The sequence below is a fragment of the Klebsiella sp. JN_Kp126 genome, assembly GCF_033843325.1.
Classification (GTDB): Bacteria; Pseudomonadota; Gammaproteobacteria; order Enterobacterales; family Enterobacteriaceae; genus Klebsiella; species Klebsiella michiganensis.
On record NZ_JAWXQV010000079.1, the window covers coordinates 1 to 52,566 of the forward strand.

At 51.7% G+C, this 52,566-nt stretch carries 71 protein-coding genes and 2 pseudogenes (1 of these 73 only partly in view); 26 read left to right on the top strand and 47 right to left on the bottom strand.

Features of this window, described 5'->3' with window-relative positions; genetic code table 11:
- From SIK97_RS18665 to SIK97_RS18770, 22 genes and pseudogenes are all read right to left on the bottom strand, one after another.
- Positions 1 to 465 (bottom strand): annotated as a pseudogene (locus SIK97_RS18665) (hypothetical protein); the annotation flags it as partial.
- A gap of 64 nt (positions 466 to 529) precedes the next feature.
- Entirely contained in the window at positions 530 to 3,613 is a 3,084-nt protein-coding gene (locus SIK97_RS18670) for a host specificity factor TipJ family phage tail protein (protein WP_319610950.1), read from the bottom strand.
- Positions 3,610 to 3,990, bottom strand: a complete 381-nt coding sequence (locus tag SIK97_RS18675) for a nitrite transporter (RefSeq protein WP_085206620.1) — start codon at positions 3,988 to 3,990, stop codon at positions 3,610 to 3,612. The genes SIK97_RS18670 and SIK97_RS18675 overlap by 4 nt, the downstream gene beginning before the upstream one ends.
- 9 nt (positions 3,991 to 3,999) lie before the next feature.
- Positions 4,000 to 4,485, bottom strand: a complete 486-nt coding sequence (locus SIK97_RS18680; RefSeq protein ID WP_319610951.1) for a DUF1833 family protein — start codon at positions 4,483 to 4,485, stop codon at positions 4,000 to 4,002.
- A complete protein-coding gene (locus SIK97_RS18685) occupies positions 4,472 to 4,945 on the bottom strand; it encodes a hypothetical protein (protein WP_319610952.1) in 474 nt (157 codons plus the stop codon). Before SIK97_RS18685 ends, SIK97_RS18680 begins: the two co-directional genes overlap by 14 nt.
- A 20-nt stretch (positions 4,946 to 4,965) precedes the next feature.
- Positions 4,966 to 8,319: a phage tail tape measure protein gene (locus tag SIK97_RS18690; protein WP_319610953.1), complete on the bottom strand. Its 3,354-nt coding sequence runs from the start codon at positions 8,317 to 8,319 to the stop codon at positions 4,966 to 4,968.
- A gap of 41 nt (positions 8,320 to 8,360) precedes the next feature.
- Positions 8,361 to 8,546: a YebO family protein gene (locus SIK97_RS18695; protein WP_017145578.1), complete on the bottom strand. Its 186-nt coding sequence runs from the start codon at positions 8,544 to 8,546 to the stop codon at positions 8,361 to 8,363.
- A gap of 50 nt (positions 8,547 to 8,596) precedes the next feature.
- Positions 8,597 to 8,902: a DUF4035 domain-containing protein gene (locus SIK97_RS18700; RefSeq protein WP_064351957.1), complete on the bottom strand. Its 306-nt coding sequence runs from the start codon at positions 8,900 to 8,902 to the stop codon at positions 8,597 to 8,599.
- Between the two features lie 2 nt (positions 8,903 to 8,904).
- The gene (locus tag SIK97_RS18705) at positions 8,905 to 9,309 is read right to left on the bottom strand and encodes a phage tail assembly chaperone (protein WP_049069900.1); all 405 of its coding nucleotides are present in this window, start codon (positions 9,307 to 9,309) and stop codon (positions 8,905 to 8,907) included.
- 30 nt (positions 9,310 to 9,339) lie between these two features.
- Positions 9,340 to 10,044, bottom strand: coding sequence for an immunoglobulin domain-containing protein (locus SIK97_RS18710; RefSeq protein WP_181680431.1), 705 nt, complete (start codon positions 10,042 to 10,044; stop codon positions 9,340 to 9,342).
- A 56-nt stretch (positions 10,045 to 10,100) separates the two neighbouring features.
- Positions 10,101 to 10,448, bottom strand: coding sequence for a DUF3168 domain-containing protein (locus SIK97_RS18715; protein WP_181680430.1), 348 nt, complete (start codon positions 10,446 to 10,448; stop codon positions 10,101 to 10,103).
- A complete protein-coding gene (locus SIK97_RS18720) occupies positions 10,445 to 10,894 on the bottom strand; it encodes an HK97-gp10 family putative phage morphogenesis protein (RefSeq protein WP_181680429.1) in 450 nt (149 codons plus the stop codon). The genes SIK97_RS18715 and SIK97_RS18720 overlap by 4 nt, the downstream gene beginning before the upstream one ends.
- Positions 10,891 to 11,229 (bottom strand): phage head closure protein, encoded by a 339-nt coding sequence (locus SIK97_RS18725; RefSeq protein ID WP_181680428.1) that lies wholly within the window; start codon positions 11,227 to 11,229, stop codon positions 10,891 to 10,893. The genes SIK97_RS18720 and SIK97_RS18725 overlap by 4 nt, the downstream gene beginning before the upstream one ends.
- Positions 11,230 to 11,240: 11 nt before the next feature.
- Complete coding sequence (locus tag SIK97_RS18730; protein ID WP_181680427.1) at positions 11,241 to 11,567, bottom strand: head-tail connector protein; 327 nt, start codon at positions 11,565 to 11,567, stop codon at positions 11,241 to 11,243.
- A complete protein-coding gene (locus SIK97_RS18735) occupies positions 11,567 to 11,809 on the bottom strand; it encodes a hypothetical protein (RefSeq protein ID WP_319610954.1) in 243 nt (80 codons plus the stop codon). The genes SIK97_RS18730 and SIK97_RS18735 overlap by 1 nt, the downstream gene beginning before the upstream one ends.
- A gap of 42 nt (positions 11,810 to 11,851) precedes the next feature.
- A complete protein-coding gene (locus SIK97_RS18740; RefSeq protein ID WP_181680425.1) occupies positions 11,852 to 13,069 on the bottom strand; it encodes a phage major capsid protein in 1,218 nt (405 codons plus the stop codon).
- Between the two features lie 9 nt (positions 13,070 to 13,078).
- The gene (locus tag SIK97_RS18745) at positions 13,079 to 13,927 is read right to left on the bottom strand and encodes a head maturation protease, ClpP-related (protein WP_017145568.1); all 849 of its coding nucleotides are present in this window, start codon (positions 13,925 to 13,927) and stop codon (positions 13,079 to 13,081) included.
- A 12-nt stretch (positions 13,928 to 13,939) separates the two neighbouring features.
- Positions 13,940 to 15,247 (bottom strand): phage portal protein, encoded by a 1,308-nt coding sequence (locus SIK97_RS18750; protein WP_181680424.1) that lies wholly within the window; start codon positions 15,245 to 15,247, stop codon positions 13,940 to 13,942.
- A complete protein-coding gene (locus tag SIK97_RS18755; protein ID WP_181680423.1) occupies positions 15,247 to 16,989 on the bottom strand; it encodes a terminase large subunit in 1,743 nt (580 codons plus the stop codon). The genes SIK97_RS18750 and SIK97_RS18755 overlap by 1 nt, the downstream gene beginning before the upstream one ends.
- Complete coding sequence (locus SIK97_RS18760; RefSeq protein ID WP_181680422.1) at positions 16,943 to 17,407, bottom strand: phage terminase small subunit P27 family; 465 nt, start codon at positions 17,405 to 17,407, stop codon at positions 16,943 to 16,945. Before SIK97_RS18760 ends, SIK97_RS18755 begins: the two co-directional genes overlap by 47 nt.
- Before the next feature lie 117 nt (positions 17,408 to 17,524).
- The gene (locus tag SIK97_RS18765; RefSeq protein ID WP_032694448.1) at positions 17,525 to 17,866 is read right to left on the bottom strand and encodes an HNH endonuclease; all 342 of its coding nucleotides are present in this window, start codon (positions 17,864 to 17,866) and stop codon (positions 17,525 to 17,527) included.
- A gap of 54 nt (positions 17,867 to 17,920) precedes the next feature.
- A complete protein-coding gene (locus SIK97_RS18770; protein ID WP_032694447.1) occupies positions 17,921 to 18,166 on the bottom strand; it encodes a DUF2560 family protein in 246 nt (81 codons plus the stop codon).
- 583 nt (positions 18,167 to 18,749) lie between these two features.
- Here SIK97_RS18770 and SIK97_RS29730 point away from each other — a divergent pair.
- Positions 18,750 to 18,914 (top strand): YnfU family zinc-binding protein, encoded by a 165-nt coding sequence (locus tag SIK97_RS29730; protein WP_224226066.1) that lies wholly within the window; start codon positions 18,750 to 18,752, stop codon positions 18,912 to 18,914.
- A gap of 214 nt (positions 18,915 to 19,128) precedes the next feature.
- On the opposite strand, the gene SIK97_RS18775 is transcribed toward SIK97_RS29730, so the two are convergent.
- From SIK97_RS18775 to SIK97_RS18805, 7 genes are all read right to left on the bottom strand, one after another.
- Positions 19,129 to 19,314: a hypothetical protein gene (locus tag SIK97_RS18775; protein ID WP_014228564.1), complete on the bottom strand. Its 186-nt coding sequence runs from the start codon at positions 19,312 to 19,314 to the stop codon at positions 19,129 to 19,131.
- A 124-nt stretch (positions 19,315 to 19,438) separates the two neighbouring features.
- A complete protein-coding gene (locus SIK97_RS18780; protein ID WP_181680421.1) occupies positions 19,439 to 19,732 on the bottom strand; it encodes a hypothetical protein in 294 nt (97 codons plus the stop codon).
- Complete coding sequence (locus tag SIK97_RS18785) at positions 19,729 to 19,923, bottom strand: hypothetical protein (RefSeq protein WP_142481533.1); 195 nt, start codon at positions 19,921 to 19,923, stop codon at positions 19,729 to 19,731. The genes SIK97_RS18780 and SIK97_RS18785 overlap by 4 nt, the downstream gene beginning before the upstream one ends.
- Positions 19,874 to 20,149 (bottom strand): hypothetical protein, encoded by a 276-nt coding sequence (locus tag SIK97_RS18790; protein WP_142481531.1) that lies wholly within the window; start codon positions 20,147 to 20,149, stop codon positions 19,874 to 19,876. Before SIK97_RS18790 ends, SIK97_RS18785 begins: the two co-directional genes overlap by 50 nt.
- Before the next feature lie 7 nt (positions 20,150 to 20,156).
- Positions 20,157 to 20,786 carry a glycoside hydrolase family 19 protein gene (locus SIK97_RS18795; RefSeq protein ID WP_102811754.1) on the bottom strand — a complete coding sequence of 210 codons (630 nt, stop codon included), beginning with the start codon at positions 20,784 to 20,786 and terminating at the stop codon, positions 20,157 to 20,159.
- Positions 20,786 to 21,067, bottom strand: coding sequence for a phage holin family protein (locus tag SIK97_RS18800; protein ID WP_004121581.1), 282 nt, complete (start codon positions 21,065 to 21,067; stop codon positions 20,786 to 20,788). Before SIK97_RS18800 ends, SIK97_RS18795 begins: the two co-directional genes overlap by 1 nt.
- Positions 21,054 to 21,449, bottom strand: coding sequence for a phage holin family protein (locus tag SIK97_RS18805; protein ID WP_004121584.1), 396 nt, complete (start codon positions 21,447 to 21,449; stop codon positions 21,054 to 21,056). The genes SIK97_RS18800 and SIK97_RS18805 overlap by 14 nt, the downstream gene beginning before the upstream one ends.
- Before the next feature lie 242 nt (positions 21,450 to 21,691).
- Here SIK97_RS18805 and SIK97_RS18810 point away from each other — a divergent pair, with 242 nt between their 5' ends.
- Positions 21,692 to 22,102 carry a hypothetical protein gene (locus SIK97_RS18810; RefSeq protein WP_181680420.1) on the top strand — a complete coding sequence of 137 codons (411 nt, stop codon included), beginning with the start codon at positions 21,692 to 21,694 and terminating at the stop codon, positions 22,100 to 22,102.
- Positions 22,103 to 22,684: 582 nt separating this feature from the next.
- Here the strand turns inward: SIK97_RS18810 and SIK97_RS18815 are convergent.
- From SIK97_RS18815 to SIK97_RS18860, 10 genes are all read right to left on the bottom strand, one after another.
- Positions 22,685 to 23,263 (bottom strand): DUF1133 family protein, encoded by a 579-nt coding sequence (locus SIK97_RS18815; RefSeq protein WP_127673849.1) that lies wholly within the window; start codon positions 23,261 to 23,263, stop codon positions 22,685 to 22,687.
- A 13-nt stretch (positions 23,264 to 23,276) separates the two neighbouring features.
- Positions 23,277 to 24,257, bottom strand: a complete 981-nt coding sequence (locus SIK97_RS18820) for a DUF968 domain-containing protein (protein WP_319610955.1) — start codon at positions 24,255 to 24,257, stop codon at positions 23,277 to 23,279.
- Positions 24,254 to 24,949 (bottom strand): phage antirepressor KilAC domain-containing protein, encoded by a 696-nt coding sequence (locus SIK97_RS18825; protein ID WP_047720915.1) that lies wholly within the window; start codon positions 24,947 to 24,949, stop codon positions 24,254 to 24,256. Before SIK97_RS18825 ends, SIK97_RS18820 begins: the two co-directional genes overlap by 4 nt.
- A gap of 14 nt (positions 24,950 to 24,963) precedes the next feature.
- Entirely contained in the window at positions 24,964 to 25,353 is a 390-nt protein-coding gene (locus SIK97_RS18830; protein ID WP_125286717.1) for a RusA family crossover junction endodeoxyribonuclease, read from the bottom strand.
- A 9-nt stretch (positions 25,354 to 25,362) separates the two neighbouring features.
- Positions 25,363 to 26,172, bottom strand: a complete 810-nt coding sequence (locus SIK97_RS18835; protein WP_047720913.1) for a DNA adenine methylase — start codon at positions 26,170 to 26,172, stop codon at positions 25,363 to 25,365.
- A complete protein-coding gene (locus SIK97_RS18840) occupies positions 26,169 to 27,083 on the bottom strand; it encodes a conserved phage C-terminal domain-containing protein (RefSeq protein WP_047720912.1) in 915 nt (304 codons plus the stop codon). Before SIK97_RS18840 ends, SIK97_RS18835 begins: the two co-directional genes overlap by 4 nt.
- Positions 27,040 to 27,252: a DUF4222 domain-containing protein gene (locus SIK97_RS18845; RefSeq protein ID WP_071988277.1), complete on the bottom strand. Its 213-nt coding sequence runs from the start codon at positions 27,250 to 27,252 to the stop codon at positions 27,040 to 27,042. Before SIK97_RS18845 ends, SIK97_RS18840 begins: the two co-directional genes overlap by 44 nt.
- 237 nt (positions 27,253 to 27,489) lie before the next feature.
- On the bottom strand, positions 27,490 to 27,945 hold the full coding sequence (locus SIK97_RS18850) for a YmfL family putative regulatory protein (protein WP_047720911.1): 456 nt from the start codon (positions 27,943 to 27,945) through the stop codon (positions 27,490 to 27,492).
- Positions 27,946 to 28,176: a hypothetical protein gene (locus tag SIK97_RS18855; protein WP_040186309.1), complete on the bottom strand. Its 231-nt coding sequence runs from the start codon at positions 28,174 to 28,176 to the stop codon at positions 27,946 to 27,948. It lies immediately after the preceding gene.
- 34 nt (positions 28,177 to 28,210) lie between these two features.
- Positions 28,211 to 28,408 (bottom strand): Cro/CI family transcriptional regulator, encoded by a 198-nt coding sequence (locus tag SIK97_RS18860; RefSeq protein WP_040186306.1) that lies wholly within the window; start codon positions 28,406 to 28,408, stop codon positions 28,211 to 28,213.
- Between the two features lie 99 nt (positions 28,409 to 28,507).
- Here SIK97_RS18860 and SIK97_RS18865 point away from each other — a divergent pair, with 99 nt between their 5' ends.
- The 11 genes and pseudogenes from SIK97_RS18865 (at position 28,508) to SIK97_RS18915 (ending at position 35,650) form a co-directional block, all read left to right on the top strand.
- Positions 28,508 to 29,140: a LexA family protein gene (locus tag SIK97_RS18865; protein WP_040186304.1), complete on the top strand. Its 633-nt coding sequence runs from the start codon at positions 28,508 to 28,510 to the stop codon at positions 29,138 to 29,140.
- Between the two features lie 308 nt (positions 29,141 to 29,448).
- Positions 29,449 to 30,366, top strand: coding sequence for a recombination-associated protein RdgC (gene rdgC, locus SIK97_RS18870; protein WP_047720908.1), 918 nt, complete (start codon positions 29,449 to 29,451; stop codon positions 30,364 to 30,366).
- Between the two features lie 88 nt (positions 30,367 to 30,454).
- Positions 30,455 to 30,754, top strand: a complete 300-nt coding sequence (locus SIK97_RS18875; protein WP_047720907.1) for a hypothetical protein — start codon at positions 30,455 to 30,457, stop codon at positions 30,752 to 30,754.
- Positions 30,754 to 31,539: a ParB/RepB/Spo0J family partition protein gene (locus tag SIK97_RS18880; protein ID WP_131929670.1), complete on the top strand. Its 786-nt coding sequence runs from the start codon at positions 30,754 to 30,756 to the stop codon at positions 31,537 to 31,539. The genes SIK97_RS18875 and SIK97_RS18880 overlap by 1 nt, the downstream gene beginning before the upstream one ends.
- A complete protein-coding gene (locus tag SIK97_RS18885; RefSeq protein WP_181680419.1) occupies positions 31,536 to 32,105 on the top strand; it encodes a hypothetical protein in 570 nt (189 codons plus the stop codon). Before SIK97_RS18880 ends, SIK97_RS18885 begins: the two co-directional genes overlap by 4 nt.
- A gap of 228 nt (positions 32,106 to 32,333) precedes the next feature.
- Positions 32,334 to 32,594, top strand: a pseudogene (locus tag SIK97_RS18890) (ead/Ea22-like family protein); the annotation flags it as partial.
- Between the two features lie 149 nt (positions 32,595 to 32,743).
- The gene (locus tag SIK97_RS18895; RefSeq protein ID WP_181680417.1) at positions 32,744 to 33,082 is read left to right on the top strand and encodes a hypothetical protein; all 339 of its coding nucleotides are present in this window, start codon (positions 32,744 to 32,746) and stop codon (positions 33,080 to 33,082) included.
- Positions 33,079 to 33,549 (top strand): hypothetical protein, encoded by a 471-nt coding sequence (locus SIK97_RS18900; protein WP_181680416.1) that lies wholly within the window; start codon positions 33,079 to 33,081, stop codon positions 33,547 to 33,549. The genes SIK97_RS18895 and SIK97_RS18900 overlap by 4 nt, the downstream gene beginning before the upstream one ends.
- Entirely contained in the window at positions 33,539 to 33,934 is a 396-nt protein-coding gene (locus SIK97_RS18905; protein ID WP_123829858.1) for a hypothetical protein, read from the top strand. Before SIK97_RS18900 ends, SIK97_RS18905 begins: the two co-directional genes overlap by 11 nt.
- Positions 33,935 to 34,272: 338 nt before the next feature.
- Positions 34,273 to 34,536, top strand: coding sequence for an excisionase (locus SIK97_RS18910; RefSeq protein WP_064374402.1), 264 nt, complete (start codon positions 34,273 to 34,275; stop codon positions 34,534 to 34,536).
- Complete coding sequence (locus SIK97_RS18915; RefSeq protein WP_064374401.1) at positions 34,511 to 35,650, top strand: phage integrase Arm DNA-binding domain-containing protein; 1,140 nt, start codon at positions 34,511 to 34,513, stop codon at positions 35,648 to 35,650. Before SIK97_RS18910 ends, SIK97_RS18915 begins: the two co-directional genes overlap by 26 nt.
- A gap of 215 nt (positions 35,651 to 35,865) precedes the next feature.
- Here the strand turns inward: SIK97_RS18915 and SIK97_RS18920 are convergent, their stop codons facing one another.
- The gene (locus tag SIK97_RS18920; protein WP_032749531.1) at positions 35,866 to 37,023 is read right to left on the bottom strand and encodes a glycosyltransferase family 9 protein; all 1,158 of its coding nucleotides are present in this window, start codon (positions 37,021 to 37,023) and stop codon (positions 35,866 to 35,868) included.
- 361 nt (positions 37,024 to 37,384) lie between these two features.
- Here SIK97_RS18920 and dgcJ point away from each other — a divergent pair, with 361 nt between their 5' ends.
- From dgcJ to SIK97_RS18935, 3 genes are all read left to right on the top strand, one after another.
- The gene (gene dgcJ / locus SIK97_RS18925; protein WP_057173615.1) at positions 37,385 to 38,881 is read left to right on the top strand and encodes a diguanylate cyclase DgcJ; all 1,497 of its coding nucleotides are present in this window, start codon (positions 37,385 to 37,387) and stop codon (positions 38,879 to 38,881) included.
- A 33-nt stretch (positions 38,882 to 38,914) separates the two neighbouring features.
- Positions 38,915 to 39,415, top strand: a complete 501-nt coding sequence (locus SIK97_RS18930; protein WP_057173613.1) for a YbaK/prolyl-tRNA synthetase associated domain-containing protein — start codon at positions 38,915 to 38,917, stop codon at positions 39,413 to 39,415.
- Between the two features lie 163 nt (positions 39,416 to 39,578).
- Complete coding sequence (locus SIK97_RS18935) at positions 39,579 to 40,025, top strand: DUF441 domain-containing protein (RefSeq protein ID WP_004138309.1); 447 nt, start codon at positions 39,579 to 39,581, stop codon at positions 40,023 to 40,025.
- On the opposite strand, the gene SIK97_RS18940 is transcribed toward SIK97_RS18935, so the two are convergent.
- Positions 40,009 to 40,803: an AraC family transcriptional regulator gene (locus SIK97_RS18940; protein ID WP_171820989.1), complete on the bottom strand. Its 795-nt coding sequence runs from the start codon at positions 40,801 to 40,803 to the stop codon at positions 40,009 to 40,011. The genes SIK97_RS18935 and SIK97_RS18940 overlap by 17 nt on opposite strands.
- Before the next feature lie 97 nt (positions 40,804 to 40,900).
- Between SIK97_RS18940 and SIK97_RS18945 the strand changes: the two genes are divergently transcribed.
- Complete coding sequence (locus tag SIK97_RS18945) at positions 40,901 to 42,085, top strand: CynX/NimT family MFS transporter (protein WP_049101339.1); 1,185 nt, start codon at positions 40,901 to 40,903, stop codon at positions 42,083 to 42,085.
- 37 nt (positions 42,086 to 42,122) lie between these two features.
- On the opposite strand, the gene SIK97_RS18950 is transcribed toward SIK97_RS18945, so the two are convergent.
- Positions 42,123 to 42,815 (bottom strand): CTP synthase, encoded by a 693-nt coding sequence (locus SIK97_RS18950; RefSeq protein WP_025106945.1) that lies wholly within the window; start codon positions 42,813 to 42,815, stop codon positions 42,123 to 42,125.
- Positions 42,816 to 42,977: 162 nt separating this feature from the next.
- On the opposite strand from SIK97_RS18950, the gene SIK97_RS18955 reads away from it, so the two are divergent.
- On the top strand, positions 42,978 to 43,487 hold the full coding sequence (locus tag SIK97_RS18955) for a DUF523 domain-containing protein (RefSeq protein ID WP_049101338.1): 510 nt from the start codon (positions 42,978 to 42,980) through the stop codon (positions 43,485 to 43,487).
- Positions 43,474 to 43,818, top strand: a complete 345-nt coding sequence (locus SIK97_RS18960; RefSeq protein WP_014228940.1) for a DUF488 domain-containing protein — start codon at positions 43,474 to 43,476, stop codon at positions 43,816 to 43,818. The genes SIK97_RS18955 and SIK97_RS18960 overlap by 14 nt, the downstream gene beginning before the upstream one ends.
- Here SIK97_RS18960 and SIK97_RS18965 read toward each other — a convergent pair.
- A complete protein-coding gene (locus SIK97_RS18965; RefSeq protein ID WP_025106943.1) occupies positions 43,813 to 44,052 on the bottom strand; it encodes a DUF333 domain-containing protein in 240 nt (79 codons plus the stop codon). The genes SIK97_RS18960 and SIK97_RS18965 overlap by 6 nt on opposite strands.
- 296 nt (positions 44,053 to 44,348) lie before the next feature.
- Here SIK97_RS18965 and SIK97_RS18970 point away from each other — a divergent pair, with 296 nt between their 5' ends.
- From SIK97_RS18970 to SIK97_RS18980, 4 genes are all read left to right on the top strand, one after another.
- Positions 44,349 to 45,362 (top strand): sensor domain-containing diguanylate cyclase, encoded by a 1,014-nt coding sequence (locus SIK97_RS18970; protein ID WP_047724073.1) that lies wholly within the window; start codon positions 44,349 to 44,351, stop codon positions 45,360 to 45,362.
- Between the two features lie 57 nt (positions 45,363 to 45,419).
- The gene (locus SIK97_RS18975) at positions 45,420 to 45,521 is read left to right on the top strand and encodes a YoaK family small membrane protein (protein ID WP_004101234.1); all 102 of its coding nucleotides are present in this window, start codon (positions 45,420 to 45,422) and stop codon (positions 45,519 to 45,521) included.
- Positions 45,521 to 45,595, top strand: a complete 75-nt coding sequence (gene yoaJ, locus SIK97_RS29735; RefSeq protein ID WP_100248259.1) for a protein YoaJ — start codon at positions 45,521 to 45,523, stop codon at positions 45,593 to 45,595. Before SIK97_RS18975 ends, yoaJ begins: the two co-directional genes overlap by 1 nt.
- Positions 45,596 to 45,735: 140 nt before the next feature.
- Positions 45,736 to 45,861 (top strand): hypothetical protein, encoded by a 126-nt coding sequence (locus SIK97_RS18980; protein ID WP_086074258.1) that lies wholly within the window; start codon positions 45,736 to 45,738, stop codon positions 45,859 to 45,861.
- A gap of 48 nt (positions 45,862 to 45,909) precedes the next feature.
- Here the strand turns inward: SIK97_RS18980 and SIK97_RS18985 are convergent, their stop codons facing one another.
- The 4 genes from SIK97_RS18985 to SIK97_RS19000 all read right to left on the bottom strand — a co-directional run bounded on the left by SIK97_RS18985 (position 45,910) and on the right by SIK97_RS19000 (position 49,278).
- The gene (locus SIK97_RS18985; RefSeq protein WP_004131510.1) at positions 45,910 to 46,173 is read right to left on the bottom strand and encodes a DUF2534 family protein; all 264 of its coding nucleotides are present in this window, start codon (positions 46,171 to 46,173) and stop codon (positions 45,910 to 45,912) included.
- A 129-nt stretch (positions 46,174 to 46,302) separates the two neighbouring features.
- Positions 46,303 to 46,941, bottom strand: coding sequence for a leucine efflux protein LeuE (leuE, locus tag SIK97_RS18990; protein ID WP_025106941.1), 639 nt, complete (start codon positions 46,939 to 46,941; stop codon positions 46,303 to 46,305).
- Between the two features lie 90 nt (positions 46,942 to 47,031).
- A complete protein-coding gene (gene lpxP, locus SIK97_RS18995; protein WP_004138325.1) occupies positions 47,032 to 47,946 on the bottom strand; it encodes a kdo(2)-lipid IV(A) palmitoleoyltransferase in 915 nt (304 codons plus the stop codon).
- Positions 47,947 to 48,489: 543 nt separating this feature from the next.
- Positions 48,490 to 49,278: a class I SAM-dependent methyltransferase gene (locus tag SIK97_RS19000; protein ID WP_057173612.1), complete on the bottom strand. Its 789-nt coding sequence runs from the start codon at positions 49,276 to 49,278 to the stop codon at positions 48,490 to 48,492.
- A 258-nt stretch (positions 49,279 to 49,536) separates the two neighbouring features.
- On the opposite strand from SIK97_RS19000, the gene fecI reads away from it, so the two are divergent.
- From fecI to fecA, 3 genes are all read left to right on the top strand, one after another.
- Complete coding sequence (gene fecI, locus SIK97_RS19005) at positions 49,537 to 50,058, top strand: ferric citrate uptake sigma factor FecI (protein ID WP_032749540.1); 522 nt, start codon at positions 49,537 to 49,539, stop codon at positions 50,056 to 50,058.
- Positions 50,055 to 51,002: a ferric citrate uptake sigma factor regulator FecR gene (gene fecR / locus SIK97_RS19010; RefSeq protein ID WP_025106939.1), complete on the top strand. Its 948-nt coding sequence runs from the start codon at positions 50,055 to 50,057 to the stop codon at positions 51,000 to 51,002. The genes fecI and fecR overlap by 4 nt, the downstream gene beginning before the upstream one ends.
- Before the next feature lie 97 nt (positions 51,003 to 51,099).
- Positions 51,100 to 52,566, top strand: partial view of a TonB-dependent Fe(3+) dicitrate receptor FecA gene (gene fecA, locus SIK97_RS19015; RefSeq protein WP_057173610.1) — the 5' portion only. Its footprint extends 870 nt past the window's final position; the window shows 1,467 of its 2,337 coding nt (coding positions 1–1,467); its start codon is at positions 51,100 to 51,102; its stop codon lies off the right edge, out of view.

Genomic DNA, 52,566 nt, shown 5'->3' on the forward strand with positions numbered 1-52,566 from the left:
AGGCACGTGGGTAATAATATTGTCGCCCATTCCCGGTTCGTCTGAACCCAGGTTTTGGCGAAGCGCTGCATCACCGACAGATACAAAATGCGCAGCGTCGGTACCGGTCCATGTTTCGTCAGTATTACCAGCCGTGGTAAACGGGATATCTGTCGCTGCGGTGAGTTTATACAACTCGTTGTTATAGCGAATGAGCTGGTTATATTCTTCAATCTTCAGGGGGCCTGAAGTGTAGTCACCTATCACATCATAGCCAGAGCTCGCAATGAATATATCAAAACGATTTTCCTGGCTTTGCATCTGACGATCATGGGCCTTCTCCATGCCGAACCAGGTGCGGCGGAGTACATCGAAACGATCGGGTAATGACTCCGATTCTCGGTCATTGACTAATTTATCCAGGTTAATTGCGTTCTTCAGCAACACCTGTGGTGATGTCGAGCCAAGCTTTTCGTTGTCGGCCATACATTGTGCTCCAAAAATGAAAAACCCGCCGAATGAGGCGGGTGAATGGGGGCTTTTTAAAGAGTTAAGCGACGTCGCCGGGGTAGGTAGCGTCGTCGTAGCTGTAGAAAATTTCTTTGTATTCCGGGGCGGTGACCTGACAAGTGCAGTCATCAGACGGGACTATTTCCTGAACAATACCGTGCCGCGCCCCCTTCTCACTGTCACAAAACAACAGGCGAGGTAATTCAACATCCGGGTCATCCATTGTCCAGTCTTCCGGGTGTAGGTCGTCGTTGTACGGTATAGTAAGGGTGAAGTCATCGACACGTGTCGGCGTTAGCAAACGAGTCGACGGCCGTCCCCCCTGAAACTGAATCCAGCAGCGCGGATTAGCATAGCTCCAGTCAAGAAGCTCAGTGACTGTTAACGTGATAACTTCATCATCGAATGTCACGTCTTCTATCAGACAGCTGATTGTTTTACCCGTCCGAATATCATCAGAAAGAATGATGTGATCACCAAACTGGTAACACCAGCCAAGAAGCTCAGTTGTGCATTCATAGGTCCTGCGCTGATGCAGATATTTCATGAGCCTGCGCATGCCTATCCGGTATGCACGATCCGCTGTCATTACAATGCCCAGGGAGTACGACTCCACTTTGCGAGGCACAGGATTATCAGTCGTCCGGCACTGAACGATTTCTTCTGCCCAGGTAACCGGATTAATATATGTGACGTCAACACCGTCATAATCATCATCAGAAGGGGCTCTGAATGAGGTCTTCATTTCCTCTACCGTATCCTGGGGGGTAATGATCCCGGTCCAGCTTTTGATACCTTCTCGCCCGGCAGATAAGAGCCCGTCTGACAGCAAAAAGTAACTCATGCCTGCTTCGGTGATTTTGTCGAAAATATCTTTCGCTGAAGCACTGTCGCTACTTGCCTCATAGTCAAAATATTCTCCCCTTGGCGTCCACCAGGCAGTTTCAAGAGCATTTATCGCAGAGGTGTCAATCTGGTTTGCGTTAAAACCCAGACTGCCTGCTACATGACGAAATGCGCCGCTAATGGTTCTGTTTCCCCCTCCGTCATATTCGCGGGTAGCGACCACGCTGACGCGCCTGTCAGACTGTGCCGCCAGCTTCCCCCCGGTTTCAACGGTAATTGCCCAGGTTGTTACACCTGAGTAGGATACGGGTCTTGCCAGAAGCCTCCCTCTTAAAGCCTGCCAGTACATATTGTCGCGCGCGTTATTGCTGCCCTGTTCGTTCCGGCGACGGCACCGCACTTCGACCAGGCCGGGAGAGTCGAGCGAAAATCTTTCTGTGTACCCCAGCCCATTAATGTTTTTGAGCGCGTATTCGCCCTGCTTGCTGATCCACCCGGAGCCGGTGCCATAAACCCGATACTGAATCTCCCACTCAACATGCCGGATGCGTTTCTTGCCCTTGTTATCAAAACCGCAGATGCCGTTAGGAAAGGAGAAATTCACCTCAAAGGCGTCAACAACTTCATTTTCAGGACAGGCAAGAAACGGTCCCAGCCAGCTCAGCGTGTCGTTAAGCCCCGTGGCTTCATAGTCAATCATCGTCCGCGCTGAAAAACCTGGCCAGGAGGCATCAACAGCACCATTAACCAGACGCGCAACGGTAGCCGTTGTGCCATCAGTTGAAATTATCTGGTACTCATTCCCCCGATGAGAGAGAGAAAGACGTTGGGTACCTTCCGGCATCCCCGAAAAAGGTGTACCGGTCGCGCTGTTATACGCTAATGTGACGTTTGCGGTGATAGCTGCGCTACCGCCGGTTGATTCACTGCCTGCCGTATAAACAGGCGCATCGCCAAAAACCGATACCGGGAGCGAGGACGAAGTGATTTCTCCTCCCGCAAACGGGCTTGCCTCTTCAGTGATCAGTACCGTTCCGCCATTATCCTGCGCCACCAGGCCGGACCCGGTTAACCCCTCAGTAATTGCAGCCAGAAGGCCGGACATGTTGACATAATCGGCAACCAGAGAGACGGTATAGGTTGTTCCGTGCCAGGTCACCGTAAAGGTGGTACTGCCCAGTGAGTAATCGTAAGTCGTCGGCGCTGCGCTGGCCTGAATTTTAGCTGCACTACCCCCCTCACCCGGTACGGCATCCTGCCCCGGCGTGTATGCTGCGATGAAGAGGTCGTAATCAACACTGTTAAAACTCAACGTTACTGGCATCCCAACCACCGGCGCGATTTCAGTCAGGAGCTTGCTGGCAAAAACACTGTAGCCGGAAGATGTCGAAATCAGAAAGTTGGTCGGCGATTTAATCTCTACAATGGTTCCCGCCACCCAGCTTTCAGGCAGCGCGTTATCGTCCTCATCCCCATCATCATCGTCATCTGCATCAAGCCCTGTAAATGTGACTGTCGCACCGGTTACCGTCATGCTGTCCGCGATAATGTCGTCTGAATCTGGTGAGGTCTGCCCCATATCAAGCCCTGTTCCGCTTGATGTTCCGCCGACTTCTGTCGAGTTGAACCAGTTTTCGCTTCGCGGATCAGAAGATACGTCCTCTCCAGGCTGGTACACCTTATCGCTGAAACCATCACCCAGCGAGGCTGCCGGGGTTTCTCCAATCCGTTTATCTCCTCCCGTAAACGAAAATCTCCCCTGCCCGACGCAAAGAAACATTTCGACCGTCATTCGCGTTGGATCATTCGGGTCAAAACGGGTAACCGGTTGAACCAGATAATCAGGATAGATGCGGCATCGACCAAACACCTCACGTATCGGGTCTCCAAGTTTGGCCGTGTTAGCTTTTGCAGGGTTTAGCTCCAGCGAACGACCGCTACCCGATGAATAACCACCGAGGTCGACTTTCGGCCCGAAGAACAACGAGTAGACAGCACTGGCAGCTGATATCGCAACAGAAACCCAGACGGCAATTTCCAGCCCGGTTCCATAGGGAACAGGATAAATTCTGACATCACTGTCCGGGCTCAACTGACAAAGCGGCCACTCATCGGGAGGAAGTGTGCGGCCATTTAATTCAACGGCAACTGGGTGCGATCTGTCCTGGCTGTACCCTGGAACATTTCTGACCATCCATTGATGTAGCGTAATATTGCCGTGCTCATGAGTTTCAAGCGGTTCTCCGGGGAGCCGGGAAGGGTAAATCCTTATCGTCATTGCCAGAACTCCACACGGTTAAACCGACGGACAAATCGCGGAAGAGGTAGAAAGGTGACATTGGTTCCCGGATTACATTCGGCAACCTGCAACTGGCTATCCAGCAAAACTACGATACCAACATGCGTCACGGTTGATCCGGAATAACAAGCGACCCCGGCGCCGACACAAGGCTCACAGCGTGTGAGGGATTTCATAAACTTCCTGGCCTCACGATCGAGCCCTCCCTCATCTTTTGTCACGCCGGAAAAATCCGGCCATAACGGGAGAAGGAGATCGCCGCGGATTTCATTGATAATGCCGAAACAGTCGAGTTCAGGATAAACGCGCCCGCCCTTCAGCCATCTGACCGAAAGGTATTTATCAGAATTGAACATGTGAATACCTCAGGAAGACATGTAACGAAGACCGGGATGTTCAGCCAGGTTATAACGATTACGCGGCCAGGCAGTTTTAAGGATGTTCATATATCCGGCAGTTACCTGCACCGCAGTTGCCGTCCACGATCCGGATTTCACATCAAGGGTGTAAGACGATGCCGCAGGTGCAGATAAATCAGAGGAGATATACCGCCGAAAAGTCAGTGTTGCCGATTTCATTTCGTCCAGAATTCTGTCAATCGCATCAGATACCACACCGTCAATATTACTGATGGCAAATTTCAGGTCTTGTGTGCCATCGGCATTCCTTGCAGGTAACGCAATATCGATAGCGCATCCCTCAAAAGTTGCCTGCTGCCCGTCTTCTAATGTGACAGAGATATTGTCCCACCCACGGGTAAGCCAGTAGTTCTGATCACCTGCCGTGATCTGCAACGTGTCGTGAATGACTTCAGAGCCGCTACTGGCATAAAGTTGCTCAAGAATCGTCATGCTCTGGCCACTCCTTATTCAATGCAATATCGAGCAATGACTGGCCAGCGAGCCATTCCGGATAATTGCCCCACCCGGCAGGCGGTAACGGACGTTCCCATAACTCCAGCGTTGCGCTGTACTGCCAGTATTTCGGAGCAACCAGCGTCGGCCCTTCGTAGATATCCACGAACCTGGCTTTGTAGGGCTTTACCCCGATCGGGGTCTGGAGCCTCAGATAGAACCAGGACTGTCCGTCTTTCAGTGCGTCCCGGAAAAAGGCCTCAAACACCTGCGCCAGCGCATCAGTCTGAAAAATCCATTTCACTGATGCCTGGGTGGGAGTTGAGGTGTATCGCCGCCGCTGCCTTGCGCGACCGGACGTCATTTCCGTTCGCAGTAAAGGTGATATGGGCTTAAAACCGTACCCGTCCATAAGTGGCATGGGCAGGTACTCATCCGGATAGATAATATCCGCCATTAACTTTCCCTCCGGGCAGTCTATCTTGGTTTTTTGGGCTGTAGATTGGAGTAAATGGCGCGTCCGAATTTCTTCTGGGGGTTATTTACTTCAGCAGTGAGTGTGTTGATGATGCGTCGTTCCAGTGCAGCATTCCTTCGATCTACTGCCAGCATTGTTGCGTCGTCAGGTTGCCCGCTAAACGTGCTTCGGGCATCAACACTGACCGCGATTCGTGGTTGCGCCTCAATCTGCCTTGCAGCATCCTGGACTGCCGGTGACTCACGTCCAACCGCACGAACCCCCAGCGAACCGTCAGCGCCACGAGTCAGGGGCATAATCGCTTCAGGGCCCGCTTCACCGAACACGCCCGCGCCTTTCGCAAAGGCAAAATACTGCGGAGTGCTGTATACGCCATTGCTGTAAGCCGATAACGAGGGTGAATTGTAGACACCACCCAGAGCATTAAACGAAAAATTAGCGCCAGCGCTCTGAATGGCCGTCCCAGTGCTGCCACCTCCCCCACCTCCACCAAGAAGGCTCCCGAACATACCACCAGCGCCACCGCCGAACGATGCCATAATCGCTTTGGTGATTAACGCCTGTGTTGCCATCTGGATCAGCGTCTTAATCACCGTTTCACCCAGAGAGCTGAAGATATTCGACATCCCCTCTTTGAACGAAGTCGCACCAGTCAGGACATTGGTCAGGTTGTTGGAGATAGAGTTAGTGGTAGCATCCAGAATTTCGCTGGTTGCAGTGGCAGCCATTGAACTGAGGTCAGCAGCCTGATCGGCGTAGTTCATCAGTGAATCGCTGATCCCCGCCCGCCAGTCTGACTGCTGTTCATCGGTTTTCTTGTAGTAGTCCTCCTGAATCTGGAGCCGTTCAGTAAGCGCCGCCTGTAGCGCTTCCGTTTGCTGTTTGTACAGGTCCTCAGAAATCTGACCTTTGCTGAAATCCCTCTGCAGGTCCCGCTGCTGTTTGAGAAAATCAGTACGAATATCCGCCATTTCCTTCATGCGGTCGCGGGCCTTATCCCCCATCCCGGCACCAAGAAAATCAATATTCTCCCGGTCGCGTACAGCAGCGTTGCTGTCAGCCAGCCCCTCACGGAACGTTTTTAACTGTTCAGCAATGTTTTTCTGATCAATTAGCGCAGCATTGTGCAGAAGGGTTTCTTTTTTAGCTTGATCGAGTGAGGATAACTCCCCCTGAACTATCTGATATTTTATTTTTGCCAGTTCATTGCTTTGTCCGGCGAGTGCAATCTGTTCTTCTTGTTGTTTAACAATGCGGGTATATGTATCTTCCGTTTTTTCTTCCTGGCTTTTACCTCGGCTTTTCTTATTGGAGTCACGTAATTCCTGAAGCTTCCTCTCACTATCAACAGCATAATTTATATATTTCTCGTATTGCCCTGCCGGAAGATTTAAGTCTGAAGCTTCAAATTGGGCCTGTCGCCTTGCTCGCTCAACTCCGCTCAAACCAGCAAGTTCTGCCTGCTGCTTTGCTCTATCCATTGCGGATTGTTGCTTAGAATCAAGTCCGGGCAGGACAGGGCCTTGATAAGCCTGGGTTGCTAAGACAGCTTGCCGAGTAACTTTATTAAGCCTGTCGTACATATCTGCCAGAGAACTAACAGCGCCTGTCATTTCAACTGTTTTACTAATTGCTGCATTTGTAATATCAGTAATTAAATCTTGCGTCTGCTGGCGTTTTTTGAGCATTAATTCAAGCTTGCCCTCTTCAACGGCTAATTCAGAAGCAAAAATCCCTGCTTTTTCAGTTGCATCGTTATATAGCCAGGTTCCTTCAGTAGCTGCCTTAGCGGCCTGTCTGGCGTTATAAAGTTGATTAGAAAGCTCCGCTACCTTCTGTTTCTGTTTATCAATATTATAATCTTGAGCATCAATGGAGAGATTTGCTTGCCCCAAATTGGCTGATATTTGTGTCTGAGACATAGATTTAAGACTGTCTCTTACTTGATCCAAGGTATCAGCATATTGCACAGCCGATGCGCGAGCTTGCTCTTGACGTTGGTAAATCGTATACCATGCTCCAGCACCTAACATCAAAACACCGGGGATACCGCCGACTAAAGAAAGTAGTCCGGCCGCCCCGTTTTTTACTAATCCTAAAGCAGAGGTGGTTTTATTAAGCGCCTCTTGAGAAGCCCTAACGGTTATATTTGATTGTACTAAAGCAGCATTAGCCGTTATCATCGAACGGCGCTTTGAAATTGCATTCTGAGTTGCTGTAGCTTCGGCATTAGTATTTTTGGCTAATTCTAATTCACTTTGTGCTAATTGATAAGCCCTTTCAGCTGCAATAGCATCAGCAACCGCTTTTCTCTGAGATTGAGTAGCCGATTGTGACCGCGCAGCAGCCAAAGCTATTTCATTCTTCCTAGCATCAAGAATATTCCCTGTTTGAGTACCAATATTTCCTACAATCCCCCCAAAATACTTAGCCCCACCAATTGCCGCCAATGCTCCAGCTGCTGTTGCAACCGTGTCAATGTTATTCGCCACAGAATTGAGAACGCCCACAAGAGTGGTTGTAGCTCCGGTAGCTTCATTAGCTCCGCCAACCCAAGCCAAGAATGCATTCTCGATTTTAGTCGTAGCAGCCGAAACTGTTTGAGGCATTGCTTCATATTCTTTCCTGAGCGTACCTAATTGACTAACTAACGCAGGAACAACCTTATCTGAAGTTAAAAGCCCTTGATCAGCCATCGCCTTTAGGTCTTTTCTTGCCACTCCCATTCCGGAAGCCAAGGCACGGATGACTCGATCTCCATTTTCGTTTACAGAATTGAATTCCTCACCACGAAGAACTCCTTGAGCTAGCGCTTGGCTAAATTGAGTAATCACTGAACTTGCTTCGGATGAGCTTGCTCCAGATAGCTTTAATCCAGTTGATATTGCTTCTGTAACTTTCAGTACTTCCTGCGAACTATACCCATATTCTCTCATAGATGCAGCTGAGCGCGAAAATAAAGCTGCGTTATCAGAGAAAGCTGTACCTGTCCTCTGACTAATTTCCATTAAAGCATTTTGAGACGTTTTGAAGTCATCAGTAGATTGCGAGGCTTGTTTCAGCCTTGCATTAACAGAGCTCCATTCATCGGCGAGGTTTATCAGATGCCCGGTAGCAAATGCCCCCGCAAAAGCCCCAGCCATTCCAATGGCAGATGATTTTGCCGAGTTCATTTGATTTGTTAACTCAGAAATAGCTCTTTTTGTTTCTCTTGAGGCCGCTGCTGCTTGGCGACCACCTGATTGCATTACCTTATAATAATCATTGCCCATTCTAGAGGCGCGAGATATTTCAGTCTGAAACGATTGAGAATTAGCAGATATTTTTATAATTAACTCACGGAGAGTAGCCATACATCACCTAATAAAACACCCCGCGTTTGCGGGGCTTTAGTTTAAGTGTTTTTATTTTGATGGGCTATTTGTATTAACAAATCAATTTGTGCATCTTGCTTTTTATTTATTTCCTGCAAGGCTGCTACCTGATCATTAGCTCTTACACTAAAACGAATCAAATAAAAAACAATAATAATATTAATTAGCCAACCAAAAACACCAAAGACTACGAATAACGGTTCCATAACGCCTCCCCCTGTATTTGGCGATATCCTAAACCGTCACGCATGTATTGTCACTGAGAAGCCGCGAGCAAAGCGGCTTCTAAGCCTGCAAAGGGATCGCCGCTGTCGCTTGCCACTTCCTCTTCTGCGCTCCACTGAATCTGTGCGTCTTCAATGGTGACTTTACCGCCCTGAGCCCCGTACATCGCTGAAACCAGCTGAGCATTGAGAATATCGCCACGGATATCACCGATCGGGCTGATACGGTCGTATTCAGCCCACATTCTGAATTCGCCGACCGTCATGGTTTGTCGCAGTTCGCCCAGCGTGCGGCCCATCCGGAGCGCCAGCGCCATCAGGAACTGCATGCCAGGCATTTTTACTTTGCTTTGGCATCATCCGCATCACGAATGAGATCAAGCGCCTGTTTCAACAACCGGGAATGGACAGGGCCATAAATTGCTTCAACCTGTTCGGTATCATCGACGGTGAAAACGTACTGTAGGTCGGTATCCAGCAGAATATCAATGAAGAGTGTGACATCTGCCCGCATCGTGCGGAACGCGCGTTCTGAAGGGGTCAGTTCTGGCACCTCTGGCGCTTCCTGCCCTTCCGGTAGTTTTGGTTGTTCCGGGCTGGCAATCCCCTGCCAGCGAATCCAGGCCTCAGCCGATGGTTCACGAATGATAACTTTGGCGTTTTCCCATTCCGGAACGGTGACTTCTTTTTTACGAAAACCCGCCATCGGGGCCAGCGCCAGCGCTTTAAGATTCTGTTTTGACATTAAGTTTATCGCCGGTTTCCCGGCGCTCCATTAACTGATGGTGACAGTGTGGTCAGCAGAGGTGATAACGGTGCCATCGGCATCAGTAACCACGCAGGAATAAACACCCGCATCGCCTGATACTGCGCTGGCCTTATTAAACGTTGCGCTGGTCTGCCCGCTGACGGTGGACGAGCCCTTTTTCCAGACGTAGGTATAAGGTTCTGTGCCGCCCTGAACCACCACACTCATTGTCAGGGCGCTTCCGGCCGCTACCGTTTGCGATGCGGGAAGGTCTGTGGCAAAAGACAGAATACCAGAGGCGTCAATGTTGGTTGGTTTTCCTTTCAGGCGCAGGGAGAACGTTGCAGCAACAACACCGTTGGTCTGTGAATCCCAGGTATGCTGACGAACTTCGGCGCGGAACAGGAAGCCGTTTCCGGAAGGGAAAACAACCTTAAACCCGTATACGCCGTCATTATCATAAGCAGTACGCAGCGTATCCTGCGCCGGGTTGCGGTAAAAGTTACCGGAGAGCGACATTTCAGACGGGGCCGGTAGTCCGTTGATATTTTCCGTTTCTTCGGAGCATAGCGTGGTCACGTCAATATCGTTTTTCTGACCAGCGGTAAAGCTGGCCTGCTTAATGGTGCAACTCAGGTTGAGCCAGGTTGCTACATCCAGCTCATCCTCAGTGACCGGCACTGACGTAATCATTACTTTCGTTTTTTGGGCGCGTTCGAATAGTGCTGACATTGCAGCCTCCATAAATGAAAAAACCGCCAGCGGCGGTCAGATTGGATTGGTTCCAGTCAGGCAATGACCGTTATTTCGAGCGTTGCCCGATGCAAGTGGGTTGTAGTGTCGTAACCGGGGATTTTGGTTACTTCGGTAGGTGAAAGCACTTCCAGCCGGGAAAGGGCCTCAAGCCGCAACGCCCTGGCCTCATCGTTCGTTTTGGCCCACACATCTACCTGAATGTGCAGCGTCGATTCGGCCTGCCCACAGAACACATCCCCGGCAACATCAGTCGGTATCGAGAAAATGATGTAAGGAGCGGCCGCGGCGGGTAAATCGTCGCTGCCAAGCGGCACCACATACGGATAAACGCGCCCGCCTGCCAGCGGCGACAGCAGGTCATAGAGATCATCCTCTGTCATTTCGCCAGCACCTCATCGATCGCCTTGTTCATTTGGTTCATTGCAGCCTGCGCGGCTTCTTCCTGTCGGGTGTCATACGCAGGGCGCACAAAGGGATGTGCCGGAGCTGTAGCAGTCCCAAGTTCGACAAAGCGCCAGTAAAAAGCATTCCGCTTGTTGCTGGCCTTCATGGTGTTGTCGCTGTTTCCCGTTCGCGGATTAACACCACGAATATGCACCCCCGAGGAAATTTCACCGCGTCGGCGGCTTTTCTGGGTGACGACAACAACGTTTTTCTTCAGCTTCCCGGTTTGCTCAGGAGCCCTGTCAATCACTTCCTGCCGGAGAACTTCGGCCCCGGCGCGGGTCGAATCCCGGAGGACTTTATTGTTTTCAGCTTTGCTGAGGGTTTGCAGGTCTCGGGCGATATCCTGCAAACCGGAAAAATCCAGATTCACATCAATCATTTTTCGGTCCCCTGTTTGCAGAGAATTTCCAGCCGGGTACCTTTGATATCCGGAACCGGAGGCCCGGTAACGTTAAGAACTGCGCCTTTAAACGGGCCGGTGCGCACCTTCAATCGGGATGTGGCTGAAATATCCCTGCGAAAACGCACCCAGACCCGGATTGTCGCATCAGCATGCTCTACGCCAGCGGCTAACAGCTCACGACCGCTTATCCCCTTAACCTCGGCCCAGATGGTTTTCCCATCTTCCCATTTTTCACCCGGCTGACCTGAAGGCGTTCTGGTGGTGGTGAAATTTTGGATGGTGATCCGGTGCCGTAATCGTCCTGCCTGCATAATTCCCCCGCTTAAATGCCATAGATTTTGTAAGGCTGGAGAAGTGCCTCGACAGTAAACGGAATATCTGTAGCAGCCTGACCAACAGAGACCGTTTCACGGTTTTCGTACCAGTGACCGATAAGCAGAAGCATCGCTGCTTTCACATCATCGCCAGGGAGAATTGAATCAGGATCATCTGCATACCCCTCGATGGTTTCAGACTCATACATTTTGCGACGAGTCCATGTTTCGACGTAACGAGAAGCAGCTCCGATGTAGAGGGTCAATATTGAGTCGTCATCGGTAAAATCAGGCTCAATGCGACAGTGCTCTTTAACCACTTCAAGTTTTAACATTATTTTTTAGCCTTCTTATCTGGCACGGTTTCCGGCTGTTCCGGCTGTTCCGGCTGTTCTGGCTGTTCTGGCTGTTCTGGCTGTTCTGGCTGTTCTGGCTGCGCAGAATTATCAACATCCACCAGCCGTGCATAACCTTTTTTAACCAGTTCACGGCCATGCTGTTCCAGAGTCTCCAGTGACTCGCCTTCCGTCACCACTACCCCGCCAAAGTAAATCGGTTTCACCGCGATAAGTTTCATGGTATTACCCCGAAAAGTGCGGCCCGGAGGCCGCCAGAGAAATTACTGACCGCCGGAAGCCGGTACAGTAAAGGAGCCGTAAATAAATGCTTCAGGGCGTTTTACTGCTAACGCCAGACGCTCTTCACAGCGAATGGAGATCATGTTTTTCTCAAAGTCGTCGCCGTTCTCAGTCGAAATCACAACGTTTGCATCTTCACGATCGAACAACTGGGCCGCAGCATTAAATGCACCAGTCAGGAACTTACCCTGGAAAGCTGATGCTTCGGTGGCAACAACCGGAAGCCCCCACAGCGTCGGCCCAGTCAACGCCGCCGGGTTCGCCAGGATATAGCGCCCCAGAGTGTCTTTAGTCAGTTCGATTTTCGCCCAGTCCATGAAGTGCAGAACATGTCCGGATGCAGGGAAGCGGGCAAGTTGAGCCTGAAGCATTGCCAGGCGCAGATCGTCAATACCGTTCTGCTGTTCAACGGCAAATGCCGCGCTATAAGCCGTTGCCTGCGGCACGATGCCATGAAGGTGTGCGCCAGTGCCATCGCCGAACAAAATCTCCTGCTCTTCGACATACTTGAGGCCGTAACGCATTTCAGCATCAATCATGGACTGCAACTGAGCGAAGTCGTCCAGAATCTGCTTGGATGCCTTGAACATGTGCGCGATGGTTGTCACAGGAGTGATTTTCGGCGTGAACTCAATATTGCTGTACGGCTTGGCCGTATTCTCCGGAACCACTTTTGCAGCATTGGTAAAGCCGGTCTGCTGCACCCAGAAAATAGCCGGTGATCCAGTGCGCCCAGGCGCGATTAAATCTCGAATAAATAACCGCTGCTTTGGCGCTACATCAATACCTGGCAGTCTTTGTGGCTCAACAATACCTTCAGGAACGTCACTGGAGATCAGCGCAGCTTTTACAGGAACAGAAATACGCTTGTTCCCTTCGATGCTGGACGAAAGAACTTTAATGGCTTCTGCAGAAATAACCTGCTGGCCGACAGTCTCAACAACCATTTTTGCGTTTGCCAGTGGCATCTGCGCAACATGCTGCTCCAGTTCGCCCAGCGCAGCCTTCAGGGTTTTTTCGGCTTCTTTGAGTGCATTAAACTCGGTCGCCATTTTGTCTACGGTTTCTTTAGTTTCCGCTGACAATTTACCGTTCTTCTTCGCCTCAGTCAGAGCCTCTTCCGCTTTGGCGTTGAATTTGCCTGTTGCTTCTTCAATGGAGGCGGTGACTTTTTTCAGAATCTCGTTTACTTCAGACATAAAGGGTCCTTATTTGACTAACGCCGCAAGGGCGCTTTCAAGTGAATTGAGGGTTTCAGGTTTGATTTCTTCGGCAGCGCCAGGCTTACCATGGGAATCGGTAACAGCGCCCGGCGTGTTACCTGTTAACGCTTTGATTAATTTCCGCCGCTCAGACCGGGGGGTATTTGTTTTCGCCAGTAGCGCATCAAGTTTTCGCAGCGCTGCAGACGGGGAGTCATCACCATCGCTTACGGCATCAGCAGAAAGCAGACTGTCGGCCAGACCTTTTTCTACTGCGTCGCTGCCTCCGATATAGCTTTCAGCATCCATAAGCTGCTGTACGGTCGCGATATCAAGCCCTGAACGCGCTGAATAGATATCCGCCATAGCGGTATCAAATGGCTCAAGAGAAGTCGATAATTCCGCAAAATCATGGCGGTTGCCCATCGCCACTACCCAGCAGTTATGGATCATCAGAAAGGCACCGCGCCCGATTTGAATATCGTCCCCGGCCATAGCAATAATCGAAGCGGCGCTGGCAGCAATGCCCAGCACTTTTACAGTGACTTTCCCCTGGTACTCGCGGAGAAGGTTGTAAATTGCCAGTCCTTCAAACATATCGCCACCAGGGGAGTTGATGTTTACCGTCACATCTGCACCGTTCATTGAACGTAGTGCGCCGGAGATGCGTTTTGCCGTGACACCCTCATCCCAGTAATCACGTCCAACAACATCAAAAATAGAAATCGAGTTGTCATTATCGGATGCAGCCCTGATCCCACCATTCCAGCGTTCAAGCGCTGAGGGCTGGGGCTCACTGGTAACACCCGCGCACGGGCGCCCCGCCGGAGCAACCGGAAGTTGTCTAATTGTCATGGGGATTGGCTCCTAAGCAGCCTGTTTAAGTGGCGATTGCTCGAAAGGAATATCAGGGAATACGTGGTTATGAAGTTCTCTTACAGCCAGCGCCTGAACCGCCGGGTTGCTGTTTTCAAGATTCTTCAACTGAGTCAGGTTGAGCTGAACTGTATAAATATCCCCGCCTTCAATTGGTGGCATATTTTCCAGCCTTCGCACATCGTTGCGGGACATCCAGCCATTCTGCAGGGCGCTGGTATAGTACGCGGCACGTCCTGCGCTGTCGGCTCGCAGCAGACCCTCAACGGAGAACTCAGCAAACAAATCCTCATCACTGTTCAGAAGGCAACGCGAGATTTCCTGCTCAATATTCACCAGCAGGGGGCGCAGAGTATGGGTCAGGAACAGCATGTTCATCCCCTCAAGACTCGACGCCCAGCTTGATTGTTTTGTCGTATGGCCGACCATAAATGGAGGCACACGAAACCAGCGGCATATTTCCTCAATGCTGAATGAACGGCTTTCAAGCAACTGCGCTGCTTCCGGGTTCATGGTGACATTCTGGTATGTCAGCTCATTTTCCAGAACCATCAGTTTCCCGGCGTTTTTAGAACCAATAAAAGATTGAAGGTTTTGACGCAATCTTTCTCGCTGTTCCTTATTAAGCGCCGTTTTTGAAGACAGGAATCCGGTACTTTGCAGGCCATTTTCGAAGATTTTCGCCGCGGCTTCATCAACCGACATGGCCGCGCCGAAAACGTCAACCCCGGCCATTGTCGGCATCATCCCGCACACACCATCAAGACCAAACCCACGAATATGCATCATCCTGTCTATAGGAATGATCCGCTGAACGCCGTTATCCGTATAGGTGTACTGCAATTTTCTGCTATCGAGTCGCTTTACAACCATATTCTGAGGAAGTAACGGGACCAACGATACCAGCTTGCTACCGATATACAGCTTTTCGACAAACGCATTTCCGCGCAGACAAACACTGGCCACAATCATTAGCATGAAGCGGGAAGGTGTCATTTCCGGGTTAGGACGCCTGCATAATATCTGGTAGGCGGGATTGTTCTGGGCCAGCTTTCGCGATCCATCTGCCTGCCTCTCGTAGATTTTTAGCGGTAGCGTGGAGACCGACTCACTTAGGAGCCTCACACACGCCCAGACGGCAGAAAGCCGGATAACTTTGTCAGCGGTGACCACTTTTCCGCTACTGCTGGTTCCGAACCACTCCCGCCAGAATTCACCGTTCGTCAGGCTTATGGGAACACCAAGCCAGTTTAAAAGAGCGCTCTTAACACGCCCTGGTTGCTGTTTATTCTTAGCCATCAGATACCCACTATGATCGGATCGTCAAAAAAGCCCTCAATATCGCCATCATCAGGCTCATAACCTTCTGCAGCACCAATTGCCATCGCTGACGCAACCACACCATCTATTCGACCAGTACTCTTTTTCTTGGCGAATATGCGGTTTTCTTTTTGGTCGGCTTCGGTTACGGCGGAAGCAGCGTTCCATCGGAGGCAGGGGTTTGTTTTAATAATGATTACGCCATCATCCAGCATCTGTTCAAAGAGTTCGATGGAATGAGGCATCCACAGTCCAGAATCCTGCGCCTTGTAATATCCCTGTCCATGAGGAATAAGCGGTACCGACACAGAAGCGCTCTCCAGTTCCGGTTCAAGATATTTGATGCGGTACTGGTCGAAGGCGATCGCCTTTATATCGAACAACATGGAAAGATCAGCAATGCGTTCAGCAACAAAGCCATATTTCACCGCCTTTCCGGGCGTAGTATGAATATGGCCTCCCCGTTCCCATGCGTCATAAGGTACGCGGTCTGTTTTCGCTCTATCCAGCAAAGTATCTTTTGGTGTCCAGAACTCCACCAGCAGCTTTCTTTTTTTAGGGAAAAAGAGCGCCAGAGACGTAAGGTCACGAGTTCCTGAAAGGTCCAGGCCGCCATAGCATTCTTCTCCCTGCATCTCCTGCAGGTCAAAGTCCTCTTCACACCCCATCCACACATCGCTGCTCATCCAGGGATTATCGGCATCCACCCACTGACAGAAGTTTAACCGCCGAACAATACTTTCCTTCGACGGCATCCCCCGAGCCTGAGTAACCTGCTCGCGGAGGTAACGATCGGTAAAAGTGTGACCAAGTGAGGGGTTTGCTTTTTTCCAGCAGGACTCATCCTTGAAAGGGTCTTCTCCTTCATCCAGGGAGCAAATGAAAGAAAAGAAACTGTCGTCCTCAATCGAGCCTTCGGCAACTTTCCGCCCATACTCGTGATAGTCATAGCAGACGCTGGTTTTATCGTGGCCGCTGTTAGTGATCATGAAAATCAACGCCTGGCGACGACCTTTCGTCCCGGCGCGCATCATTTCCACAACCTGGTTGTTTTTGTGCTCGTGAATTTCGTCAATCAACGCACAGTGTGGGCGTGGCCCCGACTGCCCATCATCCGAACTGATAGGCCGGAAAAATGAGCCGGTCTGAAGAAACGCAAGGTTCCACTCTTTCCCCGCGCCGCCTGATTTATTTATTCGCTGTGCTAACGCAGGGGACTGATCCACCATTGCGACAGCATCACGAAAAAGGATCATGGCCTGGTCTTTTTTCGTCGCCGCTGCGTAGACTTCTGCGCGAGGTTCTTTGTCGGCGACCAGACAGTAAAGAGCAATACCCGCTGCAAGTGGAGATTTGCCAGAGCCTTTACCTGACTCGACGTAAGCCATCCGGTACCGGCGATAGTCGTCTGAGTTTTTCCACCCGAATATCGAACCTACAATAAAGCACTGCCACGGCAGCAGGTTAAAGGGTTTGCCCTCATGCTCACCGCCGTTGAGCTTCAGTACTTTTGCAAAAAAGTCGATGGCACGCTGCGCCGCTGCAACATCCCATATCAACCCGCGAGCATGGCAGGATTCCAAATCCCTGAGATGTCGTTTACAGGAGTTTCTAATATCAGGACCGGCGATTTCTTTGCCGGAGTCTACATCCCGCGCATATTGCGTGGCGGGATCAACCGAAGAACTGGTTGAGCGGGTCTTCTTCTTTTTCTCCACCATCTACTTTCACCTTCGTCCTGGCTGCAGGTGTAAGACCGAATTCAACCAGATAACTTTTGAAACGGCGATCAGCATCGGCCAGCATGGCCACAGCCGGATTTGCCTTAATCAAAAAGCCACCATCGGTCTGCACCGTATATGTTCGGCCCTCATCGGCGATAGTGAGGCGCAGCTGCAAAATATCGGCATAAATATCGCAAAGACGCTCCAGCGCCAGCGTATCTGCAACGGTCAGAATCCCCATTCCGTCGAGTAGCATGGTGAGTTTTCCCCAGGCTACTTTTCCCCAGTCGGTGAGATGCGCCGGAGGGCTGGGTATTTCTCGCGCTGGCGCGGGTTCTTTATCGTTGAGTTTTCGTTTTCCCGGATTACCGGTTACCACTTTGAGATGGGTCGGTTTCGGGCGTCTTCCTGCCATCGGAACCTCCCAGAAAAAAACTTTTCATTTCGCGGTTGTGCACAAAAAGGATGGGCGGCGGTCATTTCGGGTCAGACTTCTGAACTTTTGACCCGCCCCTCCCCTATGGAATTGACGTCATCTGAACCAGTGAGAGTTTGGATCAAGCGGAATACCGTTTTCATCACAGCCGATAACGGTGCCGCGCTTCTCCATTCGCTGCTTCGTTGAGTCATGGTGCTGCTTACACAGCCCTTGCCAGTTCTTCCGGCTCCAGAAAAGCTTTTGCGCTTTCGCTATTGCCTTGCTGTCACCAGAACGCAGAGCCTCTTTCAGTTTATGCGGGATGATGTGGTCAACCACCGTGGCGGCTGTCACCCTGCCTTGCTCGTGGCACATGACGCATAAGGGGTGCGCACGAAGGAATAGAAGACGCTCACGGTCCCATTTGCTGCCATATATGCGCGGTTCTTTGTTCATGTTTTCGTTCCTTGAGCATTATCACAGGCACTCAGTGAATGCCTGCTGTAATGCCTAGCTGGACTGCTCAGCAGCGGTATCAAAGAGCGGCAGCGCTTCAGTTGCTTCCTGCACTGCTTTCATCGTCTTTGCCACCACTTCAGTCTCTGATGTGACACGGCTGTATTGCTGGATGAATAGCTGATATTTAAGCGGACTATCCTGAACAAACTCTACAGCGACTTTAGCTGCTGCTGTGTCGTAGTTCAGGGTGGAAAGCAGGTTCAGGCGAATCTGCTGGGCGTCGGTGATTTCTGCCATGTCTTACCTCTGTGCGATGTGGGAGGCTTTATCAAACCACTTCGGAAAGCGGCTCCGTGATGCCATTAAAAAAGCCACCCGGAGGTGGCCTTTCTGATGGCTAAGAAAAAGGCCGCAAAAAAATGCGGCCTTTTGTCATGCACAGTTATCGATTAAATAAACTCTCAGGAGCCATCCGGGAGAGCCTCACTTAAACGAGTAACTGACCTCCGACAGACTGGTGTTGGGACGGAGGTGCAATGAGAGTAGTGTGTTTCATTTTTTTTCATACCAGCAACCACACAATAATGGCAGTTCTTCTTGTTAATCGATAACTGCTATTCAATTAGTCTGGCCAGACGGATGATTATCCTGCCAGGGGTCATCACACTCACACGATGAAAATCTTTAAAATAAAACATTAGCCGGTTCACTCGCCTTCGAACAGGTGCAATGGTCTTGCACTGACGAAATTAGATTTAATCGTTCGTTGCCATCTTCCGTACAAGCCAAATAGTCACAAAAAAATAAAGGTTAAAAAGTGAGCTATTTACTGTCCTGTGGTGTATGGTTAGCAATCACTCACGAGGATAAAACCATGTCTATGCTCAAAGACAAGATACGTACACTCAGGCCTGTAAAAAGCACCTGTCCTCACTGCTCTCGCCAGTCAACACATAGCCTGTCGAGAATTAAAAACGATATAACATTGATCTGCCCATACTGCGGAAATATTTTCCTCCCCTCAGAAAGTAAACCTGTTAAGTAACTGATCGAATACTTTACTGAAGCTGATGTTCACTCTTAGGCTTCAGTAAACGAAACGTTGACATGCTTCTTCTCCTGCTTCTGGCAATAAAAAAGGCCGCCATTGGCGACCTGGGTTCAAATTATGTGTGTCAGGGCATATGACACGAGTAACCGCAGTAATAGCCACCGTTGGATTGCGGGTTGACTTTCTGCATATTCTCTGCAACCTACATTTAAGTATAGATCGAACCAGCAGTCCCGATTATCGCAGCAAGCAGAAAGAAGGTGACGGCAGTTCTACGCATTTGCACGCCATAAAATGACAGAGCCAACCCGACGAAAGCAACAATTAAAACTGTCCACATATCCAGTAAGAGGAAGAGATATCCCTCGAAAGCACTGTCAATCAGTACGTCCACATCGCGCATTCCTTTTAATAGATAAACTCCGCTGAAATACTATCACGATAGCGTTAGCAGACTATCTGCTAATCATCAAGCATCGACTGACTTATTTTCGGTGGATTTCTTTTCGCAAGTTGTGTTAGCAATCAGCGTCAGGGCGAGCCACCGCGCGGCATGCCCACATACAGGCTTCCTGCATTTTGGTGCGAGCGATTGCCAGACAGCGCAAAGCTTCATCAATCTCCAGAGCCTGCTCAGCACTTAACATTGCCGGGCCATTACGGACAGCCAACAAGTCACCTTGCTCGGTATCAAGCAAACTACATAAGTGGCGGCTGACGCCTTTGAGGCGGTTCATGCGCTCAATCTCGCCCGCGGTTAATGTGCGGTAGCCTTTTACAGTGCTGCCGTCCTGCGGTTTTGCTTCACTCATTTCGTAGCCTTTTCGGTTGGTTGCGGGCAGTTAGCCTGCACTGATTTGTTGTGCGCCAGAATGTCGCGCTTGGTCTGACGGTCGAGAACGTCAATATCGTGGTCGGTCAGGTAGATGACCCTCACCCAGTTGCAGGCCGTATCAACGACTACCGGGGCGGGTAAATCTTTCGCGCAGCTCGCGATCAACATCGTCATCGACCATACGCTTAACGTCTTCCTGTACATCGCTGGCCTCTTTCGTTGCTTGCGCTTTCCGTTCTGCTGCTGCGACTGTAGCAGCTGCGTTCTCTTCTGTGCGCTGCTGTTCGGCTTTGGCTTCCGCCTTGCTGGTTCCACGTGAATGGCCTAACCCAAATGCGCCAGCGATAACGGCCAGCAACGCAGTTACCAGACCAATAATCATTTCAATGCCCATAGTGACCTCACACCAGTACTGATTTAGCCTGGTTAAACAGCGCTCGGCGTTTATCCAGACCGTTGCGGCCACCGTTGATAAGCAACGTTACGCGTTCAACATCACCGGAATGAAGAAGGCAACCGTGGGAGACATAAAACCATGCGGCTGAACGCGCGGCGTAATCATCTCGCTCCAGCAGCTCAGGCTGGGTAACAAGGTCAAGCTTCAGCGCCTGTCCGCAGCTGCGATAGTTGCTCAAGCCCGTAACTTGTTTCAGGCCGCGACCGCGATATTTCCAGCCATCACCGGCAACCTGATTTCCGAGGTTCTTTTTCCCCCACTCGCCCCCATACACCAGGTTCGCGATTGCTCGCTGATTAGCTGGTTGTGTTGCCGCTCTGCCGAGTGCGGCGGCCTGCTGGGCGGTGACACGGTGTTTACCGAACGTAGGTACAAGGTTGTCAGCTGCATAGTTCAGGTTTTCCACCAGCCGGGTAAAGCCTCCGGACTCGTGCCCCATCTGGGCAATGAACATCGCCTGATCGAGTGGAGCAGTAATGCCGAATTCTTTCATCGCAGCATCAATATGCGGAAACCAGCGCGCAGCTAACCCGGCGCTAATACCAGCCGCCCGTTGAAATTGTGATTGGTTCATCAGTGCCTCAGTGCATCAACCAGTCGCGCCACATTCCCCCTGAACCAGAGAACCGCGCCGCAGATAAGAATGTTAGCCAGCACCACCAGCCAGTGGGATGACTCGTACAGGCCAAACAGGAAACGGAAAGGAATGCTGGCGTAAACCAGAACAGTGAAGTAAGCCATCAGCGAAATCATGGGGCGGTGTCTTGACCCATCACGCCGGTAGAACATCAGCACAACAACAATTACAGCGCATATCACCGCATTAATGATTGCGCTCGGATCACTTGTTACCATTGCTTGTCCCTCCTCCACGTAAGCGAGAGAGAATCCCAAACAGGCTACCCAGGTCCTGACTGTTTACGAAAGTCAGCAGCTTTATAGCTATGGCTGCCACGATTACCGCTCCGAGTGCATCAAGCGGCCTGTCGTTGTAACCAGTCCACTTTGAGAAGTACGACCCCAGCAGAGGAGCACCAATCACACCGAATATGAATGAAGTGATGAAATAGCCCACCAGCTTTATGCGGCTAATATTCACCGCCGTTGCGACATAGAACACCGCACCAGCAAACGCGCCAAATACCACGCCGTAATCAATACCAGTTGCCAGGCCGAATAGGCTGGCGCCGAACAGTCCACCAGCTGCTATCGTTGTGGCAGAAACAGGATCGGACATTTAGCCCCCTCTATTGCTGTGGATCCTCTCAGAACGAGGGGAAAATAGGATGGCCGCCAGGTGACAGCCACCAAAAATCACTGTAAAAATATCAGGGTTCACCACCCTCTCAGACGGATTTATTCTTCTTGTTCAGTCTCGTCCGCGTACGAAGCCAAGGATGTATCCAAGACCAAAACAAGAAAAACCGAATCCCACCACGGGTAATACTGAATAAATAAAATCAGGCATAGGGAAATCTCATGGAAATTATTTCAGTAATCGGAGTGATACTGACACTGCTAGGGCTCTTTATTCCGTCACTAATCAGTAACCATTCGTCACGTAAGGCAGAGTTCAGGAAGCATTCCGCACCACTGCGGGGAAAGTTGCTAAGCGAAATTGAGGCTATTGAAGGAGGCTCTTATCCATTCAGGCTTATCAGCGATGCTGATTTCAACCAGTTGCTACCTTACGCCCCGAGGCGCAGGAAAAACGCTCTCCTTGATGCTTACACCAGTTATCTCGACGCTCATACGATGGCCACCACGAAGCACTGGCACGATGAACATCCATCCGATGGAATGCTATTTTTCCCGACGGGTTTCTCAGTCACTAATTCAGATGAGATACTGAAGAAAATGCAACCTCTGAAAAAAGAACTCAGCAGATAGTCCTTTAGGATGGCCGCCAGATGGATTAACGACAAAGCACAGAGTGAATGACGCTCTGGTGGCACAAATAAAAAAGCCATGCAAATGCATGGCCTTGTGATTTGAATCCGTTATTTACAAAAAGTAGTCAAGACAGTATCTTTCGACTTCCGGACAAAAAAACATATACCGGGACAAAATCTAAATGTAACTGCCTTGCCTGCATGAAACCATGCGGGCTTTTTTTTTGCCCAAAGAAAAAGCCCACCGAAGTGGGCCTTACAGCTATCATCATTTTTTATTAGGTGTGGTGCCGGGTGCCTCCCGGTAAGTCGCCGCCAGTCCACAGACGACTCGCAATGCGCAAAAAAACATATCAGACTGGCAATGCCCCTCCGCATAGGGGGATTCACCACACCAAAAATTTAACATCTGATGAAACTCGTTTCAATGCTCTACGACGATGTGACAGGGGTACTGATGCAATGCATCTCGCGAATACCCCTGTCGTGTCGCCGGAAAGCAAAAAGCCCAAGGCGTTAACCTCGGGCTTCAGTAATTTTTGCTGCTCAGTTCGCTTTAACGTCCCGAGCCTACCACAATTCAAGCACTTTCCTGCTCACTTTGCAAGTAAAATCTGTCGCCATTTGTGCCGAACGCGTCACATAGTGGTGCGTAAAGTATCGATTCTGCCAAACTTATCCATGTGTCAATTCTTCTGCGGCACGTAATCAGTGCCCAGTCAGGATGTTTTTCCATAAGCTCGTTAGCCATCTGAAGTTTACTTTTGCGTAAGCGATAGCGATCAACAATCACACCATAGAGTGACCGGTAGTCCTCATTCATTATGACCCCAGCAATAACACCATCAATTTTTAATCCCTCCTCGTCAGAGCAGAACGCTAGGCCGCTTTTGTTTTTACTGCTGAGAATCTCTTTAAAGAATGCCTCAAGCTCTGGTCTGGTTAAGCCTGACTTCTTCATCCGGCGTAGTGCCTCATTGATAGCCGTTTTCGTTATCTTTCCGGATGCCAGTAACTGATTAAACATATTGCCGCCGCTACCACCGCCGATATACGACCAGCGGCCCCACATACGCAGCTTTCCCTGTATCCAGATGCTTTCCAGTGTGCGGAGGCGAACCATTTCGCCGGATTTGCCAACTTCAGAAGGATTAATCATCTTGCGTCTCCACTTACGCCAGTACGCCGATTGCCAGCGAACGATCTAAGAATCGAAATATCAGCTCCAGCTGTGAGCCATATTTCTGTTCAAATGCCACGGTGTCAGCGTGCAACTCGTCGTGGTGCGCTCTGCAAAGCGGCAACACAAACAGGTCGTGCGCTTTCGTTCCCATTCCACCTTGTCCGTGGCCTATCAGGTGATGGGGGTCATCTGCTGGTTTATTACAGCAGGCACACCGCTGGGTTTTAACCCAACTGGTGTAATTCTCGTTTATCCAGCGTCGGCGCTTTGGCCGAAGCATGAATGATTCCGGCGTTTCAGTATCCACTTTCAGCGCCAGTATCTTTTTTTGGACTAATTCGGTTGCCGCAAACTCTGGCTGTAAATCACTTTCTTTCATCACTGACTGGTGCCTGACTTCAGGCAATCGCATCGCTTTTCTTGCCAGCGTTTCCGGTATGACGTGCGACAGATCGTTAATGACCAGCCACCAGCACAACTCCGGAATTGTTAGTGCATGGTCCTCATTAAATCCCAGTCTGGAACGTATGACTGATATCAGCCAGGATACCAGGTTTTTACGCGCAATGCCTGCCAGTTCCTGTGTGAATTGGTCCCTGACAAGATTGTCACAACCCCAGCAAAGGCGAATGCTTCCAGGTTCATGGCGGAAGAGTGTGAAATTCTCACTATGCCAGGTTGCATGCGGATACTGACATTCGAAAGTACGCTCCAACTCGGCCTCAAGGCCTACTAAACCGCCAGCACGGATCAGCACATCCATATTTTCAAAGATAGGCAATACCGTTGGGTCACCTTCCAGCGGCTGTGTTGCTGGAGGGATAGCTCCAGTCTGATATTCAGCGTAACGCTCTGGCTCAGGCTCAATCAGTACACGTCCTCGCCTGAACAATGGCATAAGCTCAGCACCTGGGCGAAGAAGAACAACGCCCATTTTAGGGGCGATCTCAGGAGTAAGTAGTGCTCTCACGCTGCGTGTCCTCCTGCTTTGTACTCTGTCCACAGGCCTCCAATCCACCTGACCCCTTTGGCGGTAAAGCGAGCCTGACTGAACGCGTGGTTTGATGTAAGTGATGTGCCTGTCTTAACCTCAAAACGTCCCGCATCGATATGCTGAGCCATCGGCGTCAGCGTTCCTCCAAGCCGGTACATGATGTCATTCTCAATCAGGAATAAGCGGAACTCTGTTTCCTTAGCCTGAAGAAGCTTTGCCACCTGACGGAATGACATTGAACCGTTAGCAGTACAGTAACGATCAACAAAATCAACCTTCGGTGCGGCTAATGCCAGTTCTTGCGACAGATGCTCTTTTTGTTCCTGCAAATCAGCAGCCAGACGCAAAGCATCCGAGAAAGACTGCGGGATGACCGGATGTTGTGCAGCTTCAAGCTCATTCCAGCGGTCAACAAGGCGTGCTGTGAATTCTGGCGATAATTGCGCGACAACAATAATACTGTCTCGCTTGCCCTTCTCTCCCCTGAAGAGATATACCGACATCGTCCGCCCTGCAGTGGGCTTTTCCTCAATTTGAGGAGAAGCTATAACGCCCTTATCCACCAGCGCTTCAATTGTTCTTTTTACGTTGTCGTGGCGCTTATCTACCAGAACAGATATTTCGATGCTCGACATCGTAACTGTCTTGCTTGCGATTAACTGATTCATACGTTCTCCACTTGTCAGGCAGCTGCAACTGCCGGGGAAATAAATCGCTTAATGGTGATTTCTACTTTCCCTTTCTTCACGATGTTCCCCCACTCCACCAGCATACGTTTCACCTGGCTGTCGTCCTCCCAGACACCGGTTTGAGTCAGCGCGTCGAACAGCGCTTTGTTGTAGTTGTCAATATCACGACGGCGCTGATCCGGCGGATACAGAACAATATGAACTTCCGCCAGCTCACTTGATGGCCTTGGGACTGCCCGTAACTGTTCGATAATTGCCGCCCTGGCTGCTTTCTGGAACTTGCGACCAGTCTCGCTAACCAGATGCCGTCCCTTCAGTGGCCCTTTGATGGGAGCGCGCCAGTAACTGTTTACGCTTGGTGGAAATGGCAGTGTCAGTTTCATAAGGCCCCCTTAGAGGATCGCCACGACATCCCGAGCGACTTCCCGCGTGGTGCCATTGCAGGAGATCGAACGACGCGCTTTGATAAATTCCAGATTAAAACCATGCTCCCGGTACAGGTCTACTACCCTGGGGGCTGATGAGTTTGAAATGACTACCCTCGCGCCACGTTGGTGCGCTTCTACGCAGTGCTTAGCCAGCAATACCTGGTCATCCCAGTTAAAACCACCAGCGGCATACGCGGTAAACCCTGCAGTACCGGGCATCGGTTCATAAGGGGGATCGCAATACACAACGTCACCTTTCCCTGCAAGGCCGATAGTCCGGCGATAACCGGATGTCATGAATACGCAGTTGTGAGACATATCAGCGAAAGCCTTCATCTCCTGAAATGGGAAATAGGGAGCTTTGTATTTTCCCCAGCCAACGTTGAACTGATGGGCCAGGTTGTAACGCATCAGCCCATTGAAGCAATGCCGGTTGAGATACAAGAATGCAGCTGCACGCTCGGCTGCATCCAGTGTCTGCGCGTTGAATTCCTTCCTGATCAGTTCATAACCTTCAGGATTGCCCATTTTCTCGAACATCCAGCGGGCTTTGTTTTCAACCACGTCAGGCACGACAGCCAGCATTTGATACAGATGGATAAGGTCGGGGTTAACATCTGCCAACAGGAAATCCGCGTGTTTATCGCTGTTCAGGAATACAGAACCGCCCCCCACGAATGGTTCAATCAGTCGTAACCCTTCAGGGATATACCTGAACAGATCGTTAAGTTGGGTGTATTTACCACCTGCCCACTTCAGAAATGGCTTGCTCATCCTCTGAACCCCGCTGGTATGCCAGAATAATCAACATTGGCGTGAGTGGACTTGAACGCAGCGGCGTCTTTGGACCATCGTCCATTCACCCAGGAAGGCCGTCCTGCCGAGGACCATTTCCGGGCCTTATCGAAATATTCCGCGCAGTTCTCTGGGGCAAAAAGTGTTTTTGGCCGTAGGTAGTCGCACATTTTTGAATCGTTCGCCCATTTCTCATTCAGGTAATCAACCACCAGCATGAGGTCTTCAGGGCTGTAATTTTCTGCCAGACGACCGCGGATATATCCCAGAGTAGTTTTGCCACGTCCTCCTCGCCCATAGCTCGAATTAGTAACCTTGTTGAAATGTTCCAGAACGGTAATCGCAGGCCCGGTCTCGTCAGGTTGCTCAGCAACCGGACAAGAAGGGGTTTTATTATCTGTAGTACTCTCTGTTGTATTCTCTGTAGGATCATCGTGCCAATTTGACCTGATGACAGCGGTTCGTTTTGACTTGGTGGAGCGTTTCATATTGACCTCTTCCATCGTGTCATTTTGACCTGATGGAACAGCGCATTTTGACCCCTTCGATTTAGTCACTTTGACTTCATCTAAAAGCTCACTCTCGTAATTGATCGTGTAGTAGTTGGTCATGTCGCGCTGCGACTTGTTGAGCTGCTCGATTTTGAGTACGCCCAGGCTCTTCAGGCGGGTGAATGTGCGCTTCAGCGTTGACTCAGACCAGAACGGGAATTGCTCCAGCCATTGCTCAGTGGTGTTGTAGATCCAACGCACACCGTCACGCTCAAGCCCGGAGGTTGTCTCCTTCAGCCAGTAGTTAACCTGCTGCAACGCTATGGCTTCATTCAGACCAATGCTGTATGCAAGGTCAGGATTGATGACTATCGGCCTTGATGGCATTAACAGGCTCATAAGACCCCTCTATTTCCCTGAATTTTCGTCTGAACTGCTCAAGGGGGCTGAAGCACTCATGCTCGTACCCTTCACGCAGGTATATAACGCGCTGTGTCTGGGGCTCCCAGCGGATGACCTGGACCGGGATTCCGTAGTGATCTCTGAACCATCGGTTAAGTTCTCGCATACGCTCCCCGCCTGACCGTTAAAGTCCCCTACCACCCACTGAGCAAACTGGTAGCAGACAGGCTCGAACCCGCCTGGTACTCTTACCCCATACACGAACTGAACCGGACCTGCTCCACCAGGAACCGGACGCGCTATAAGTTGCGACCTGCGGTACTGTGTTGGTAAACTGTTCATGCGTTAGTAATCTCCACTGATAACGACACGCCACGACGCCAGAGGCTGCAACCTGCTGGCGTCACTTCTTTTTGCGTGCAAACAACGTGATAATTGCCGCGATTTCTTCTTCACGCGCTGCCAGGTGGCGGCGGTGATGCACCATGATTTCTTCAGCTTCATGTCTTTCGATAACCCCATCTTCAAGCGCCTGTTCGATAATCTGATCCACCTGTCCCCTGGCGGCAGAGGTACGCATTGCACGACTAAACAGGTCCACGCGGTCCAGTTCTTCCAGGTGCGGCACATCCACCAGCAGAGCACCGCGACGGCGGGCAAAATATTCAGCCAGGTGAGATGTATTCGAGATGTCCTCCATCGCTTCCAGTTCAGATACTTCAAAGAAACGACAGCCGTTCTTCTCGTAGAGGTTGTTATTGAACTGGGTTAAGGTCATACCTAATGCACCAGCCATCGCTTCACGTCCGCCGGGATAGGCTTTGCACATTGCCTTTACGGCTTCTTTCAGGTTTGTCATTTAAATCAATGCCCCTTTCGTTCTGGTGCCTTTCTTCTTGCCGTACTTAAGAATCATTCGGGCTTGTTCAAGGCAGTCGTCAAAGATGTTTCTTCGCTTGGTTGTCGGCTTTGATGAGCGCCGGTAGTACGAAATAGCCTCTACCCCCCCCTGCTCAGCCTGTTCTGCTGAATAACCATCAGTCAGGAGTGCCTTAACAACATTGTTTTTTATGAACTGTTCCGGGTTCATACCTACCCCTTTGAAATTCGGTTTGTAGTTACCTCTAAGCTGCTGGGTCTATAGACTTTTGGTAAAGATTCGCATCGTATTTGAGTTTTCCTTTTGTGATTCTCTCGATTACAAATGCTTGTTTTTGTGGAATTACATTTCCCCATTGGCAAACAGCACTATGGGTTACCCCTAAAGCAATTGCCGTTTTAGAAATGCCACCGTAGTACTCAACAACTTGTGTTTTTAACATGCTTCACCTCCTTAAAGTTAGCATTCTTACATCGTATATGGACAGCATGCTTACGTCAATTAAATGTAAGATTGCTAACGTGCAATCCGAGGAGAATTTATGGATACCGTTGGTAGCAGATTAAGATTTAGGCGAAAACAGAAAAAACTTACGCAGCGGGATATTGCTGAGTGGGCTGGTGTCAGTGCCTCTGCTGTTACCCAGTGGGAAAGTGATTTGACTAAATTGTCTGGAGAAAACCTGATTCTGGTTTGTAAATGCCTGCAATGTTCCCCCGAGTGGCTAGTTTTTGGCACGGGGGATATCGAAAACGGCATTAATATAAATCTAATCTCAACAAGAGAGGTTCCACTCATTTCTTGGGTGCAAGCGGGTAATTGGACCGAGGTAATAGGGAACCCTAGCAATGAAATGGTGAAAACGACGCGAAAGCTGTCTGATTCTGCCTTTGCGTTGAGAGTTAAAGGACATTCAATGACGTCAAATCAAGAGCTTAGCATTCCAGATGGTTCCATTGTTATTGTAGAGCCGGAGTATGGTTTTGTTGATGAAGCTAATGGAAAAATCGTCGTGGCTCAAACCGTTTCGGGCGGTGAAGCAACTCTTAAGAAGTTAGCTATTGACCCGCCTTTTTCATACCTAATGCCACTGAATCCGTCTTTCAAACCTATCGAGATCAATCAAGACACCAACCTTATCGGGATAGTTAAGCAAATCATCATAGATCTCTAACTTTGCAATCCCCTCCGAACCCGCCATAAGCGGGTTTTTTATACCCCCGGGCATAAAAGTAAGATTACTTACAATTACACCTTGACTAAAAATGTAAGATATCTAATATTAAGTGCATAACTGTGCTGTGTGTAGTCTTGGCGGTGCCAGTTTCCCTTTGTTTCTGGTACCGCCCTTTTTACACAAGACACAAGAGCATCACCGAGTAACGGGCCCATCACCCAATCCGCTCGGGCGGATTTGCAGCCGCAGGTGCTCTTCTGTGTTGTGTGGAGATAACTAACCAATCCTTTGCAGAGGACATAGAAATGAAATTATCAAAGTTACGTAACGCCATTGTCTATCGGGCTACTTTGCCCAGTATTGAATCGGTTGAAGGGCACCTGCAGGAATTGCCCTACTCTGAACTTACAGAAACGGAGTTCGCGCGGGCTTCCTTCGTCCCTAATCCGATTACCGGCGAGCTGGTTACGCCAATTACTGGCGGTTATGCAATCGTGGTTCGCCGCGATGAGAAAATAATCCCCCAGCACGTCGTGATGAAAGAAGCCAATGAGCGTATCCAGCGCATCGAAAATGCGTGTGGTCAGAAATTGAAGCGCGCTGACCGTAACAACATTATCCAGGATGCTAAGGTTCAGCTCTGCAAACAGGCATTCATCAAGTCGTCTCTGATCCTGGTCCTGTATAACACTGCAGAAAATCTGCTGATCATTAATTCCGCCAATAAAAATATTGCCAATTTAGTCGGGGCGATGCTGGTTAAAGTGATCGGCTCAGTAAAAACAGTCACGATCAACATCAGTGATATCAAAAACGGCCTGACAACGCGCCTTAAAAACCATCTGGACGGCGAAGAATCAGCGTTTGCCGGGTTTGAGGTTGGTGATTATGTCCAGCTATCCCGACTGGCAGAACAGAAAGAAGTTATTCGCTACTCTGCGGAGCACACTTCCGTTACCAGTGAAATTCTGGAGAGCCTGAACACAGGTTTTATCGTTGATAACATGGAATTAAGAGGCTGCGGCGTCTCTTTTCTGCTTACAGATAAATTCCATTTCCGGCGGATCGATACCAAGGATAATGATTATTCTGATGATGACGACAAAGCCTACCGCTGGCGTCACCAGGCAGGTACGGACATGTTCCAGTTCTGTAAAGTAATTAACCAGCTTTGTGATCTGCTCGCCTACAAAGAGCCCGAAGAACAAAAACCAGCAGCCTGATTAGAACAGCAGCAATTACCCCATTCTCATGGGTTGGGTTGCTGCACCCTAAAGCGCGTTGCAGCGCGTCAGTTGGAGAAAAAACATAATGGCAAAAACAGCACAGCAGTTAATTAAAGATGCCTTTGAGGCGGCTAAAACAATGCCTCCTGCTACTGCAGAACTGCTAAAAGATTTGGCAACTATGCTCGATGTTTCGAACGTTACTCTTCGCCAGGCACGTAAAGAACGTGACGCCATGAAAGAAGAAGTTCTTTCCTGGGCTAAAGAATGCGATCGCATTGTTGAACGTCACACTAAAACCCGCAGCAATATGCACGTCTTAGAAGCTATGCGCGATATGGAGAATATCTCGGCTGCTTCCACCAGCGATGTGGAGGCTGTCTGATGGCTAAAGATTCAAAAGTTGTATATGGCGCCAGTGGCAAGACGAACGTTTTAACGTTCGAGCCCGAAAACCTGCACCTGGTCACCGATATGACCCACCCTCTCTACGATGAACGTGTTCACCTGCCGATCGACGAAGGGATGGTACTGAACATCAAGGAGCTGGGTGTACTGGAGCCGATCATCGTCTGGAAAGACCCTGAAACGGGGCTCACCTGCGTAGTTGTAGGCCGTCAGCGCGTAAAACATACCCTGGAGGCAAATAAGCTTCTTTTGAAAGAGGGCAAAGACCCACTGCTTGTTCCTGGGGTCGTTAAGCGCGGATCAGCAAATCAGATGGCTAAATACATGGTCAGCGAAAACGAAATTCGCCGACCTGATACACCGCTTGGCCGCGCTAAAAAAATGTCAGACGCTCTCGACCGCGGACTCGATGAGGACGACATTGCGGTGTTGTTTGGCTGCAGCGTTCAGACCGTTCGAGCAACGCTCTCCCTCCTCGATGCTACTCAGGCCGTCCGGGAAGCGGTGGAATCTGGCACTGTTACTGTTACCCAGGCACGTCAGCTTGGCACGCTTCCCCCGGAAGAGCAGCGGGAAAAAGTAAAAGAGATTGAATCTGCAACCGTTGGAACTACCGGCCATGAAAAAGCCAGGCGCCAGCGCGCCGTGCTTGGCGAAACTAAGCCACGTCTCAAATCACGCAAAGAAATCACAAAAGCCCTTGAAGGTGCCAGCGGTGAATACGCTGATGCTCTGCGCTGGGTGCTCGGGGAGGCTGTATGACTATCACACTACAGGCAGTAAACGAGCTCATTCAGTCGCTGGAGTCGGCGGGCGAGCTGTCAATCAAAGAGACAAAGGTTATGGCGCTGGCGAAAGCGTTTAAGCAGCTGGCTGCGGAGAATGTGGGGCTGAAGGCTGGCGTAACTTACTTCGCATATTCCCCTGAATACGGCTTCGATTACTTCAAAGACAAGCAGAGCGCTATTGATACAGCGCAAGCTGAGATTGACGCTTACCGTGAGGACGCAGACGACGGCTGGAGCGAAGATGTTCAGCGCGTGTCATGGGGTGTCGTGATTCAACAAGCTCAAGGCTTCGATGCTCAAGGGCTGCACACCTCCGATAGCCAGCACACCTATCAAACATGCGATTACTGGCTGGTTGACTCGGTAGAAACCCCCGGCACCGATCGCATCTATGCCGGGATTAAGGCTGAAGGGGTTGAAGAGTTTGTATCCAACACCGTGCATAAGATTTTTGATGAAAGCGAGGCAGTGTCAGCTTTGGCTTACCTTTCCCTGGCTAATTCACATGTGAAGCTGCTGCGCGAGGGGGCCGACAAATGAGCATTAGAACAGAGCATGGGTACGGGCCATTAACGGTTACTGTCGGCTGGCTTGATAACTGCCCGAACTGCAACAACGACAAAGTGAGTGTGACTGGCTGGTCTGTGTCTCCGGATACTCTTTGGGCTGGCGACGAAGCCGTATGCACGAAATGCGGACACAAAGGCGAAATTGATGCAGACGGTGAAAACGCCTGGGTTGAATGGGATGGCGTGAAGGAGTCCAGCCATGACTGATATCACCGAACTGGCGCCAGCTATGAAAGCGGCAGCAGAGAAAGCAAGTTCCGGCGACTGGGTAAAAGAGTCTGGCGATGGCTGGGATGCCACTTGCAGCAACGATGACCAGGCCAACAGCGGATTTATTATCGCGAATTTTATAGGGCCGGATTCAGCGGCCAATCGTGAATTTGTTCAGTTGGCTAACCCTGCCAACGTCCTCGCGCTGGTAGAGGCGCTGGAGAAGGCGCAGCAGCGGATTACTCAGCTGGAGCCCCGCACCGTCACCGTGAAGCAATATGATGAATTTCAGATTTGCCATTACGGTGCCACTGAGGACTACGCGAAGGGATATATCGACTGTCAGAACAACTTTTCCAAATGGCTGACCGCCGTTGGCATCAAGTGGGAGGCTGAGTGATGGGCAAACCACTAAACAAACGCGAACGCGAGTTTTTAAAGCCAGCAATTGTCCACGGCTGGGAAATCGAAATTAGCCCATTCCGTAAAACGGCGTTATGGGATGGCGATTCTCTCCTTCCAGTTAGAGTCGGCATCATGGCTGAAAGCCTGATAAAGCGCGGCTATCTTGAGCGAATTTCTATGGGATTCGGCAGGGACATAATCAGAGTGACGGAAAAGGCTAAAAATTTGCGGTGTTACCGTTGCTCGTATGGCAGGACCATCAAAAACGGTCAGCAAGCTGGCCCATGCCCGCATTGTGACGGCGGAATCAAGCCAGAAGGAGCCAATCAATGACCAATAACCAGTTAACCAGAGAAGAGAATGTTCAGGCTGTCTTTGATTTAAAAGCCGGCTACAAATTGGGGCTCGCCGATGTAGAGATTCTCAAGCGAGTAGCCCGCATGATGCTGGCCGCAATGGACAGCGAGCCGGTGGCATGGATTGCGATTTATCACGGAGAAGTGTACGACGAAGCGATCGGCATTACTCGCTCCGTTGTTGAGGCTCAAGCGGATCATTTTGGCTGGGAGTCGGCGTTAACGGAAATCATCCCGCTCTATCGCCACGCGCAGCAGCCGGTTGTGCCTGACCGCTCCATATTCGAAAAATGGTGGGAATCACAGAATGGAGCGCCCCTCGATGGCTGGGATTCGTTACGGACAACTGACGGCTATTGTGACGATGGCATTGATGGTCAATTTGAAGCCTGGAACGCCGCCACGCTCGCAGCCGCCCCGCAGGAGGTGCCAGATGGAAAATGAGAGCGACAACGTCATCACTCTGGTGCAGCCCAAGCGAGACGAAGAGAAGCTACTGAATATCACCGTAACCGACAGAAAGGACTACAGGCAGCAACACTGCAAGCATAAAGCCGTTGAAGTCGATGAGAAAGGGCGGATCATTCTGTGCCTTCAATGTGGCTGTGCCGTTGACCCTTTCCAGTACGTTCTTCAGTGCGCGACTGATGGCGAGGCTGTGGTGAGAGAGATTCAGCAGCTTCATAACCGCCGTGATGAACTGCGCGAGGCTGTAGCCAACCTGGAGCGCGAAGAAAAGAACGCTAAGGCCCGGCTGCGCGCCGCCAGAACGTCAATCCTCTTCGCAGAGAATGACCTGAAAAACACTGAGCGGGGGATAAAACAGTGAGTCAATCCCCCGCAGAACGCAAAGCCGCGCCGAGAGCAAACAAATTAAAGCTCCGTCGCTGGCGGCGTATTCGTGATGATTTGGCCTGGTATAAGGAGGAAGCAAAAGACCTGCATAACAGGCTAATGGAATTAGCCGATGAAGTAGCAAAGCTTCGGAGCCAGGTTCTTACCGTACCTATGCCAGTAATAGTTCCTTTCCAGATTTATTCGACAGTAACAGGAGAGCCAGACCACCAGCTGTGCAAAAAGTGTAATGACGGGCTTCGTGGGGGATGCTCGGCTTGTTCTTTTAGTGGCAGATAACCCGGTTGCAGCCGGATTAGTGGAGATATACGTATGGGGCAGCTAGTTACTATCTATGACTGGGCATCAGGACCAAATGGTTTTAAATATCCAGTGAGCAAAGCAACACTGAATAAAATAGCTAAAACCAAACAAACCTTCCCGGCTGCAATCAAACAAGGTCGCCGCTGGGTGATTGATGAAGATGCTCGTTTTATTGGCATGGTGGGTGATGTTGATATTTCTACATCTCTGTCAGATAAAGCCCGCCAGTTAGTGGAGAAGGCCTTCTATGGCAGCTCGACCCAGAAAACATAACATTAATATTCCAAACTTATACTGCAAGTTAGATAAGAGAACATCCCGTATCTACTGGCAGTATAGGCATCCCACATCAGGTGTTTTTGTAGGATTTGGAACCGATGAAGATGCAGCGAAAGCTGCTGCAACTGAGATGAATCGTCTCATTTCTGAACAGGAAACAAAGCAATCATACGCTCTTGTCGATATGGCCATTAAAGCAAACGACAAGAAAGCCCCGGGAATGAGAGTTAGCGACTGGATTAAAAAGTATAAGGAAATTCAACAGGAGAGGATGGAAAACAACGAGATCAAACTATCCACATTAAAAAATAGGCGTCTTTGCTCGAATATTTTATCTAAAAGAACACCGAATCTGCGAATAGCAGATGTGGATACCAAGATTATCGCTACCATCATTGATGAATATAAAAATGCAGGTAAGCAAAGAATGGGGCAACAGGTAAGGTCGGTTCTGGTTGATGTTTTTAAAGAGGCTCAACATGCAGGCGAGGTTCCTCCTGGTTATAACCCTGCTCTTGCTGCGAAGAATCCTGTAGTGAAGGTAAGGAGAAAACGATTGACCTTAGCAGAATGGAAAACCATTTTTAAACACGCCGAGGATATGCAGCCAGCTGCGCAGAACGCCATGCTTCTGGCTTTAATTACTGGCCAGCGATTGGGTGACATCGTTGATTTCAAGTTTTCCGATGTGTGGGATGGGTTCCTGCATATCACACAAAACAAGACGGGGTCCAAAATTGCCTTACCACTTTCCCTTAGATGTGATGCCATCGGTATGACGCTTGAAGAAGTGATCGCAAGATGCCGGGATCGATTCGTTAGCAAGTACCTAATTCATCACTCAGTTCTGCATGCGACGGCGAAGCCAGGAAGCAAAATCCCTGTGAATTCCATATCGCGGTATTTCACCATTGCAAGGGATCAATCAGGGATTAAGTGGCCTGAGGGTCATACCCCGCCATCGTTTCATGAACAACGTTCACTGGCATCTCGCCTCTACAAAGAACAAGGCTTAAACGTTAAAACCTTGCTGGGTCATAAAACTGACGCGATGAGCGAAGAGTATGCAGATGATAGAGGACTGGACTGGAAAAAGCTTCAGGTGTAGCTACGTGAAAAATGGTGAGGCATTACCCTGCTGGTCTTGTATTTTTCACGTAGCGTTTTGGGGAAAGATATTGGGGATATTTTGGGGAAACAAAAAACGCTTTATATTTCAATAAAATATTTTCTAGCATTCTGCTTCACAAGCAAACCTCAAAAGCGGACGGTTAAGCCTTTCCGGACAGCCAGCACAGACGCTGGCTGTTTTTTTACCCCACCTTACCCGGCTCGCGCCTGTTGCAGGGTGACGGGATCAATCTCCGACATTATCAGGTCGGGCAAGCTCTCCAGCTGGTATACCTTGCCGCATTTAACGATAATCTGCCGCGCGTTGTCGTACCCCGGTGCCCAGAGTCGATTATTCATCCGCACATCTTTGTAGACCGCGATAAGCGGTTTTTTCCACGCCGCCGCCATATGGACCACCGAGGTATCCGGCGAGATAACTAAGTCGGCCTCGGCGATAAGCGCCATGCAGTGGTGCAGCGTTTTAAACGGATTCACGCAGACCTTCTCCGGCAGGGGGATCCGGATTTCATTGCGATGATCGAGCAATATGATATTGACGTCCGGATAATCCTCACACAGCCTGGCCAGAAGCGTTGCCAGCTGCGCCTGCGACATACTGCGGTCCTGATGCCCGGCAAAAATATTAATCACCACGTTACGCCCGTTGAGCGCCGCCAGATAATCACGAACCTGCTGGCAGATATCCTGTGGAATATGCAGATCATAAGATTGCAGAGATTTTTTATCCAGCTGCAGATAATCAGCGATAAAAGAAAATGTCTTACTGACGTGCCAGTTTTCACAGTCAAAATCAAAAGACTTGCTGTAGTGTTTAATAGAAGGCCACTTATTGAAACCCAGTACCGCTCTGGGCTTTATCTGTCGTAACAGCAGCATCCTGTGTACCGGAATATCAAACAACGACGGGTCGATTACAATATCGTACTTATTATTCGCAAGCTCAGTAATAACTGACTGAGGAACGTTATGGGTAAATTTGTGCAAATAACCCGCCGAGTCGACATTCTCGGCCTCATAGATATGGCGAATGCGAGGATTATAGCGCATGACCTGACTATTGGATTTGGTCAACAGAAAGTCAACGGTCATTCCCGCCTCGTGAAGGCATTTAACCAGCGCTGAATCAACAACTACATCGCCGATCGCACCTTCATTACGCATTAACAGCACCGTTTTTGCGGAGGTTAAATCAGCTTCGCGGCGCGCGCGACTATCCCAGAACGCTTTAGCGATATAGACTCGCAGATCATTGCGTATTTTCTTAAAAAAATAATTTCGACGCCTGTTTAGCGCCCTTATTTTTTTAAACTTTCGAGGGGTTCCCTGCACCGCTGCGTTTTCCATCATGATAACCTCATTGCCGCTTTCAATAGTACTGCCTGTAACCCTGCTAAGGACTGGTAAAAATAAGAAAAGTTCGCTTGATAATTAACATTATTTCATTTTTAGCTGCACCAGGATAGCCATAGCAGCATCATTGCAGCATATTTCATTGAGGATAAAATGAGTGAAAAATGGATTTTGCAGGATATTTACGACAGCAATATTCATTAGCGCCCTCATATTTAATAAACTATTTATTTTCATTGCCGCGCGGTGGTGCCCGATTCCGGTACTGGATAGACAAACAGTCTGCCTGCCACCGAACGTGGCGTCCCTGCGCCGCACATGGTAGAATTATCTCAATTGTGCTGGCGAAAATATCATCATGAAATTACAGAATAAATTACTCCGTCATTTCATTTCTGCGGGGGTGGTTGTCCTGACATCTTCATTTCTGGTGTATGAATTAGTCGCCAGCCATCGGGATATGTCGGAATACATGCGCTACATCGTCGAGAAGGGCGAATCCGCCTTTCTGTACGATAAATATCAAAATCAGCTGGTTATCTCCCAGGTCTCGCGAAAGCTGGATACGCATCCCACTGCCGAAAAGGCCCAACAGGCCTGCGCTGGCGTGCAGACCAATGGCAACGTATACGGGCTCAATATCGCCGGGCATACCTTCCCCGGGCTTCACGGTACGCTCAGCACCACCCAGCCTTCGTGCGAGCCGTGGATTAACGATCTCCCGGCGCTGCAGGCTTTTGATGCCGCGATAGCCCAAAGCGATATTATCGCCGCGCTGAATTCGGCAACCTTCAAATCCGATAAACGCTTCCGCTATTACCTCGATTTAGACAATAAATACGCGTATTTCTATTCGCCGATTGAGATAAATAGCAGCCCCGTTGATAACTGGAACTTTCTTCACGACACTAAACTGGGCATCACTCAGTTCAGTCTTAACGGTTTACTTCGCGGGCGTACGCTAATTTCCAGCATCTATGCTGACGCATTAACCGGACAGAATATTTTGTCGTTCTTAACCCCGGTCTATCATCGGGATCGGCTGAAGGGCATTGTGATGGTGGACGTCACTCGTCACGATATTGAGAAGCTGCTCTATACCACCGACCGCCCCCTGGTCTGGCGTTATCTCGACATCACCTTAAGGGACTCGGACTCAACGTCTGAAATCCGCGTTCACCGCAGCAACACGCATTTTTTCAGCTACGCCAACCATAGCCAGCAGGTGGCGGAAAACCTGCACATTTCGCTGTCGCTGGATATGTCCTATTTTCTGCTTAGCTCCTGGAAGCTATTTTTGTTTTACCTGATATCTACCGGCGTTCTGCTGCACCTGGTACGCATGCACTTTCGCCTGTATACCGACGTTTTTAAAGAAAACATTAGTGATTCTTTAACCGGTCTGTACAACCGAAAAATTCTCTCCTCGCTGCTGGAATCGCGTATGCAAAAGCTCACCGAGCAAGGCGTGAATATCGTGTTTATGGCGCTGGACTGCGACCGGCTAAAATACCTTAATGACACCTGGCGGCACGATGAAGGCGACCGCGCCATCGTGCTGCTCGCCCAGTCCATTTCCGCCGCCATACGTAAAAGCGATTACGGCATCCGGCTGGGCGGCGATGAGTTCTTCCTGATACTGATCGATTATGAGGAACAGGAGGCGAAAAATATACCCGAGCGCATTCGCCAGCACCTGAAGGAAATTGACATTAACCAGCGCGTTAATTTCTCATGGGGGGCCTGCAGCATGGCGCCGGGGGATAGCCTGGCCGACGTCATGAAAATCGCGGATGCCCGGCTGTACGAAAATAAAAAGCAAAAAAAACACGCTTACCCGGGGCGAGAGGATTAATCTTGAGGTTTTATTTTTAAGGAAAAAAACGACATGAACGCGCCAGTAAAAGTGAGTATTCATCAGCAGCTGTTGGCGCTGCTTAACCGCGACCACGCCCGTTACCGGGTCGTGGAACATGAAGCCGTCGGAAAGTGTAAAGCCGTGTCGAAGATCCGCGGCACCGAGCTGGGTCAGGGGGCGAAAGCGCTGGTATGTAAAATTAAAGGACATGGGGTTAATCAGCACGTTCTGGCTATCCTTGCCGCCGATCTACAGGCGGATTTAGCCCGTCTGGCCGAATACGTCGGCGGCAGCAAAGCCTCTCTGGCCAGTCCGGCGGAAGTTGACGCCCTGACCGCCTGCGTCTTTGGCGCCATTCCCCCTTTCAGCTTCCACCCCTCTTTACGCCTGGTCGCCGACCCGCTGCTGTTTGAGCGCTTCCCGGAAATCGCCTTCAACGCCGGGCAGCTTGATAAGTCCATCATCCTTGATACCGCCGACTATCTGCGTATTGCCCGTCCGGAACTGATCGCGTTTCATCGCGAAGCCTGATTGTTCCCTCTCCTGCGCCAGGGCGCGCATTGTGCCGCGGGGGAAAATCGATCGTGCAGATGCCTCAAATCGCGAGTCTGCGATAAAAAACCTGTTTACTTACGCGATTATGCGTAGAGTAAACGGGCTGTTCTTTTTTATATTCTGGCAAGGACCTCTGCACATGCTCGACACCACCCTGTTAATACTGCTGGGCCTGGCGGCGCTCGGCTTTATTAGCCATAACACCACCGTAGCTATTTCAATCCTGGTATTAATTATCGTCCGCGTCACCCCGCTCAACGCCTTCTTTCCGTGGATTGAAAAGCAAGGGCTGACCATCGGTATTATTATTCTCACCATCGGCGTGATGGCGCCCATTGCCAGCGGCACGCTACCGCCCTCTACGCTGCTGCACTCCTTCGTGAACTGGAAATCGTTGCTGGCGATTGCCGTGGGAGTTTTTGTTTCCTGGCTCGGCGGGCGCGGCGTGGCGCTGATGGGCTCGCAGCCGCAGCTGGTAGCCGGACTGCTGGTCGGCACCGTGCTCGGCGTCGCCCTCTTCCGCGGCGTCCCGGTCGGCCCGCTGATCGCCGCCGGGATCATTTCGCTGTTTATTGGGAAGTCGTAGCCAGGCTGGCAAGATAGCGCCCCGGGGTTTGCCCGAGGCCCTTTTTAAACATGGTAATAAAGGCGGTGGTCGAGTCATAGCCCAGGCTCTGCGCCGTCTGCTGTACCGTCTGCCCGCGGATCAGCATCTGCAGGGAGAGGATCAGCTGCAGCTGATGTCGCCAGCGGCGAAAGCTTAAGCCCGTCTCACGCACCACCAGCCGCGCCAGATTGCGTTCGCTCATGGCAAACTCCGCCGCCCACTGCGCCAGCGTTTGCCAGCGGGCCGGGTCGACGGCCATCGTGTCCACCATCTGACGAATTTTTGGATGCCCGGAGACCGGGAGCTGCAGGTGCTCCTGCGGCTGCTGCGGGAGTTCATCGAACAGCACCTGCACCAGGCGGTTCATTGCCGGTTTAGCGAGTTCGGCCCTGCCGCGCTCGGCCATAACGAGGATAAGCTCGCGCACCAGCGGCGAAATTTTTAGCGTGCAGCAGAAATCCGGCATCGGCGCCGCGTGGGGTTCAATAAATAAAAAGCAGACCTGCGCCTCCGGCGTCGCGCGATTGCTGTGCGGCACCTGTCCCGGTACCCACACCGCGTACTGCGGGGGCACCATCCACATCGCGTTCTCCACTTCGCAGGTCAGCGCCCCATGTAGCGCCAGGATGAGCTGACCTTTACGGTGATGATGGCGCGGAATGTACTGCTCGTCCGCGACCACCTGAATACGAAAAGCCGCCGCCGCTTCGTGGCCGCTGTCCGGGTCGTAGCCGTCCAGGCCGAGTCCGATCATGATATTGTCCGATTTTAGCGATAATCTGTCATTTTAGCTTGATTTAAACAGGCGGCAAACAGGCTATGGTAAGCGCCACGTATTCTTGTTTGAGATAGCCATGAATTCTGTTTCACCTTCTGCCAGCCGCCGTAATCTGCTATTGATTGCCGGTATTCTGCTTATCGCCACCACCTTGCGGGTCACCTTTACCGGCGCCGCGCCGCTGCTTGATGCCATTCGCAGCGAATATGGCCTTACCACCGCGCAAACCGGTCTGTTAACCACCCTGCCGCTGCTGGCCTTTGGCCTGGTCTCGCCGCTGGCGGCGGGTGTCGCCCGCCGATTCGGCATTGAACGTAGCCTGCTGCTGGCGATGATCCTGATTTGCCTCGGCGTGGGTCTGCGCTCCCTGCCCTTCGTCTCGCTGCTGTTTATCGGAACCGCGATTATCGGCTGCGGCATCGCCCTGGGAAACGTTCTGCTGCCCGGACTGATCAAACGTGACTTCTCGCAGCACGTCGCCAAAATGACCGGCGCTTACTCTCTCACCATGGGGGGCGCGGCGGCGCTGGGTTCGGCAATGGTCGTTCCGCTGGCGCTCGCCGGACTGGGCTGGCGCGGCGCGCTGTTGATGCTGATGGCATTTCCGCTGCTGGCGCTGTTTATCTGGCTACCGCAGGCGCGCAGGCAAGTCACCGCGCCGCTGACGGGGTCGGGCGCCATCCACAACCGCGGGATCTGGCGCTCGGCGCTGGCCTGGCAGGTGACGCTGTTTCTCGGGATTAACTCGCTGGTCTACTACGTCATCATCGGCTGGCTGCCCGCCATTTTGCAAAGCATAGGCTACAGCGAAGCGCAGGCGGGCTCCCTGCACGGGCTGCTCCAGTTGGCCACCGCGGCGCCGGGGCTGGCGATCCCGTTAATACTGCATCGGCTGAAAGATCAGCGCGGCATTGCGGTGCTGGTCGCCCTGATGTGTGCAGTCAGCGCGCTCGGTTTATGGTTTTTACCCGCTCAGGCGGTGCTGTGGACGCTTATCTTTGGCTTCGGTTCCGGCGCGACCATGATTCTGGGATTGACCTTTATCGGGCTGCGCGCCAGCTCGGCGCACCAGGCCGCCGCGCTGTCGGGAATGGCGCAGGCGGTGGGCTATCTGCTGGCCGCATGCGGGCCGCCGGTGATGGGAAAAATTCATGATGCCAACGGCGACTGGCATATCCCGCTGATCGCCGTGGCGCTGATTTCCGTTGCGATGGCGGTATTTGGCGCGCTGGCCGGTCGCGATCGGGAGATCAACGGCTAGCGATATCGACGCCCGGCAACCGCCGCCGGGCGTTCGCTCACTGACTTGCCGCGCGTAAAAACGCGTGAACCAGCGGCGCAGGTCTGCCTTCCAGCGCATTGCGCTCGTGCTGAAATAGCGTGGCGACAAAGAACGGATGCGTCACCAGTTCTACCGCCCGAATCTCACCGTCATCATCCCAGCCCGTAACCCGCAGGTCGCCCTGCTCCAGCTCGCGGGCAAAATCGCTGGCAATCCCGTAGCTGCAGTGGTAACCCTCTTCAATACTGTCGCGGCCATAGGCGCGAGAGATCAGCGTATTGGCCCGCAGTTCAATGTTGTCCGACTTTTCTACCAGCGAGCAGCTAAGCGGCGCGATAACCATCCGGCCTTCGGTATCGGTTTCCGCATGTGCGGCATCCCGCCAGCCCATAACGTTGCGCGCGTATTCGATAATCGCGTGCTGGAATCCTCCGCAGGTGCCAAGGAACGGAATGCTGTTTTCCCGCGCGTGGCGTATAGCGATAAACGCGCCTTCGGCGTTTTTATAGGGGCTGGCGGGAACCACCCAGATAGCATCGTAATCAGCGAGATCGTCAGCGGACTTTATTTCGCTGGTGGCCAGCCAGTCATAACGCAGCGGCAGCTCCAGTACGGCGGCGGCATCATCAATTGCCAGGGGAATCGCTTTATGGGCAACTACATCAGGGTTGTAATCACCAACCAGGGCAATACGCAGGGGGGAGTTCATAGCAGGATCCTTATGTCAGAGCGAATATCAGGCAACACAAGGAGCCTCAGGTTAGCGATCTCAACGGCAGAACACAATCCTTATTTTGTCTGCTTCTGAACGCGGGTAATTTAGTCTGACTGGCGCTATGGTATAGGGCAGACAAATCGCTATGGATGCATGATGAAGGACAAAATTTTGGTTAGCGCCTGCCTGATGGGCTTTCAGGTTCGCTATAACGGTAGTCACAAAGCCCGGCTGGCTAACGCGCTGTCTCGCTGGCAGAGCGAGGGGCGGCTGGTCACCCACTGCCCGGAGCTGGCTGCCGGATTGCCCATCCCCAGGCTACCGGCGGAAATCCTTGGCGCGCAGGGAGGGGATGTCATGCAAAACCGTGCGAAAATTGTTGAAAGTGACGGCCAGGACGTCACTGCGCGCTATCAGCTGGCCGCCTGGCTGGCGCTAAAAGCAGCGCAGGAGGAAGGCTGTACCGCAGCATTGCTCACCGACGGCAGCCCAACCTGCGGCAGTCAGTTTATCTATGATGGTACCTTTAACGGACAGCGCAAGCCCGGTGCCGGCGTTGCCGCCGCCCTGCTTCGCGAATACGGGATAACGGTATTTTCCGAGCAGCAGTTGCCGCAGCTGCTTGCCTGGATGGAACAGAGGGAGAGTGACGATGATTCAATGTAAACGGGTTTATGACCCGCAGGAAGCGAGCGACGGCTACCGGATACTGGTAGACCGCCTGTGGCCGCGCGGAATAAAAAAAGAGGCGCTGAATTACGATGAGTGGTGCAAAATCCTGGCGCCATCGACTGATTTGCGTAAGGCTTTTCACGGCGAGACGCTTGATTTTGCCCACTTTAGCCAGCGCTATCGCCAGGAGCTGGAAGCCCACCGCGATGAAGGCGAGCGCCTGGCCGCGCTTGCCAGGCAGCAGCCGCTGACGCTGCTCTACGCGGCGAAAAATACCCGGCAAAACCATGCCCAGGTGCTGGCTGACTGGCTGAAAGCGCTATGACTTAGCCGGATGATCGCGCCGCCAGAGCGCCCATTCATCTAACGTTTCACCACTGGGTAGCTTGCACTCGGTGCGCACGCCCTGCGGGCTTTGGACAGGAACCTGTTTCCCTCCCAGCTGCTGGCAGTATACCGAAGCCGGGTTAGCCATCCCTATCGGGTGTGCTTGCTGCGCCGGCTGACTCTGCGCGCATCCGGCAAGCGCCAGAGGTAGCATGACTATCATCCCCTTCATTTCCCCTCCTTAATCGATTAAAACGGTCTTTCACCCTGAATCTCCACGGTTTCTCCATTTTAGCTGCACTTTTGCATCGTAGAGTAGCCCTGTTCTCGAATTGACCAGAGAACAGATCATTCCATAATCAATGAGTTTTCCCCGTCGCCCCCGACGGGGCTTTTTTTCCCGCCGCGGATGCAGGTATTCTCCCCCCAGATGTGTTAAATTTTGTGTATCTCTGTTAATTCTGCGCTGATTGTTTTTTAGCATCATTTGCTGGTAGTGACGATTAGCATTCGGGAGCCGTATTTCTCATGTCCGATTTTATTCTCGCTCGCGTGTCGCAAACGCTCGCTAATGAACACTCCCTCGAAACCCTGGTGCGACAGCTGCTTGAGATGCTGGAGCTGGTTACCCGAATGGAATCTACCTACCTGACTCGTATCGACTTCGACGCGCAGCGCCAGCATATTATGTACGCGCACAACAGCAGCGAAATGCAGATCCCCGAAGGGTTCTCCGTCCCGTGGAACGACTCGCTGTGCAAACGCGCGCTGGACGACCGCTGCATTTTTAGCAACGATGTTGCCGAGCGCTGGCGTTCGTGTCTCGCCGCCCAGGATTTGGGGATCGCCACCTTTTTCAGCATTCCCGTGCGCCTGACCGACGGCTCATTATTCGGCACGCTGTGCGCCACCAGCCGGGCAAGACAGCCCTATAACATTGAGGGTGAGCAGGTGATGAATCTGTTTGCCAACCTCATCTCCCATTACGTTGAGAAAGAGACGCTGGTACAGCAGCTTCGGGCGGCTAACGTCGCGCTGGAGATGCATTCGTATACCGACGAGCTTACGGGTTTGCCGAATCGCCGCTCGCTGTTTAAGCATCTTGCCGCGCAGTTTTCGCAGGCCCGGGAACAGCAGCGCAGCGTGCTGCTGATTTTTATCGATCTCGATGATTTCAAAGCAATCAACGATCGATTCGGCCACCCGTGCGGCGACAGCTTTTTGATTCAGATCGGAGAACGCCTGGCCGCCCGCGTGCGCAGCGGCGATATTGTAGGTCGTCTCGGCGGCGATGAGTTTTTAATTGTCGGTCCGGGTCCCGATTCAGCCGACCAGCAGGAGTATATCGCCGCGTTACGTCAAGCGCTGGCGGGGATCTATTTCCTTGGCGAACACCGGATTAACTACCCCGGCGCCAGTTTTGGGGTGATTGAAGCCGACCCCTGGCAGATCGACGTAGAACTGGCGCTGCGCGCCGCCGATGAGGCGATGTATCAGGATAAGCAGTCTCGCCGTCAGGGGCATTTTTTTCATATTGACTAATCAACGGTGAAATCCCGTATCATAGTCGACACGACTCGCACTTACAGGGGCTCAATAATGAGACTGGGTATTCTATTTCCGGTGGCTATTTTTATCGTCGCCGTGGTTTTTCTGGGCTGGTTTTTTGTCGGCGGCTATGCGGCACCAGGCGGAGCGTAATGAAAAAAAGCACCATAATTATGCTTATTGTCGCCATCGTCGCCGTGGCGGGTACGCAATTGGGCTGGTGGTAAATCCAGGATTATTCGCGCGTCTTTCCGGCAAGGATTGCAGAATTATCTCATCTACTCAATAAGTTAAAAGCATACACTCACCTCATCAGCCGATAGCGCATGCCCGTTTTTGCGCACGGATTTAACTGGAGAAGTGAGAAATGAAAAAACCGATCGTGTTGCCGTTGATTCTCGCGCTTTGCACGCTGTTATCGGGATGTATTGTCGACCCAGGCTATCACCATCAACACCGCCATCATCATCATGACGACAGAGACTGGCGATAGCCGTGGAAACATAATAAGGCGAACTTCGGTTCGCCTTATTGCATGAAATTAGTCCCGGCGGTCGGAACCTAAAAAGAGGAAACCCAGCGGGATGGAAAACAGCAGCGTAAACACAATGCTGTAAACCGTGACCATCGCCCCCTGCAGGAAGAACATTGACGTCGTCCATTCTGAATACGGCATATTGTATTCACTCACCACGCCGCCAAAGGTGGCGCGCCCAACCACGATAAGCGCGATGGCAAAGATCGCCGCGATCGACAAAAAGAACTTCTTGCTGTTTTTATTGCTGGTGAGTTTCTGCAGAATCATCCGGGTTCCCTTTTTTCTGAGCGATAATCGGCTATATATGTAACACCAATGCAATAAAAATTGAAGGGATTTTGTTACGAGGCAGTGACAGTCACTATAGGGCCGGTCCCGCGTACCGGCCCCCAACGATTACGACTGGAGCGTCGCCAGACGGGCGGCAAAACCGACAAACACAAGGCCTATCAGACTGTTGCCGATTTTCGCCAGCTTCTTTTTCGTCTTCACGTAACGCGTGACGAAAGAGCCGGAGAGGATCAAAAAGCTCATATAGATGAAGCTGATTATCTCCAGGGTCAGCGCCAGAATAAAGAACGCCAGCCCGGGCGTTTTGGCGCTGACGTCAATAAACTGCACGAAGAATGAGACATAAAAAAGAATCGCTTTTGGATTCGTCAGGCTAAGGGTCAGCGAACGTTTGAGAATCGCGCTGCCCGGCTCGGAATCAGCAGACGAATGACCATCACGCTGGGTTAACACCGCGTAGAGCATCTTGCCGCCCATCCACAGCAGATAAATCGCCCCCAGGTAACGCACGATATTGAACAGCACCGGCGTAGTCTTGATGAGCGTCGCGACGCCGGCAAAAGCCAGAAACATCAGCACCGCATCGCCAATAAACACGCCTGCCGCCGCCAGATACCCTTTTTTAACGCCGTGGGCGATGCCGGTCTTGAGGACAAAAAAAGTATTCGGGCCGGGAACCAGGATGATAAAGATAGCGCCGACCAGATAGGTCAGGTAATTCAATACACCAAACTCAGCGAACACAACGCACTCCTTCGCTTACAACAAAAAATATGATCCCGCGCACGTTAACGCAACCGGGACCATTTTGAAAGCGCCGCGAGTGCGGAGGGCTTAATAGAGCGAAGTTTCGCCCAGCGGACGGGTTTTAAAGCGGCGGTGAACCCACAGGTATTGCTCCGGCGCGCGCAGGATCTCTTTCTCAATAACCTTGTTGATATAGCTTGCCGCATCCTGTTTATCTTCGCCAGGATAGTCGCTCATGACGTCGCTGATGTGCAGGCTATAACCTCTGCGGTCCGCTTTACGCACCATGCTGATGGTGAGCATTTTCGCGCCCGACAAACGAGAGAGTACGTAGGTACCGTTGGTCGTTGCTGCCTGCTGTACCGAGAAGAACGGAGCAAATACGCTCCCCTTCGGGCCGTAGTCCTGATCCGGCGCAAACCACACCGCTTCACCCGACTTTAAGGCATGTACCAGACCGGATAAATTACGACGGTCAATCATCGCCTTGTTCGAGCGCAAACGACCGCGCGTCTGCACCCACTCCATTAACGGGCTATTATGCGGACGGTAGGTCGCCATCATCGGACGACACAGCCCCATCGTACGGCCACCCAGTTCAAGCGACATAAAGTGGACGCCAACGACCATCACGCCTTTTTGTTCGCTCAGAGCATTATTGAGATTGACCATACCTTCCACGTCAAACCATTTCTTAACACGCTCATCGCTCCAGAACCATGCCATCCCTGTTTCAATCAGACCCATCCCTAGCGACATGAAGTTCTGTTCGATAAGCTTTTCGCGCGCCGCGGGCGACATGGTGGGAAAGCAAAGTTCGAGATTGCGTCTGGCGATATGCTCACGGCGTTTCAGGAAGCGCCGGGATGCGCGACCGGCGCTGGTACCGATAAGATGCAAGACGGGATAAGGAAGCTGGACGATGAGCCAGAGCACGCCCAGGCCAAACCAGGTCCCCCAATTACGGGGATGAAGAAGTTTTTTATTAAAAGCGTAAGACATGTTTTTTCCTGTAAACATTAGAACATGAGGTAACGCTTAAGGAAAAAACGAGTCCCTTCATCTGTCATTAGGCGGTACGTGTAGCAGTTCAGACAATAATAATCCTGGTAAATTCACTCCGGCAAGTAAAAAAGGAGGCCAACAGAAAAAAACACAATACCAGCACACCTGTAACAAAATGTAAATAAAAAAGTGAATAATAAACCTCAAATATCCACCGCAAGAATGATTAACGCGCTAATCATTCAACATAAAGTATGCGTCTTTTCCAACCAGAACGTCGCTATGGTAACCCGCAGGCCGCAGCTGAAGCCGCGTCGAGGTACGGCTGCATCCAGTTGAGGTCGGGGTAGCCTCTGCTTTCTGTTATCCTTTTCACAACGTTTGCGGACAGGCTATTCCTTTATCTTCCATAAGCCTCACTGACATAAAATAGCAATATTAAAAATGAGTGTCAGAGAAATGACTAAAATAAGAATCAGCTTATTTTACTTTCCTGACAATAATTAATATTTATCGACAATTATCCATATCGCCGGTGGGTTATTTCAGACTTTTTACCTCCGTTGCTTTAACAGAACAGCAGGCAATAAAGTTCAAATGCCTTTTATGACGTTGAAAAAAACGCAACATAGATAAAAATCTCGGACGATTCTCGCGCTTCAACAAACCATTGCCGACAATTTTTAGCGCCTGTTTAAAACCTTCATCTTTCATCAACCCTCGCGGCGACATCAGCGACATCGGTCCATGATGAATGCTTACGGCGTCAAAGCCGGTCCGTTGGAAAAGCGTCTGCCAGGCGGCGGCGCTCAGCGGGCTGACGTGGGATTTCACCACCCCCTGCAGCTGCCGCCGGGCGTCCTCTCCCAGCGCATCCTGCGTATACATGATATCGTGCGTCAGCAAACGACCGCCGGGCTTAAGAACGCGAAAATATTCCGCCACCAGTTTCTCTTTGGCTTTATCCGCATACATGGTGAGCATCGCTTCATTTATCACCATATCAAACGTTGCATCGGCAAATGGCAGCCGAGCGGCATTCGCCTCCATCACTATCACCCGATGATCCACACCTTCGCGAACGATATTTTGCCGGGCTTTCGCCAGCGAGTCTTTATCCATATCGATGGCGTAAACGCTGCAGCGAAAACGCTGCGCCAGCTCAATAGAGGTTGTCCCCATATTACAGGCTACCTCCAGAACTTTACTGTCGGCGGTAAAACCCGCCTGCTGAAATAGCCACTCTGTGGCTTCAATGCCGCCGGGGCGTAAGCGGGTTTTCCCCAGGCTTGCCAAAAACGTATGTCCGGCTTTTTCGCTTGCGTTCATTTGTCTCTCCTCACTCCCTATAAGATGCATTATAAATACAACATTAAGGTTAAGGAGGGAATAATGATAATGAATTTTATTTGCATTAAGAATAAAGGGAAAGAAATGATGCAATGAAGGGAAAAATCTATTCAATATTTAACAATAACTTATCGTTACTATGGGTCTGTATGGCCCTTATCCCTGTCGCGCTTATTGAAATGATAACCATTCTCATATTAACATATACCGTATTGATCAACTCTCCTGAACCTGGCTATGTCACCTTCTTCCGCCATCGCCTCTCCGCTGACGCTTGCCTCGCTCTATAGCGACCATCATGGCTGGCTGAAAAAATGGCTTACCCATAAGCTGCAATCCGCTTATGACGCCGACGACGTAGCGCAGGACACCTTTGTCCGAATTATGGCCGGCGAGTCGCTGTTGACGATTCGCGATCCAAAATCTTTTCTCTGCACGATTGCTAAACGGGTGATGATCGACCTGTTCCGCCGCAACGCCCTGGAGCGCGCCTGGCTCGACATGCTCTCTCAGCTACCGCCAGAGCTCTCTCCCTCACCGGAGCTACGGCAGAGCCAGCTCGAACTGTTACAGCAGATTGATGCCATGCTGGACGGGCTTAACGCAAAAGCCCGGGAAGCGTTTTTGCTCTCGCAGCTTGAAGGGCTGACCTACGCCGATATCGCCAGCCGCCTGGCGGTTTCCATCAGTTCGGTTAAGAAATATATCGCGAAAGCCACCGAGCACTGCCTGCTGTTCCGTCTGGAGAATGGCCTGTGAAACCGACGCTAAGCGAATCCCGTCGTCAGGCGCTGCGTTCCGCCTCGCACTGGTACGCGGTCCTCAGCGATGGGCGCGTCAGTCCGCAGCAGGAGGCCCGCTGGCAGCAGTGGTATGAGCAAAACAACGAAAATCAGTGGGCGTGGCAGCAGGTAGAAAACCTGCGTCAGCAGATGGGGCAACTGCCGGGCGGGCTGGCCAGCCGTGCTCTTCACGATAGCCGTCTGGCGCGTCGCCACGTGCTGAAAGGGCTGATGCTTTTGCTGGCGGCCGGAGGCAGCTGGCGGCTCTGGGAGTCCGAGCTGGCGGAGGGCCTCCGCGCCGACTACCGGACGGCGAAAGGGATACCGCGCCCGCAGCGGCTTGCCGACGGTTCGCTGCTGACGCTGAATAGCGAAAGTGCCGCCGACGTCCGTTTTGACGCGCGGCAGCGCATGGTTCATTTACGCTACGGCGAAATCGCCATCAGGACCGCTCACGACAGCCGGCAGCGGCCTTTCCGGGTGCAAACGCGGGAAGGCACTCTCACCGCGCTCGGGACCGAATTCACCGTCCGTCAGTTTGCCGGCGGCACCCGGCTGGCGGTACAGCAGCATGCCGTAGAAGTGGTTTTACCGTCCGGCAGCGCCCAACGCGTTAACGCCGGGGAAAGCCTGTGGTTTACCCGCGATCGCTTCGCCGCCCTGGTTAAGCTCAACGGCGGCGAGGATAGCTGGATCCGGGGCGTGCTGACCTTCCACGACGCCCCGCTGAGCGAAGTGGTCGAAACCCTCGCCCGCTATCGCTCCGGGGTGCTGCGCTGCGATCCCGCCGTGGCCGATTTACGCCTGAGCGGCACCTTTCCGCTGGGCGACCCTGATGCCATTCTGCAGGTTATCGCGCAAACGCTGCCGATTACATTGCGGTCTGTCACCCGCTACTGGGTCACGCTCGTTCCGGCCTGAGAAAAAAAATCGAAAAAATTCTCATTCTCTATTGTCCCTTTTCCCCTGCTCGTTCGACTTATCTGATGAATATAACCAAAACGATGGTGGAGAAGAGATGACGCCTTTACGCGTTTTACGCAAACCGATGCCTCTGGTGATGGCAATCCGTTTAAGCCTGCTGCCGCTAGCGGGGCTGGCTGCCGCGCCGGTATTCGCCGCCGCGCAGTATGATATTGCCGCCGGGGAGTTAGATCACGCCCTGAACCAATATGCCGCCCGCAGCGGTATCACGCTTTCCGCCGACGCCAGCCTGACGCGCGGCAAGCATAGCCCGGGCCTGCACGGCAGCTTTGAAACCGAAGAGGGTTTACGCAGGCTGCTGAACGGCAGCGGATTACGGCTCAAGCCGCTGGGCAAGAACGTCTGGACCCTGGAGCTGGATCCCGCGCCCGTCACTGCAGAATCCACCCTCACCGTCGTCGGGGACTGGCTTGGCGACGCGCGCGAAAATGATGTCTTTGAGCACGCCGGCGCCCGCGACGTGATCCGTCGGGAGGATTTCGCCAAAACCGGCGCCGCCACGATGCGCGAAGTGCTGAACCGGATCCCCGGCGTCAACGCGCCGGAAAATACCGGCACCGGCAGTCACGACCTGGCGATGAACTTCGGTATTCGTGGCCTCAACCCGCGGCTTGCCAGCCGTTCCACGGTGCTGATGGACGGTATCCCGGTTCCCTTTGCCCCCTACGGCCAGCCGCAGCTTTCGCTGGCGCCGGTCTCGCTCGGCAATATGGACGCCATCGATGTCGTGCGCGGCGGCGGCGCGGTACGCTACGGACCGCAGAGCGTCGGCGGCGTGGTGAACTTCGTCACCCGCGCCATCCCCGAGGATTTTGGCATTCAGGGCGGCATTGAAGGGCAGCTCAGCCCCACCTCTTCGCAAAACAACCCGAAAGAGACGCATAACCTCGCGATCGGCGGCACGGCGGACAACGGTTTCGGATCCGCCCTGCTTTACTCCGGCACCCGGGGCAGCGACTGGCGCGAACACAGCGCCACGCGGATTGATGATGTGATGCTGAAAAGCAAATACGCGCCCAACGAAGTCCATACCTTTAACAGCCTGCTGCAATACTATGACGGCGAAGCCGATATGCCCGGCGGCCTCTCCCGCGCCGACTACAACGCCGACCGCTGGCAGTCTACGCGTCCTTATGACCGCTTTTGGGGGCGCCGCCAGCTCGCCAGCCTCGGCTACCAGTACCAGCCGGATGCGCAGCATAAATTTAATATTCAGGGGTTCTATACCCATACCCTGCGCAGCGGCTACCTGGAACAGGGTAAGCGCATTACCCTCTCCCCGCGCGAATATTGGGTCCGCGGCATCGAGCCGCGCTACAGCCAAAGCTTTATGATCGGCCCATCCGCCCACGAAGTCGGCGTCGGCTATCGCTACGTCAACGAATCGACCCACGAGATGCGTTACTACACCGCGACCACCAGCGGCGAGCTGCCCAGCACCGCCAGCCCGTACGATCGCGATACCCGTTCCGGCACCGAAGCCCACGCCTGGTATATCGAC

Excerpts from the sequence above, each read along its gene's own strand:
- SIK97_RS18670 (WP_319610950.1), bottom strand. The coding sequence starts at position 3,613 with ATGACGATAAGGATTTACCCTTCCCGGCTCCCCGGAGAACCGCTTGAA.
- SIK97_RS18675 (WP_085206620.1), bottom strand. The coding sequence starts at position 3,990 with ATGTTCAATTCTGATAAATACCTTTCGGTCAGATGGCTGAAGGGCGGG.
- SIK97_RS18680 (WP_319610951.1), bottom strand. The coding sequence starts at position 4,485 with ATGACGATTCTTGAGCAACTTTATGCCAGTAGCGGCTCTGAAGTCATT.
- SIK97_RS18685 (WP_319610952.1), bottom strand. The coding sequence starts at position 4,945 with ATGGCGGATATTATCTATCCGGATGAGTACCTGCCCATGCCACTTATG.
- SIK97_RS18690 (WP_319610953.1), bottom strand. The coding sequence starts at position 8,319 with ATGGCTACTCTCCGTGAGTTAATTATAAAAATATCTGCTAATTCTCAA.
- SIK97_RS18695 (WP_017145578.1), bottom strand. The coding sequence starts at position 8,546 with ATGGAACCGTTATTCGTAGTCTTTGGTGTTTTTGGTTGGCTAATTAAT.
- SIK97_RS18700 (WP_064351957.1), bottom strand. The coding sequence starts at position 8,902 with ATGCCTGGCATGCAGTTCCTGATGGCGCTGGCGCTCCGGATGGGCCGC.
- SIK97_RS18705 (WP_049069900.1), bottom strand. The coding sequence starts at position 9,309 with ATGTCAAAACAGAATCTTAAAGCGCTGGCGCTGGCCCCGATGGCGGGT.
- SIK97_RS18710 (WP_181680431.1), bottom strand. The coding sequence starts at position 10,044 with ATGTCAGCACTATTCGAACGCGCCCAAAAAACGAAAGTAATGATTACG.
- SIK97_RS18715 (WP_181680430.1), bottom strand. The coding sequence starts at position 10,448 with ATGACAGAGGATGATCTCTATGACCTGCTGTCGCCGCTGGCAGGCGGG.
- SIK97_RS18720 (WP_181680429.1), bottom strand. The coding sequence starts at position 10,894 with ATGATTGATGTGAATCTGGATTTTTCCGGTTTGCAGGATATCGCCCGA.
- SIK97_RS18725 (WP_181680428.1), bottom strand. The coding sequence starts at position 11,229 with ATGCAGGCAGGACGATTACGGCACCGGATCACCATCCAAAATTTCACC.
- SIK97_RS18730 (WP_181680427.1), bottom strand. The coding sequence starts at position 11,567 with ATGTTAAAACTTGAAGTGGTTAAAGAGCACTGTCGCATTGAGCCTGAT.
- SIK97_RS18735 (WP_319610954.1), bottom strand. The coding sequence starts at position 11,809 with ATGAAACTTATCGCGGTGAAACCGATTTACTTTGGCGGGGTAGTGGTG.
- SIK97_RS18740 (WP_181680425.1), bottom strand. The coding sequence starts at position 13,069 with ATGTCTGAAGTAAACGAGATTCTGAAAAAAGTCACCGCCTCCATTGAA.
- SIK97_RS18745 (WP_017145568.1), bottom strand. The coding sequence starts at position 13,927 with ATGACAATTAGACAACTTCCGGTTGCTCCGGCGGGGCGCCCGTGCGCG.
- SIK97_RS18750 (WP_181680424.1), bottom strand. The coding sequence starts at position 15,247 with ATGGCTAAGAATAAACAGCAACCAGGGCGTGTTAAGAGCGCTCTTTTA.
- SIK97_RS18755 (WP_181680423.1), bottom strand. The coding sequence starts at position 16,989 with ATGGTGGAGAAAAAGAAGAAGACCCGCTCAACCAGTTCTTCGGTTGAT.
- SIK97_RS18760 (WP_181680422.1), bottom strand. The coding sequence starts at position 17,407 with ATGGCAGGAAGACGCCCGAAACCGACCCATCTCAAAGTGGTAACCGGT.
- SIK97_RS18765 (WP_032694448.1), bottom strand. The coding sequence starts at position 17,866 with ATGAACAAAGAACCGCGCATATATGGCAGCAAATGGGACCGTGAGCGT.
- SIK97_RS18770 (WP_032694447.1), bottom strand. The coding sequence starts at position 18,166 with ATGGCAGAAATCACCGACGCCCAGCAGATTCGCCTGAACCTGCTTTCC.
- SIK97_RS29730 (WP_224226066.1), top strand. The coding sequence starts at position 18,750 with ATGCTCAAAGACAAGATACGTACACTCAGGCCTGTAAAAAGCACCTGT.
- SIK97_RS18780 (WP_181680421.1), bottom strand. The coding sequence starts at position 19,732 with ATGAGTGAAGCAAAACCGCAGGACGGCAGCACTGTAAAAGGCTACCGC.
- SIK97_RS18785 (WP_142481533.1), bottom strand. The coding sequence starts at position 19,923 with ATGTTGATCGCGAGCTGCGCGAAAGATTTACCCGCCCCGGTAGTCGTT.
- SIK97_RS18790 (WP_142481531.1), bottom strand. The coding sequence starts at position 20,149 with ATGGGCATTGAAATGATTATTGGTCTGGTAACTGCGTTGCTGGCCGTT.
- SIK97_RS18795 (WP_102811754.1), bottom strand. The coding sequence starts at position 20,786 with ATGAACCAATCACAATTTCAACGGGCGGCTGGTATTAGCGCCGGGTTA.
- SIK97_RS18800 (WP_004121581.1), bottom strand. The coding sequence starts at position 21,067 with ATGGTAACAAGTGATCCGAGCGCAATCATTAATGCGGTGATATGCGCT.
- SIK97_RS18805 (WP_004121584.1), bottom strand. The coding sequence starts at position 21,449 with ATGTCCGATCCTGTTTCTGCCACAACGATAGCAGCTGGTGGACTGTTC.
- SIK97_RS18810 (WP_181680420.1), top strand. The coding sequence starts at position 21,692 with ATGGAAATTATTTCAGTAATCGGAGTGATACTGACACTGCTAGGGCTC.
- SIK97_RS18815 (WP_127673849.1), bottom strand. The coding sequence starts at position 23,263 with ATGATTAATCCTTCTGAAGTTGGCAAATCCGGCGAAATGGTTCGCCTC.
- SIK97_RS18825 (WP_047720915.1), bottom strand. The coding sequence starts at position 24,949 with ATGAATCAGTTAATCGCAAGCAAGACAGTTACGATGTCGAGCATCGAA.
- SIK97_RS18830 (WP_125286717.1), bottom strand. The coding sequence starts at position 25,353 with ATGAAACTGACACTGCCATTTCCACCAAGCGTAAACAGTTACTGGCGC.
- SIK97_RS18835 (WP_047720913.1), bottom strand. The coding sequence starts at position 26,172 with ATGAGCAAGCCATTTCTGAAGTGGGCAGGTGGTAAATACACCCAACTT.
- SIK97_RS18840 (WP_047720912.1), bottom strand. The coding sequence starts at position 27,083 with ATGAGCCTGTTAATGCCATCAAGGCCGATAGTCATCAATCCTGACCTT.
- SIK97_RS18845 (WP_071988277.1), bottom strand. The coding sequence starts at position 27,252 with ATGCGAGAACTTAACCGATGGTTCAGAGATCACTACGGAATCCCGGTC.
- SIK97_RS18850 (WP_047720911.1), bottom strand. The coding sequence starts at position 27,945 with ATGACAAACCTGAAAGAAGCCGTAAAGGCAATGTGCAAAGCCTATCCC.
- SIK97_RS18855 (WP_040186309.1), bottom strand. The coding sequence starts at position 28,176 with ATGAACCCGGAACAGTTCATAAAAAACAATGTTGTTAAGGCACTCCTG.
- SIK97_RS18860 (WP_040186306.1), bottom strand. The coding sequence starts at position 28,408 with ATGTTAAAAACACAAGTTGTTGAGTACTACGGTGGCATTTCTAAAACG.
- SIK97_RS18865 (WP_040186304.1), top strand. The coding sequence starts at position 28,508 with ATGGATACCGTTGGTAGCAGATTAAGATTTAGGCGAAAACAGAAAAAA.
- rdgC (WP_047720908.1), top strand. The coding sequence starts at position 29,449 with ATGAAATTATCAAAGTTACGTAACGCCATTGTCTATCGGGCTACTTTG.
- SIK97_RS18875 (WP_047720907.1), top strand. The coding sequence starts at position 30,455 with ATGGCAAAAACAGCACAGCAGTTAATTAAAGATGCCTTTGAGGCGGCT.
- SIK97_RS18880 (WP_131929670.1), top strand. The coding sequence starts at position 30,754 with ATGGCTAAAGATTCAAAAGTTGTATATGGCGCCAGTGGCAAGACGAAC.
- SIK97_RS18885 (WP_181680419.1), top strand. The coding sequence starts at position 31,536 with ATGACTATCACACTACAGGCAGTAAACGAGCTCATTCAGTCGCTGGAG.
- SIK97_RS18895 (WP_181680417.1), top strand. The coding sequence starts at position 32,744 with ATGGGCAAACCACTAAACAAACGCGAACGCGAGTTTTTAAAGCCAGCA.
- SIK97_RS18900 (WP_181680416.1), top strand. The coding sequence starts at position 33,079 with ATGACCAATAACCAGTTAACCAGAGAAGAGAATGTTCAGGCTGTCTTT.
- SIK97_RS18905 (WP_123829858.1), top strand. The coding sequence starts at position 33,539 with ATGGAAAATGAGAGCGACAACGTCATCACTCTGGTGCAGCCCAAGCGA.
- SIK97_RS18910 (WP_064374402.1), top strand. The coding sequence starts at position 34,273 with ATGGGGCAGCTAGTTACTATCTATGACTGGGCATCAGGACCAAATGGT.
- SIK97_RS18915 (WP_064374401.1), top strand. The coding sequence starts at position 34,511 with ATGGCAGCTCGACCCAGAAAACATAACATTAATATTCCAAACTTATAC.
- SIK97_RS18920 (WP_032749531.1), bottom strand. The coding sequence starts at position 37,023 with ATGATGGAAAACGCAGCGGTGCAGGGAACCCCTCGAAAGTTTAAAAAA.
- dgcJ (WP_057173615.1), top strand. The coding sequence starts at position 37,385 with ATGAAATTACAGAATAAATTACTCCGTCATTTCATTTCTGCGGGGGTG.
- SIK97_RS18930 (WP_057173613.1), top strand. The coding sequence starts at position 38,915 with ATGAACGCGCCAGTAAAAGTGAGTATTCATCAGCAGCTGTTGGCGCTG.
- SIK97_RS18935 (WP_004138309.1), top strand. The coding sequence starts at position 39,579 with ATGCTCGACACCACCCTGTTAATACTGCTGGGCCTGGCGGCGCTCGGC.
- SIK97_RS18945 (WP_049101339.1), top strand. The coding sequence starts at position 40,901 with ATGAATTCTGTTTCACCTTCTGCCAGCCGCCGTAATCTGCTATTGATT.
- SIK97_RS18950 (WP_025106945.1), bottom strand. The coding sequence starts at position 42,815 with ATGAACTCCCCCCTGCGTATTGCCCTGGTTGGTGATTACAACCCTGAT.
- SIK97_RS18955 (WP_049101338.1), top strand. The coding sequence starts at position 42,978 with ATGAAGGACAAAATTTTGGTTAGCGCCTGCCTGATGGGCTTTCAGGTT.
- SIK97_RS18960 (WP_014228940.1), top strand. The coding sequence starts at position 43,474 with ATGATTCAATGTAAACGGGTTTATGACCCGCAGGAAGCGAGCGACGGC.
- SIK97_RS18965 (WP_025106943.1), bottom strand. The coding sequence starts at position 44,052 with ATGAAGGGGATGATAGTCATGCTACCTCTGGCGCTTGCCGGATGCGCG.
- SIK97_RS18970 (WP_047724073.1), top strand. The coding sequence starts at position 44,349 with ATGTCCGATTTTATTCTCGCTCGCGTGTCGCAAACGCTCGCTAATGAA.
- SIK97_RS18975 (WP_004101234.1), top strand. The coding sequence starts at position 45,420 with ATGAGACTGGGTATTCTATTTCCGGTGGCTATTTTTATCGTCGCCGTG.
- SIK97_RS18980 (WP_086074258.1), top strand. The coding sequence starts at position 45,736 with ATGAAAAAACCGATCGTGTTGCCGTTGATTCTCGCGCTTTGCACGCTG.
- SIK97_RS18985 (WP_004131510.1), bottom strand. The coding sequence starts at position 46,173 with ATGATTCTGCAGAAACTCACCAGCAATAAAAACAGCAAGAAGTTCTTT.
- lpxP (WP_004138325.1), bottom strand. The coding sequence starts at position 47,946 with ATGTCTTACGCTTTTAATAAAAAACTTCTTCATCCCCGTAATTGGGGG.
- SIK97_RS19000 (WP_057173612.1), bottom strand. The coding sequence starts at position 49,278 with ATGAACGCAAGCGAAAAAGCCGGACATACGTTTTTGGCAAGCCTGGGG.
- fecI (WP_032749540.1), top strand. The coding sequence starts at position 49,537 with ATGTCACCTTCTTCCGCCATCGCCTCTCCGCTGACGCTTGCCTCGCTC.